Genomic DNA, 57,671 nt, shown 5'->3' with positions numbered 1-57,671 from the left:
TGGTGCAGGAAAAAGTACAACCATTAAAATGATTACAGGTGTACTGAATCCAGAAGGTGGAGACATAAAAATTAATGGAGTAAGTATAAAGGATAAGCCTTTAGAGGCTAAAAAACAGTTTGGATATGTACCTGACAGCCCAGATATGTTTTTAAGATTGAAAGGACTAGAGTATCTAAACTTCATGGCTGATATATATGATGTTTCAAAGGAAGTTAGAAAAGAAAGAATAGAAGGTTTAGCTAAAAGATTCGAAATGTCAGATGCAATAGGAGATAAAATACAAAGTTATTCTCATGGTATGAGACAAAAAATAGTTCTCATGGGAGCTTTAATTCATGATCCTTCTGTGTGGATATTAGACGAGCCTTTAACTGGTCTTGATCCAAAGGCGTCCTATATATTAAAAGAAATGATGAGAGAACATGTAGATAGTGGGAAAACTGTATTTTTCTCTACGCATGTGCTTGAAGTTGCAGAGAAGATTTGCGATAGGGTTGCTATTATAAATAAAGGAAATATATTATTTTGCGGTACATTAGAGGAAATAAGGGAGCACTTTAAAACTAATGAATCACTAGAAAAAATGTTCTTGGAGCTTACTGAAAATGAATAAGTTTTTAACATTAACCAAAGTTTTATTCAAAAATGGAGGAGAAGGTTTAGTACAAAAGGATAAGAAAAAGCTCCCTAAGACCATTGCCTTAATTGTACTAATGGTAGTTGCCTTTATTCCAATGATGGCTTCCTTTGTGATGATGGCTGCTGCGTCCTATGGTGCATTTGCTAAAATGGGACAGGAAGGCTTAATATTAGAAATGGGTATTATAGCAGCTTGTTTTATAATATTTGTTTTTGGTATTTTCTATGTTATGAGTACATTTTATTTTTCAACAGATGTGGAAAAACTTCTGCCGCTTCCATTAAAGCCATCAATGATAATAGGATCGAAATTTACAGTAGTTATGTTATATGAGTATTTAACTATGCTTGTATTCTTGCTTCCTATAATGGTTACTTTTGGAGTAATGAGTAAAGCAGGTATACTTTATTACTTGTATATGATATTAATATTTCTTGCTATTCCAGTTGTACCGCTTGTAGTTGCATCTTTAATCAGTATGCTTATAATGAGATTCTTACCTTTTGCTAAAAATAAAGATGCCTTCAGAACAATTGCTGGTATATTAGGTTTAGGAATAGGTATTGGATGTAATATTTTATTTCAAAAACTTGGATCAAGTACAGAAAATCCAGAGCAGTTAGTTCAGCTTATGATGCAGGGGAACAATTCTTTAGTTGGAACAAGTTCAAAGCTTTTTCCTAGTGCCAAGCTTGCTGTTAATGCTATGCTTTACAGCGGAGAGCTTAAGGGGCTCATAAACCTTATACTTTTCGTTGTAGTATCAATAGCTCTAATTTTAATATTGCTTATCCTTGGGGAAGCTCTATACTTTAAAGGAGCAATCGGTATTTCAGAGGCTTCTTCAAAGAGAAGAAAGTTAAGTAAAAGAGAACTTGAAGAAAGTACAGTTCAAAGTTCTTCGTTAAAGTCTTATACAGTTAAGGAATTGAAAATATTATTTAGAACTCCAGCTTATTTCATGAACTGTGTATTAATGAATTTTCTTTTTCCTGTAATTTTCTTAATACCTTTCTTTTCACAGCCTCAAATGATGAGCGAGCTTGGAAAGGTAAGAGATATATTAAACAGCAATAGTGTTCCTGGTATAGTAATTGGTATAGTTTTTGGATTTATGATGTTTATTTCAGTAGCTAATCCAACTTCAACAACTTCAATATCTAGAGAGGGACAAAATATTTTTGTGTGTAAGTATCTGCCTATAAGCTATAAAAAGCAGATTATGGCTAAAGTATTATCAGGCATTATACTTAATTTTATAGGCCTTGGGCTTATGATAATTGTAGCTATGGTAATATTAGTTCCACCTGTTTATTTACTTATTCAAGTGATAATAATTGCAGTTTTAGTTAGTCTATTTGCTAACTTTATTGGAATTCTAATTGACTTGAATTTTCCTAAATTACAGTGGGATACGGAACAAAGAGCTGTTAAACAAAATATGAATGTGTTAATATTAATGCTTTTAGGCTTCATAATCGGAGGTGTATCCGTTGCAGCAGTAGGAATACTAAAACTTAATTTATGGAGCGCCTTTGGAACTTTAGCAGGTATTTATTTAATATTAGATATATTGCTTTACTGGATATTAAGTACTGCTGGTGTAAAGATGTTTAAAAAAATTCAGGCGTAAAAGTACAGCTAATGGTTTAAAACCATTAGCTGTATTTTTATATTTTATTAATAAAATTTGATTTTACAAATCTCCTTTTAAATAGAATCATTAATAACATGCCGTCTATAAACCATTGAAGAGTAGTTATCCACCAGACATATACGACAGATATTTTTGATACATAAATAAAGTAATACATTAGAGGAAGCCGTATGAGCCAGCTTGAAATAAGAGAAACATTAAAAGGTGTTTTTGTATCTCCGGCGCCTTTTAATGCACCGCCAAAAATCATTGAAAGTGCCATAAAGGGTTGTTCTATGGAAGCTATCATTAAGCAAATAGAACCTTTATTTATAACCTCTATCTCTGAGGTGCTGATAAATGCCTTTATTAATATATCAGGTATAGTTAAGAATAGTATAGAGCATAAACTCATAATTATCACCCCTAAAATAGTACAGGTATATGCATACTCTTTTGCTCCTTCATAGTTTTCCTCGCCTATCTTATGACCAACTAAGGTAGTAGCGGCAACTGAAAAACCCCATCCAGGCATAAAGGATATGCCTTCGATTGTAGTAGTTATTTGATTTGCGGCAAAAGCTATAGTACCTAAATGCATAATAAAGAAGGTGCTTAAAAGTCTGCTTATACTGAAGGAAGCTTCCTGTAGAGAAGAAGGAATAGATAGTTTAAGTATTTCTTTAATTTTGATTGTTCTTAGGTTTGTTATATATTTTAATTTGATTTTAATTTGGGATTTGTTAATGGTATATATTAGTAAAAATACAAAACCAGTAATTTGGGCAGAAGCAGTAGCAATAGCTGAACCTTTTATTCCAAGTTCAGGAAAGTGAAGGTTTCCGAATATTAAAAGCCAGTCAAGTCCTATATTTACTAAGTTTACAATAATAGAAACTAGGAGAGGTGTTTTTGTATTCCCGTAGCCTCTTAAAACAGCACTAAGTATATTGGCAAGCATATTAAAGAAGATTCCAAAAGAGGTTATTCTCATAAATAAAACTCCGAAAGTTATTACTTCTCCTTTGGCTCCAGCAAGGCTTAGTATTTCATCACAAAATAAAAAAGCTGATAAAGCTATAAATAAAGCAATAACACCTCCCAATAGTAAACCTAAGGCAGCATATTCTTCAGCTTTATTAATGTTTTTAGCTCCAATACTTCTGGCAACTAGAGAAGTTACAGCTACTGAAATACCTACAGAAATAAAAATACCTGTAAAAGTAGACATTATTTCTGAGGAAAGTCCCACTGTACTTACAGCTACATTTCCTCCGTATTTTCCAACCATCATTGTATCAAATACCCATATCATCATATAAAGTACCATTTCGCCTACAGCAGGGAGTGCAAGTGAAAGTACATTATGTATAGTATTTTTTTTTAGCATATAATCCTCCGCGTACTTAATTAAAATAATCACAATTAAAATGGTAATATATTCTTTTAGATAAAGCAACTATGTGAAAGACTTAGTCGAAATATAGACATTTAGTAAGTTATATAGGGTTTCTTGTAATAATTTAATAAAAAATGTTTAAATAAATTATAATATTATGATACTATATAAATAGTGATATTTTTCGACAGTATATAAAGAGGTGAGTGGTATGCTCGGATGGAGAGATCTCTATGAACAGTGTAATAGTTGTGGAAAATGTTCTCTTTCGAAAAATAGAAAAAATATTGTCTTTGGAGATGGGAATTTAAAGGCGGCTATCATGTTTATAGGAGAAGCACCAGGAGCAGATGAAGATGAGCAGGGGAAACCTTTTGTAGGAAAGGCCGGGCAGCTATTGACAAAGGGTCTTACAGCTTTAAATTTAATAAGAGATAGGGATTATTATATTTGTAATATTTGCAAATGTAGGCCTGAAAATAATAGAACTCCATATGATGAAGAAACAGAAAGGTGTTTACCTTATTTAAGAAATCAGGTTGCTTTAGTTAAACCTAAAATTATAGTATGCCTAGGAGCAACTGCTATGAAAAATATTATAAATAAAGATTGGAAAATAACAAGGGATAGAGGAAAATGGATTGAAAGAAAAGGCTATAGTATAATAGCTACATTTCATCCAGCAGCTTTATTCAGAGATGAGTCAAAAAAACAATTGTTCTGGCAGGACTTGAAAAATATCAGACAAAAGTACGATGAACTTATTAATAAATCCGAGTAGATTTAGTGAAATAATGAAAGCTATTTAACAAATGATTGTAAGGGGCGGAATAACTATGAAGGCAGAATATGTAAATCCATTTTTAGAAGCATTTGATAATGTTGCCCAGCAGGTAATAAATATAAAACCTGAAAAGGGAAAGTTATATGTTAAGGAAGGTAGTACCAAATCGGGAGATGTAGCAATTACTATAGGTGTTACAGGAGACTTGTCAGGAAGTGTAGTATTAAGCATGAGCGAAGAAGCTGCAAAATTTATAGCTTCTAAAATGATGTTTGGAATGGAAGTTAAAGAATTGGATGATATGGCTAAAAGTGCAATATCTGAACTTGGAAATATGGTAGCAGGGAATTCAGCAAGCTTTTTTGTGAATATAGGAAAAAATATAAATATTACCCCCCCAAGTCTTTATACAGGTAAAAATATGACCATTTATGCATATAAAGGCAAGGCTCTTTGTGTACCTATGCATATTGAAAACAAAACTATAGAGATAGATATTTCTGTTTCATAGCATAATGATTAATATATATAATAAAAAAGGAGCAAAATTTTGCTCCTTTTTTTATTCGAATACATTTAGGATGGATCCAAATATATCCTTATTAGCTTTTATTTTATCTTCACTTCCTAGTACACAGAAATAGTTTTGTTTCATGCAGTCAGCTATTAAAGTTCCTAGAGAACGAATATCCTCTTTTTTAGTTCCTATAATCTCATCTCTTTCCTTTTGAACATGAGCTTGAGTTATATGCCTAATATAATATTCATCAGATACAATCCCCTTCATTGAAGGTGTAAGTGGTGAATCAAGTTCACTTACTGTACCTATTATATATTTTGTCATTTCACGTTCATCAGAATCAAAGTTCTGAGCAAATTCCCCCGCTTTATCATAAGCTGCTAAGGTTTCTTTGAGGTTTGGATCCCGATAGGAGCTGAATACTGTGTTTCCACCCCATTGGAAGTTTGCAAAGGCACCATAGGCCCCTCCTTGTACTCTAACCTTATTCCATAAGTAATCAAAACCGATTATGGTTTTTAAAACCTGAAGGCTTCCAGTGTAAGAATAACCTAGTTCTTTAAAGTTATAAGCCTTAGCTACATACTGTACCTTTGAAGAAGTCATAAGGCCTTCATTAAGGGCAGAGGGTTCAAAGTTATAAGATATTTTTTCTGGATTCTCAGTGCTTAAGCTGTTATATAAGCTTACAAAGCTCTTTTCGAAACTTTCGTAATCTTTTTCCTCACCAGTAAAGCTTAATATAAGATTATTTCTATTAAATATGAGCTTTGAAAGATGCTTAAAGCTTTCAACTACTTCTGAATATCTAGTCTCAAAATTATTCTCTAAATCTGAAATAAACTTATAGAAAGATAAGCCTATAAGAGTTTCTTCATACTTAGCAATAGGGGAAAAGTATGAAGCAGCGCGTTTTGCAGCTACAGTATGACCTCTTTGCAGCATCCTCATTTCCATTCTAGATTTCATTTCCTGGATTATTTCTTTAATACGCTTTTTATCTTCAAATTTCGTATGAAGCATTATTTCCTCAATTATTTCTATTAACTTAGGAAGTTTTTCCGTCAAAGCTTTAGCTCTAACTGTAAACTTTGGATAGAAAATATCACTCTTTCCGCACTCAGCAAAGGCTTCTCCGCCAAAGCGTATTCCTCCTGTATTAATATTTATAATATTTGAAAGTTCTTCGTAGCTGTATTTTTCTGTTCCTATTTTGCCGAGAACTGAAGATAGAAGGCTTATATATGGGAGCTTATCCTGAGGAACGGTGCTTGAGTTAAAATACATATTTATGTAAGCTATTCCGCTCGTAAAAATAGGATGTACTAAAGTCTTAATACTATTTATCTGAGCTTCTAATAAAGGAAGAGTCTCTGATTTTTTATCTATATCCTCTAAAGATAGTAAAGGGATTGTTTTTAAAACTTCTGGAGAGTCAGGGGTTACTTGTCTTTCCTTTAGTTTATTTGTATTTACAATTATTTTATTAAGCTCGCTGTCTGATAAACTTGATTTGTAATCTTCAAGCTTCTTTTTTAATTCTTCTGCTTTTTTTTCAGCTAAACCTTTTTTAGGGTTAACTATAACTAGAGAACTATGAGTGTTGTTTAGCAGGTATTTCTCTATAAGTTTCTCAAAATAATTTGTAGTAAGCGCCTCTTTTACTTTATTTAATGTATCTTCATATTCAAGATGCATAAGAGAATTTTCACCATAAAGCCAGCTGTCCATACATCTGATTCCGTACATCAAACCTCTTGGATAGCCATCAAATTCAGCTTCTCTTAATTGAAATTCCCTAATATTAATAGAAGACTCAATGAGTTTTTTATCAATACCATTTTGAGTAAGAGCTTTGAGTGTATCAGATACAACCTTTTTAAATTGATCTACCTTGGCTTCGTTGGAGTTTTTTACTACAACGCTGAAGGTAGGCTGAAGCACACTGCTGTCGTAAGACCCAAATACGTCTTTCCCAAGGTCTGCATCAATTAAAGCTTTTTTAAGTGGTGCTGCAGGAGTTTCAAGCAGTAAATGTTCTAGTATATCAAAAGCTAAGGATAATTCTTTATCAGTAGATCTTCCTATAACGTAGTTAAGACTTAGAAAAGATTTATCCTCTTCCTTTTCATTATCGGATATTGGATAATCTAATACCAGCTTTCTTTCTGCTTCAAAGGCTTTTTGAACAGGTATTTCCGAGTCTACTTGTATTTTATCGAAGTTCTTTAAGTATTCTTCATTAATAAACTTTAACTGCTCAGTTATATCCATAGCTCCATAAAGGAATATATAGCTGTTTGAAGGATGATAAAGCTTCTTATGGAAAGCAGTAAACTGTTCTTGAGTTAAATCAGGTATAAAATCTGGGTCTCCACCTGACTCAACACCGTATGGTGTGTCAGGAAATAATGATTCTTGAACCTTTCTCATAAGAATAGATTCAGGAGAAGAAAGAGCACCCTTCATTTCGTTATAAACTACACCTTTATAAGTAAGTTCATCCTCTTTATTTTCAAGCTCATAATGCCACCCTTCCTGCATCATTATTTCAGGGTATTTATAAATGTTAGGGTAAAGCACAGCATCAAGATATACATCCATAAGATTGTGAAAATCTTTATCATTCCTGCTTGCGACTGGGTACATAGTTTTGTCTGAAAAAGTCATAGCATTTAAAAAAGTATTAAGAGAACCTTTGATTAATTCAACAAAAGGCTCTTTTGAAGGAAATTTTCTAGAACCGCATAAAACAGAATGTTCTAATATGTGGGCAACTCCAGTGCTGTCAGTTGGTGGAGTTCTAAAGCTTATTGAAAATACTTTATTGTCATCATCATTTTTAAGGTATAAAAGCTTAGCACCGCTTTTTTCGTGCTCAAATATGAATGCAGTTGAATTGATGTCTTTAATATTTTTTTGTTCTAGTAGCTTAAAGCCGCTATAAACTTTATTAAGTTGTAATTCCATCTATATAACTACTCCTTTCTAATACCATATAAATTTATATTGTCCAAATTATGGGGCAATTATTATATATTCTCTTCAAGTAGAAAAATTCCTTTTAAAATAAGTAAAATATGTATAGAATAAATAGGTAGACTTGTAAGCGGTTTAAATAATAGAGGTGTAGTAATGTATGAAATAGATGAGCAAAAGTTGAAGAATACCGTGGGCAATGTAATATATGCAAGAGGGTTGGATATATACTTAAGAAATAAAATCAGGCGTATGGATTTAAGTATAGAAGATATGGGAAGTGAGGATGTTTTAGACATTGATGCACTAGTTGACTCCTCCTATGGAACGCAAAATTACAATATAAATGTTAAAATTGGGCAGAGAAGCGGAAGATTAGCTTTTAATTGTGATTGCGACTATTCTGCAAGCAGTGAGAAGCTATGTAAACATGTAGTTGCTGTTCTTTTAAAATTTAATAGGGAAAGAGACACCCTAGTTAGAAAACAAAGAGGTTTAAGTTCTAGGAAAACAAATGAGTTTATTAATTGCATAAAAAATAATATGCTATCTTCAGAGGAAAGTTATTTAAGAGAATTATCCTTAGAAGTAAAATATAACGTAGAATTTGATGATGAAAGAAAATCAACAATTGAACTTAAGGTTGGAGAAAATAAAACTTATGTTGTTAAAAATATGAGAGATTTTTTGTCAGCAGTAGATAATAAGGATGCAGTTATAGAATTTGGCAAAAACTTCACTTATGATCCGGCTGTATATACTTTCAAAGAAGAAGATAAGAATCTTATAGATTTACTTTTAGAAGTATATCAAACAGATAAAATGATAGCAACTAATAGCAGCTTTCATGGATATTGGAATAGGCCTGCAAGTCTTATATCAGGTAAAAAGGCAGTTTTAACTGACAGGCAGGTAAAAAGATTTTTTATTATTATGAAGGGAAAATGTTTTGATGCTTCAATAGATAATTTGATTTTAAACAATATATCAATACTTGAAGAAAATATGCCTTTAGAGTTTGATATTAAGCTTACTAATGCGGCATTAATTATAAAGCAGAATGAAGATTTGCCGTTACCGCTTACAGATAGCGGAGAGTATTTTTTTTATAAAAATAATATTTATCATCCTTTAAAGGAACAGACAAGGATTTATCTGCCCTTTTACACAGAAATATCAAACTCAAGAACAAAAAGCATGAGTTTTAATAAAGCAGATGTTGAAAAAGTTGCTTCCTACATAATTCCTAATATAAAAAATATAAGTAAGAAGATAAATATAGATAAATCATTGGAAAACAAGCTTTATGAAGAAGAATTAAAGATAAGAGTTTATTTAGATAAAGAAGAAGATGGGGTTTCTGCTGATATAATATTTAAATATGGAAATATTGAAATCAATCCTCTTAATGAGAAAGATAAGTATGAAGAAAAGAAGGTTTTAATAAGAGATATAACTAAGGAGCTTCAGCTTATATCCTATCTAATAAGTGCAGGTTTTAGGGAAGATAAATTCAACTATAAGCTTAAGGATGAAGAGAGATTAGTTGAGTTTTTAACAGAAGGTTTAAACTATATTCAAGAACAGGGAGAGGTGTACTACTCTGATAGATTTAAAAATATGAAGGTGTATACTTCTTCCAATATTAAATCAAACATAAGACTTAATGATGAAGATCTCTTAGAGTTTTCTTTTAATATAGAAGGAATAGATAAGAATGAACTTAAGGATATATTAGGTGCTTTAAAGCAGAAGAAAAAATATTATAAACTAAAAAAAGGCGGTTTTGTTTCGCTTCAAAATAAAGAACTTCAAGATATGGGAAGTATGATAGAGTACTTGGATATTAAAGATTCGGATTTAGAAAAAGATAGAATACTTCTTTCAAAGTACAATGCACTTTATATAGATCAAAATCTTAAAGGAAACAATATGATTTATGTAGAGAAAAATAAAAGATTCAGAGAGCTTGTAAATAATATAAGAGAAGTTTCTGAAATAGATTTTAATATGCCAGAGCATTTAGAAGGTATAATGAGAGGCTATCAAAAATTTGGCTTTAAGTGGTTTAAAACTCTTTCAAGCTGCGGTTTTGGCGGAATACTCGCGGATGAAATGGGACTTGGAAAGACGCTGCAGACAATAGCCTTTATTGAATCAGAGGTGAATGAAAATTCAGAAAGAAAACCTTCTCTAGTAGTAGCGCCAACCTCTTTGGTGTATAACTGGAAAAGTGAGATTGAAAAGTTTGCTTCTAATCTAAAATCTATAGTTATATCAGGCTCAAAGGATGAGAGAGAAGAAAAGAGAAGAGAAATTGAGGAAGCAGATATCGTAATAACCTCTTATCCATTAATAAGAAGGGATATAGAAGAATATAAAAAGATAAAATTTAGATATTGCATATTGGATGAAGCTCAGCAGATAAAAAATCCTGCATCTATAAATGCTCAGTCTGTTAAAGAATTAAAAGCACAAGGATACTTTGCATTGACAGGTACTCCAATTGAAAATTCCTTAACAGAATTATGGTCTATTTTTGATTTTATAATGCCAGGATATTTATTGTCTCACAACAAGTTTTTAAGAAAATATGAGACACCAATAGTTAAGAGCAAAGATGAAAAGGCATTAGAAGAACTCAATAAGCATGTGAGGCCTTTTATATTAAGAAGGCTTAAAAAGGATGTTGTAAAAGAGCTCCCTCCTAAAATAGAACACAAGCTTGTAGTGGAAATGACAGAAGAGCAAAAGAAGCTTTATGCCGCTTTTATTGAAAAGGCTAAGCAAGAAGTTAATAATGAAATAAGTGAAAGAGGTTTTAATAGAAGTAAAATAAAGATACTTTCTATTTTAACTAGACTAAGACAAATCTGCTGCGATCCTTCAACTTTTGTTGAAAACTTTGAGGGTGAAAGCGGTAAGATGCTTGCTCTTGATGATTTACTTGTAGACAGTATTAACGAAGGACACAGAATCCTATTATTTTCTCAATTTACATCTGTGCTTAAGAATATAGCAAAAAGGTTAAATTCAAATAATATTGATTATATGTATTTGGATGGTCAAACCAAGACAGAAGACAGAGTCAAGATGGTTGAGGAATTTAATAAAGGTCAAAGCAGTATATTTCTTATTTCTCTTAAAGCAGGAGGTACAGGGCTGAATCTAACAGGGGCTGATGTAGTTATTCACTTTGACCCATGGTGGAATCCAGCCGTTGAAGAACAGGCTACAGATAGAGCCCATAGAATCGGACAGCAGAAAACTGTTGAGGTAATAAAAATTGTTGCCCAAGGTACTATTGAAGAAAAAATTTATAATCTTCAGGAGAAAAAGAGAGAAATTATAAAATCAGTTATGGGTGAAGAAAGCAGCGAGGAAAGCTTGGTTTCACAAATGACACAGGAAGAAATAGAAGATTTATTTAAGTTTTAGTATTAAGTTTATAAAAATAGGAAAAAATATTGACATAAAGGTGGTTGTGGAATATTATTATAATTAATAAAGTAAATAAATGCAGTGATGGGAAGAGTAGCAAAGGAAAGTGTTTTAAAGAGAGCTGGATTAGGTGAAAGCCGGCAGCATGGAAGCTTGTGAACATGGCCCCAGAGCAGCTTGCTTGAAGAATAGTAGGGCATGTCGGCGGCAACCGTTATATTGCAGGGTGATAAAAACCTATTCATAGATATCAAAGAAAATCATCTGTTTAATGTTCATAAAAACCGTAGAAGCATCGATATTTTACTCCATTAAATAGTGATTTGCTAATTGAATCTATTCAGGTGGAGTCACTTGGTGAGTTACTTATGGTGACATAAGTATAAATTAGAGTGGTAACGCGTATATTACGTCTCTATGTGGAATTTTCTGCATAGGGACTTTTTTATTTGCTCTGCATATTGCTTTAAACAACTGGAAATCATTTTATATAGGAGGAATTGATTATGACAAAGAAACCATATTACATTACAACACCAATTTACTATCCATCTGCAAACTTACACATAGGAAATACTTATACTACTGTTGCGGCAGACGCTTTAGCTAGATTTAAAAGACTAACAGGCTATGAAGTGTTTTTCCTGACAGGAACAGATGAACACGGTGAAAAGATTCAAAGAATTGCAGAAGGTAAAGGAGTTACACCAAAGGAATATGTTGATGAAATAGTAGCAGGAATTAAAGACCTTTGGAAGCTTATGAACATAAGCTATGATAAGTTCATAAGAACCACAGACAGCTACCATGAAAAGGCTGTTCAAAAGATAGTTACACAGCTTTATGAACAAGGTGATATATACAAGAGCTCCTATGAAGGACATTACTGTATACCTTGTGAATCCTTTTGGACTGAAACACAGCTTGTTAACGGCAACTGTCCGGACTGCGGCAGACCAGTAGAAAAGAGAACTGAAGAGGCTTATTTCTTCAAAATGTCAAAGTACGCTGACAGGCTTATTGAATATATAGAGACTCATCCGGAGTTTATACAGCCAGAATCCAGAAAGAATGAGATGCTTAACAACTTTTTAAGACCAGGTCTCCAAGATTTATGTATTTCAAGAAACTCCTTTAACTGGGGTGTTCCTCTTGAGTTTGACCCAGGTCATGTAGTTTATGTTTGGATAGATGCTTTATCTAACTATATAACTGCCCTTGGATATAACAACGATGTAGATACAGAACTTTACGGAAAGTTTTGGCCTGCAGATGTTCATCTTATAGGAAAAGATATTTTAAGATTTCACACTATCTACTGGCCAATTATGCTTATGGCTCTCAATATACCTCTTCCAAAACAGGTATTTGGTCACGGCTGGCTTTTAGTAGATGGAGGAAAAATGTCCAAATCAAAGGGTAACGTAGTTGATCCTGTTGTACTTGCGCAGCATTTTGGAGTTGATGCTATAAGATACTATCTATTAAGGGAAATACCTTTTGGTTCAGATGGACTATTTAATAATGAAATATTTATAAAGAAAATAAATTCAGATTTAGCTAATGACTTAGGAAACCTTTTATCAAGAACAGTAGCTATGATTGAGAAATACTTTGAAGGAGCTATTCCTGCACCAACAGCTAGAGAAGCTATAGACAATGAGCTTATAGGACTTGCACTTGAAACTCCTAAAAAAGTAGAAGCGCATATAGATAATTTAAGAATTCCAGAAGCTTTAGCTGAAATTTGGACATTAATCAGAAGAGCTAATAAATATATAGATGAAACAACACCATGGATACTTGCAAAGGAAGAGAGCAAGAAGGAAAGACTTGGAACAGTTCTTTACAACTTAGCAGAAACTTTAAGATTTGCTTCTGTTTTAATATCCTCATTCTTACCTTATACCTCAGAGAAGATAAACGAACAGTTAAATGTTAATCTAACAGCTTGGGATAGTTTATCAGCCTTTGATGGAACTGAATCTTCTACCAAGGTTAAAAAGGGAGAAGCTATATTCCCAAGAATAGATGTTGAAGCTAAACTAAAAGAACTTGAAGCCTTAAAAGAAGTTAAGGAAGAACCAAAACAAACTATGCAGCCTTTAAAAGAAGAAATAACTATAGATGATTTTGAAAAGATAGATTTAAGAGTAGTTAAGGTTTTAGCCTGTGAGCCAGTAAAAGGAGCTAAAAAGCTCTTAAAGCTTAAGGTTGATTTAGCTGGTGAAGAAAGACAGGTAGTTTCAGGCATAGCACAGTGGTATAAGGGCGAGGATTTAGTAGGCAAATATGTTGTTTTAGTTGCTAACTTAAAGCCTGTAACCTTAAGAGGAGAGCTTTCACAAGGTATGATACTTGCAGCATCAACTGATGATGACAGCAAGCTATTTACAGTAAGTATACCTGGTGAACTTCCAACAGGAAGCCAGGTAAGATAATAAGAATTTATTAAACGCGGAATAATTAGAAAAAATATAGTATGCACAAGTAGAAATATACTTTGTAATAGTAGTACCTTTGTGTGTTCTATTGATTTCTAATTTTCCGCGTTTGTTTTTTTATATTGCTATTGTTTAGTCATGGACAAGTTGGATATAATTATATTAGAAAATATTTAATTTTAGGCGGGTGAAATAATGAGCTATAAAAGATTAATTACTTTGCTGATTTTATCTGGGAGCTTAGCAGTTACTGTTGTGGCAGGAAATATAAGTTTTAATAAAAAGCATGAGGAATTAATCAAAATGAGAGAACAAGTCGATTCCTCTTATAATAATACAAAAAGCTTAAGCGATCCTGTAAAAATTGAAATAATCCCTGCAATAATAGAAAATGAGAAGAGTAATTCCAGCGAAGTCAAGCCTGTTGAAACATCTAAAGAAGAATCAAAGAAAAGTTCACCTGTAAAACAAACTACTACGAGTAAAACTATAAAAAAATCTTCAAATACAAATTCAACAATAAAGAGCACTAATGAAGCTATAGCAGCAAAGCCGTCTGAATCATCAAATGCTGCTACGACAAACACAACAACCCCAAGCAGCAATATTAACGCTAATAGTAATACTTCAAATTCTGAAAACACTGTAAAACAGGAAGATAATACATCTAATGTGAAGCCTGCTGATAATATAACTACTGAAAGCAATGATAACAATACAAATAATACTACAGTTACTACTTCAGGTGGTACTGGATCTTTGGAAGGGCAAACTGGAAATATAACAGATACTTCTACAGTTAATACTGAAAATCAGCAGAATACTAATAATCCATAATCTCAGAATACTGGGAAAATAATAATACTAATTAAACCTCAGTATACATTTTATATTTGCAGACTGTAATATTGATTTAACTACAAATTTTGCTATAATTATAGGTATATATTATATTTGTCTGAAGAGATTATTATGTATAAGATGTTTGAGGGGTGCAATATGAAACGTAATAAAATATTTATGCCTAGTGTTATAACATTGCTTACAGCAGCACTAATTTTAACTGTTGTAGTAGGCAATATAAAATTTTCAAAGACTCAAAAGGAACTTTCTGAGTTAAAAGGAACTATAAAAACTACCATAACTACAAATTCCAATGATACTAAAACAGATGCTGATAAAAAAGAAACTGAAGAAAGTAAAACAGATTCAAGTAGTACAAACACCAATAATACACCTACAAGCACTAATAATAGTACAACAAAAAATAATACAACTACAAATAGCACTAATAAAAATACTAAAACTAATTCTACAACCACACAAAATAAAACAAATACAACTACTACTAATAGTAATACAACAAATTCAAAAAATAGATAATTTTAACAAGACAGTTCTAATTAGATGAACTGTCTTATTTTCATGTGAATAACTGTCATTGGAAAAAGATTGTCTCCTACTTGACTAAATCAGAGTTAAATAGTAGGATATAGGTATAAAAAATAATTCATGATATAGTTATCGGATATAATAAAGTAATTGCATAGAAATTTGATTTCAATCACAGAATAAAATGGAAAATAGTTATAAAATTAAATCATAGTAAAGTAGTCGGATTTAATTAATTAAAAGGAGATTAACATATATGGAAAGTAAATTATTAAAAATAGAAAATCTGAAAACTAAAATAGAAGACAAGGAAATATTAAAAGGTCTAAATTTAGAAATAGGTAAAGGTGAAGTTCATGCTATTATGGGCCCTAACGGAGCAGGAAAATCTACTCTAGCAAATACACTAATGGGGCATCCAAAATACGAAATAGTTGATGGAGAAATCAGCTTTGAAGGCGAAATTATAAATGAGCTTAAAGCTAACGAAAGAGCGAAGAAGGGCTTGTTTTTATCTTTCCAGTATCCTGAAGAAATACCAGGTGTAACAGTAGAAAACTTTTTAAGAACTGCAAAGATAGCTGTAACAGGAAAGCCATTAAAGGTTATGGCTTTTAAAAAGGCGTTAAAGGAAAAAATGGAACTTCTTGAAATGAAGGAAGAGTATGCTCAAAGATATTTAAATCTGGGTTTTTCCGGTGGAGAGAAGAAGAAAAATGAGATACTTCAAATGGCGATACTTGAGCCAAAGCTCTCAATATTAGATGAAACAGATTCAGGGCTTGATGTTGATGCAATAAGAATTGTGGCACAAGGAGTTAATTCTTTAAAAAATAGTGAGAATTCTATACTTATAATAACTCACCATAATAAAATACTTGATTATTTAAAACCAGACTATATTCACATATTAGTAGATGGGAAAATTGTTAAGACTGGAGACTTCTCCTTAGCGAAAGAAATTGAAGCTAACGGTTACGAAGCCTTTAGATCTTAATCGCATAAAGCGAGGTATAAGTGCTAAATGCACTTATACGGGTAGTTTGCGAATGGGAATGAGCGATTTTAAACTACCCAGTGTTTCGAGTGAAAGGAGGAAAAGATATGCAAGAAAGAACTAGGAAGAAGACCTATGTAGAGGAATTAGATAGAGGCATATACGACGTTAAAAACGAGTTTAAATATAGTTATAAAGCAGATGAGGGGTTATCTCCTGATATAATACGGGAAATTTCAAGAGAAAAGAATGAACCTCAGTGGATGACTGACTTCAGATTAAAGTCACTAGAGATTTACAACAACATCCAAGTTCCACCTTGGGGTCCGGATATAAGTGAACTAGACATTGAAAATATAGTAACATACGTTAAGCCCAATACCGAAATGAAGGGTACTTGGGAGGAGGTTCCTGAAGAAATCAAAAAGACCTTTGATCTTTTAGGTATACCGGAAGCAGAAAAAACTTCTCTTGCAGGGGTTGGAGCACAGTACGATTCAGAAGTTGTTTATCACAGCATTAGAGAAGATTTGGTTAAAAAGGGCGTAATATATACAGACATGGAAACAGCTATAAAGGACTACGAAGACATAGTTAAAGAGTACTTTATGACTTGTGTTCCTCCAAGCGATCACAAATTTGCAGCACTTCATGGAGCGGTTTGGTCAGGCGGTTCATTTGTATATGTACCTGAAGGAGTAGAAGTAGATATTCCGCTCCAATCCTATTTTAGACTAAATGCACCAGGGGCAGGACAGTTTGAGCATACTTTAATAATAGTAGAAAAGGGAGCAAAGCTTCATTTTATAGAAGGCTGTTCAGCACCGAAGTATAATGTTAATAACCTTCATGCAGGCTGTGTAGAATTGTTTGTAAAAGAAGGCGCGAGACTAAGATACAGCACAATTGAAAACTGGTCAAAGAATATGTATAACCTAAATACAAAGAGAGCAATAGTAGAAAAAGACGGGCTTATGGAATGGGTATCAGGTTCCTTTGGATCAAAGGTTTCTATGCTTTATCCTATGACTATTTTAAAAGGTGAAAGAGCCAAAGCAGAATTTACAGGCATAACTTTTGCAGGTAAGGGACAGCATCTAGATACAGGCTGTAAAATGGTTCATGCAGCACCTTATACTACTTCAACAGTAAATTCAAAGTCTATATCTAAAGGCGGCGGGGTTGCACTTTACAGAGGAGCATTAAGAGTAGCACCAAATGCTCATCATGTAAAATCAACAGTATCCTGTGAATCCTTAATGCTTGATAATATATCAAAGTCAGATACAATTCCTGTAATTGATTTGATGAATGATGAAGTAGATATTGGACATGAAGCTAAAATTGGAAGAATAAGCGATGAAGCTATATTCTATCTAATGAGCAGGGGAATTAGTGAAGAGGAAGCAAAGGCAATGATAGTTAGAGGTTTCGTAGAGCCTATAGCAAAAGAGCTTCCACTTGAATATGCAGTTGAGATGAATAACCTTATCAAGCTTGAGCTTGAAGGAACTATAGGATAGGGGGCGGTTATATGAGTAATGCAGTATCAAGATTCAATGAAAAAGAAAATAAAACTTTAAACACCCTCCCCGTAATAACCTGGAGATGGCTTAAGGTTAATGAGCTTAATTTAAAGAATTATAAACTTACTAATATTTCAGAGTATGATAAAGAGTTTTTGGTTGAAGGCAGCTTTGGCGATGTTATAGTTAAAGAAATGCATTCAAGTTTAAAGATAAATGAAAATATAAAGTATTATGTAAATAAAGAAGAAAACTATGGAGTATCTGAGGAATTTGTAGTTCTAGGTGAAAAATCCTATAATGCAGGAATATTTGTTCATGCACCAAGAAATACAAAATTAGCTGATCCAATAAGACTGGAATATAAATTAGATAATGAAAATCCAATAGTTATAGATAATAATGTTATTGTAGCTGAGGAAAACAGTGAAATTACAGTAGTTATTGATTATACAACTATAGATGAGGTAGATGCATTTCATAATGGGGTAACTAAGGTTTATGCAAGAGACAATGCAGTAGTGAATATAATCAAGGCTCAAAGAATGAATAGTAAATCCTATCACTTTGATTCACAGGTTGCCTACAGTGGTTACGGAGCAAAGGTTAACTGGATTCAAGTAGAGCTTGGAGCTAAAAATAGTGTGACTAACTACATTAATAATTTAAATGAAGAAAATAGTGAAGCTAATATAAGCTCAGTATACTTAGCTGATGGTGAAAGAACTATAGACTTAAGTTATCTAATGAACCATAGAGGAAGAAGAAGCCTAAGCAATATAGAAACCAGAGGAGCTTTAAAGGATAAAGCCAAAAAGGTATTTAGAGGTACTCTTGATTTCAAGCATGGAGCAAGCGGATCTAAGGGCAGCGAGGAGGAATATGCTATACTTCTTGATAAAACGGTAAAGTCAGATGCGATTCCGCTTTTACTTTGTTCAGAGGATGATGTTGAAGGACAGCATGCAGCAAGTGCAGGCCAAATAGACAGCGATAAATTATTTTATTTAATGAGCCGTGGGTTAGATGAGAAAGAAGCGAAAAAACTTATTATAGAAGCTTCCTTTGCACCTATAATAGATAAAATTCCTTTAGAGGATTTAAGAAACACTATTACAGAGGAAGTTCACAGGAGAATTGTAAATGCGTGATTTTAAAGTAGAAGAGTTTAGAAAAGATTTTCCAATACTTTCTGAAACTGTACACGGTAACCCACTGGTTTATTTAGATAATGCAGCAACAACTCACAAGCCAAATCAAGTACTTGAGGCTATGAGAAATTATCATCATAAGCATAACGGAAATCCGCACAGAGGAGCTCATTACCTATCTGTAATGGCTACGGAAGCCTATGAAAATACTAGGGAAAAGGTAAGAAAGTTTATAAATGCTGCTAGAACAGAGGAAATAATATTCACTAGAAATGCTACAGAATCCTTAAACTTGATTGCTTACTCCTATGGTATGAATTTTATAAATGAAGGCGACGAGATTGTTCTTTGCATATCAGAGCACCACAGCAATATAGTTCCTTGGCAGAAGGTTGCAAAGGCTAAGAAGGCAGTTTTAAAGTATATGTATTTAAACTCAGACTTCAGGCTTGATATGAATGAAGTTAAAGAAAAAATAACTGATAAGACAAAGTTTGTTGGAATTGCCCAAATGTCAAATGTTCTTGGAACTATATATCCGGTTAAGGAAATAGCGGAGTATGCTCATACAAAGGGAGCTGTAGTTTTAGTAGACGGAGCACAGGCTGTACCACACATAAAGGTTGATGTAAGAGATATAGATGCTGACTTCTTTGTATTCTCAGGACATAAAATGCTTGCACCAATGGGCATTGGAGTGTTATACGGAAAGAAAGAACTTCTTGAAAAAATGCCTCCTTTCTTATTTGGAGGGGATATGATTGAATATGTTGAAGAACAGAATACAACTTTTGCAGAGCTTCCTTTCAAGTTTGAGGCAGGAACTCAAAATGTGGAAGGAGCAGTAGGACTTTCGGCGGCAATAGACTACTTGGAAGATATTGGCCTAGATAAAATTCATGAATATGAAATGGAACTAACGGCTTATGCTTTGGACAAAATGAAGGAAATACCATATGTAAAAATATATGGTTCAACAGACTTAAAAAACAGGGGAGGAGTAATATCCTTCAGTATAGAAGGCTGTCACCCTCATGATGTTTCAAGTATAGTTGATACCTATGGAGTAGCAATAAGAGCAGGGCATCATTGTGCACAGCCTCTTATGAAATTCGTAGGAGCACCAGCAACTTCAAGAGCAAGCTTTTATTTCTACAACACAAAAGAAGAAGTAGATGTATTTATAGATAGCATCAAAAATGTAAGGAGGTGGCTAGGCTATGGATCTTAGTCAAATATACACAGAACTAATAATGGAGCATAGTCAAAGCACTCATAACAGAAGACATCTTGATTGTGTACACTGCAGTGAAAGAGGACATAACCCAAGCTGCGGAGATGATATACAGTTAGAATTAAAATTTGATGGAGATATCATTGAAGAAGCTGCGTTCACTGGCAGCGGCTGTGCAATCTCTCAAGCCTCAACCTCAATGATGATTGATCTTATAACAGGTAAAACAAAAGAAGAAGCTTTAGAATTAGTTGAAACCTTTATAAGCATGATAAAAAGAGAAATTACTGATGATGAAGAATTAGAAAAGCTTGAAGATGCAATTGTTCTGAAAAATATATCAAACATGCCTGCAAGAGTAAAATGCGCGGTGCTTGCATGGCATACACTTAAAGAAGCAATAAATAAAAACTAAGGACTGTCCCTCATCTGGGACAGTCCTTAGTTTTATTTAAAAGTACTTTCTACTTATCAGTTTCAAAAATAAATTTATGAAGATTAGATATTGTCTCATCTTTTTTCCAACCGATAAAATATTGTTTATTTACATAGGTAGTAAAACCAAGTTTGTCTTCTGGAATTCTATACTGCTCAACCGTAGTTATCTTATTTAAGGCTACAGATGAAGCGAGACCTAAAAGCTCTGCCTTAGTAAAACTTGTTTCTACATATGGAAGGATGGTATCAACAGCCTTATATAATTCTAAAGTATTTTTCTGAGAAATGCTTTTAAATACTTCTGATAAAACCTTTCGCTGCCTTTCTGTTCTTTCATAATCTGTTCCAACATATCTAATTCTACTGTAAGCTACAGCCTGTCTCCCGTTAAGCTTTTGCATACCAGTTTTCTTAACGGGTATAAAGCTTTCTTTTTTAATTTTGGATGTTTCAGACATGTAAGAATTAATATACTGAATTTCTTCCTGTCTTACATCAATGGTTACACCGCCGATAGAATCTATAATTTTTTCAAGCCCCCAAAAATCAACTTTAACATAATTTTTTAAATTCATATCAAAGTTTTGATTTATGGTCTGCATAGTTAAAAGGGCTCCCCCATAGGCATAAGTATGATTTAATCTGTCTTGGTTTAAACCTTCCATAGGGCCATGACCTGTCGTGTCAACTAAAGTATCTCTCATTAAAGAAGTAAGCTTTATTTTATTATGTTTCTTATCTATGGTTGCAATAATCATGCTGTCGGATCTTCCAGGGTCTGTAGATGTATCTCTAGAGTCTATTCCAAGCAACAGCACATTAATAAAATCATTTTCATTTTTATCAGGTGTATTAAATTTATTTTCATCGATTTTTAGCTCTGATGGATTCTCTGTAATCTTTGTAGTATTTATTTTGCCTAGCTTACTAGTAATAATATAAAAAGGTATAGCAGCTAGAACACATAATACTAATAAAATTATTATGACAACTTTCCATTTCTTTTTCTTCGAAGTCTTTTTATTCATTTTATTCTCCTTACTTGCTAATTATCAAATTAGATCAATACTAGAATTATACTATTAATTAAATTAATAATAAAGCTGAAAATTTTAGTACATTGAAGCTTTAAAATAAAACTACAACAATCAAATAAATAAATGAAATAAACTTTAAAGCATTGACCAATCATATAATATTAAAATATAATGTAGTGGACATAAAATTCTAGAAAGGTGAATTATGATTTAAGGAGGGTAGGAGAGAAAAATATAATATAAGCGCCAGAACTTAGGTATATTTACTTAAGTTGACGAGGATAGGGAGTATCGAAATTTCGGCGGATGCCCTACGGTATCGCACTACCGTTAAAGATTGATAAAACTGAGAAGTGATTTTCAGCACAATATCAATTGAGTGTTAAAACCTTTCTTTTATTTTAAACCGTAGATTATGCAAAAATTGCACTATATCTAAGGTTTGTTTGTGTTGATAAAAATATGATAAAGAGAGGTAAACAATATGTGTGGAATAGTAGGATATGTAGGAAAGAAAGAGGCATCACCGGTTTTAATTCACGGATTATCAAGACTTGAATATAGAGGTTATGATTCAGCTGGAGTGGCAATAATTGAAGATAATATTCTAAAGGTTACAAAGTGCAAGGGAAGATTAGCTAACCTAGAAGCTAAACTAGAGCAAAATCCAATACACGGGTCAGTAGGTATAGGTCATACAAGATGGGCAACTCACGGAGAGCCATCAGATTTAAATTCACACCCTCATTCAAATGAAGATGAGACTATAAGCGTAGTTCATAACGGGATTATAGAAAATTATATTCAACTAAGAGAATGGCTTACAGCAAAGGGCTATAAGTTTAATTCTGAAACTGATACAGAGGTTATACCTCATCTTGTAGATTACTATTACAAAGGAAATTTAGAAGAGGCAGTTATAAAGGCTATTTCTAAAATGGACGGAAGCTATGCTATAGGTGTGGTTTCAACTCATGAGCCTGGAAAGCTTGTTGCAGTTAGAAAAGACAGTCCTCTTATAGCCGGTATTGGAGAGGGAGAATTCTTTATAGCATCTGATATACCAGCTATACTAAATTATACAAGAGATGTTTATCTTTTAAATGACAAAGAGTTTGTTGTTATAACAAAGGATGGAATAAAACTTTTATCTGAAGAAGGAGACGAGATAAAGAAGGATATATTTCATGTAACTTGGAATGCTGATGCAGCTGAAAAAGGCGGCTATGAGCACTTCATGCTTAAGGAAATCCATGAACAGCCAAAGGCGATAAGAGACACGATGACTTCGAGAATAGCACTTGGAAAGCCAATAACTTTAGATAAAATTACTTTAACTAAAGATCAGCTTGAGAATATAAACAAAATATATATTGTAGCCTGCGGAACTGCTTATCATGCAGGAATTGTAGGAAAGTATGTAATAGAAAAACTTGCAAGGATACCAGTTGAAGTAGATATAGCTTCAGAATTTAGGTATAGAAATCCAATAATTGATAACAAAACATTGATGATAGTTATAAGTCAATCAGGAGAAACAGCAGATACCTTAGCAGCACTTAGAGAAGCTAAGAAGTCTGGTGCAAGAGTAATAGCTGTAACAAATGTAGTTGGAAGCTCAGTTTCAAGAGAGGCACATGATGTATTATATACTTGGGCAGGACCGGAAATTGCCGTTGCTTCTACAAAAGCTTATACAACTCAGCTTATTGCAATGTATATAATAGCTTTATACTTTGCTCAGTATAAAGAAACTTTAAGCAGCGAGCAAATTGAAGAAATAAAGGAAGCAATGCTTAAGCTTCCAGAACAAACTGAAGAAGTGTTAAAGCATAAGGAAGTACTTCAAAAGTTTGCTTCAAAAAACTATATGCATAGAGATATGTTCTTCTTAGGAAGAGGATTAGATTACGCAGTAGCTATGGAAGGCTCCTTAAAGCTTAAGGAAATTTCCTATATTCACTCAGAGGCTTACGCAGCAGGTGAACTTAAGCATGGAACTATAGCGCTTATCGAAAATGGAACTGTAGTAATTGCACTAGCGACTCAAGAGGAACTATTTGAAAAAATGGTAAGCAATATAAAAGAAGTTAAAACCAGAGGTGCAAATGTTTTAGCCTTTGCTTTTGAAGGAAATGAAACAATAGAAAAGACAGTTGACTCAGCGTTATATATTCCAAAGACTGAAGAAGTATTGGCTCCAGTATTATCGGTAGTACCATTACAGCTTTTATCTTATTATATGGCTGTACAAAAGGGCTGCGATGTTGATAAGCCAAGGAATTTGGCTAAGAGTGTTACTGTGGAATAGTTTGATATAATAGGCTTACAAAAGTCATGAGGTATAGTGATTTATATACTTTACCTCATGACTTTTTACATTTAATAGAGCACGAGAAGTATACAAAGTAGGAAGAAATGCTGAGTGTCATTCACATATTTAAATATAAAACTATAAAAAAATTTAAATATAAGCCTATTAAAATATTTAAATATTTACTGCAACCATGCATGTTTGCGGTAGATTTGCTTTCTAAAATATTAAAGAACATACTTATATCAACACTATTATTAAATAGCTCCTTATATTTTTATATGGAAAGCTATGCCCAAACAGTTAAAGGTACAGCTTTCCTGTTAAGTAATAGACTATTTAGCCCCAAAATTATATAATATTTTTAGAAAAGGGAAAAATAAGTTAAATAATAAAGCGAAAGTAGGAGTTGGGAGGATGCACAAGTGAAGATTTTAATAACAGGGGCTAAAGGACAATTAGGCACACAAATAATTAAGATGCTTGAAAGCATGAATTCAGAATTAGGCCCAATTAATAATGCTTATAAAAATGCCGAAGTAATAGGAATTGATGTTGATCAATTAGATATAACAAATCTTAATCAAGTGAGAGAATACATATCCATAGCAAAGCCTCAAATAATAATAAACTGTGCAGCTTACACCAATGTTGATGCCTGTGAAACCAATGAAGATTTAGCTTTTAAAGTAAATGCAATAGGACCAAGAAACTTAGCCATAGTAAGTGAAGTAATTGGTGCTAAACTTATACATATATCAACGGACTATGTTTTTGCCGGAAATGGTACAAAGCCTTATAGAGAGTATGATTTAACAAATCCTCAAAGTTCTTACGGAAACACAAAGAATGCTGGTGAAGAGTTTGTAAAATGCTTCTCAAGCAGATTTTTCATTGTAAGAACTGCATGGTTGTATGGATATTATGGAAACAATTTTGTTAAAACAATAATAAAGGCAGCAAAAGAAAAAGGTTATTTAGATGTTGTTAATGACCAAAGAGGTAATCCAACAAATGCAGAGGATTTAGCTTATCATATCTTGAGGCTAGCACTAACAGAAGAGTACGGAATATATCACTGTACAGGAACTGGAGAATGCAGCTGGTATGATTTTGCCGTGAAGATCGTAGAATATGCAAATATTAATTGCACAGTATCACCTGTAACTTCAGAAAAAATCAACCGTCCTGCTAAAAGACCGGCTTTTTCATCATTAGATAACATGATGTTAAGATGTACTGTTGGTGATGAGATGAGGAAATGGGAAGAAGCTCTAAAGATATTTATAAAAAATGTAGAAAAATAGCGCATTATGTAACAATTCCATAATAAATAGACATAATCAGCAATTAAGTATATAATACTATTTGTAGATTTTTAGATAAAGTTGAAAGGTGAGATCAAATGAAAGGTATAATACTAGCAGGAGGCTCGGGAACCAGGCTTTATCCAATAACTAAGTCAGTATCAAAACAAATACTGCCTATATATGACAAGCCAATGATTTATTATCCTTTATCAGTTTTAATGCTTGCAGGAATAAAAGACATACTTATTATTTCTACGCCAAGGGATATAAACGGTTTTAAGGAGCTTTTAAGCGATGGAAGCCAGATAGGTGTTAATTTTGAGTATGCTATTCAAGATAAGCCAAGAGGACTTGCTGATGCCTTTATAGTTGGAGAAAAATTTATAGAAAATGATAGAGTGGCATTAGTGCTTGGAGATAATATATTTTACGGTTACGGCTTCTCTGAAAGACTTGAAAGAGCCGTTAACAGGGAAGAAGGAGCTACTATCTTCGGATATCATGTAAGCAATCCAACTGAATTTGGAGTTGTTGAATTTGATAAAAATAATAATGTAGTATCGATAGAAGAAAAACCAGAAGTTCCAAAGTCAAACTATGCAGTACCTGGATTGTATTTTTATGACAATAGCGTTGTTGAAATTGCAAAAAATATAAAACCTTCTGCTAGAGGAGAAATAGAAATAACAGCAGTAAATAATGAATATTTAGATAGAGGGAAATTAAAAGTAGAGCTTTTTGGAAGAGGTATGGCTTGGCTTGACACAGGGACACATAAAGGACTTCTTGAAGCAGCTAATTTTGTTGAAGCTATTCAAACAAGACAGGGACTATATGTAGCATGCATAGAAGAAATAGCCTACAGAAAAGGCTTTATAGATAAAGAACAGCTTAAAAAACTTGCTGAACCTTTATCCAAAATAGAATATGGACAATATCTTTTGAGAATAGCCAAGGAAAGGTAGAGTGTTATTATGAAAACATATTTAGTTACAGGCGGAGCAGGTTTTATAGGATCAAACTTTGTTCACTATATGCTTAAAAAATATAATGACATAAGCTTAATAAATATAGATAAGCTAACCTATGCAGGCAATCTTGAGAATTTAAAGGCAGTTGAAAATGATCCAAGATATATGTTTGTTCAAGGAGACATATGTGATAAAGCTTTAGTTGAGAAACTATTCAAAGACCATGATATAGATTTTGTAGTGAACTTTGCAGCAGAATCTCACGTAGATAGAAGTATAAGAGAACCGGAAGTGTTTGTTAACACAAATGTTCTAGGAACAGTAACTTTACTTAATGCTGCTAAAAATGCTTGGGAAATAAAAGATGGTTTTAAGGAAGGTAAAAAATATCTTCAAGTTTCAACAGATGAAGTATATGGATCCTTAGGTGAAACAGGATACTTTAGGGAAACAACGCCAATAGATCCGCACAGCCCATATTCTTCAAGCAAGGCAGGAGCAGACTTAGTAGTTAAGGCTTATTTTGATACATATAAGTTTCCAATAAATATAACAAGATGCTCAAACAACTATGGACCATATCAATTTCCTGAGAAATTAATACCTCTTCTAATAAACAACTGTTTAAATAAAAAGTTACTTCCAATATACGGAGATGGATTAAACATAAGAGACTGGCTATATGTTGAGGATCACTGCAAGGCTATAGATATGGTTATTAACGGTGGAAGATTTGGAGAGGTTTACAATGTAGGTGGACACAACGAAAGAACCAATATTCATATAGTAAAGACTGTAATAGACTATATAAATAAAAATGTCGATAGTGCTGTAACTGAAAACCTAATTAAATATGTTGAAGATAGAAAAGGCCACGATAGAAGATACGGAATAGATCCAACCAAGATAAGAGAAGAACTTGGCTGGGAACCTGAAACAGATTATGAAGCCGGAATAGTAAAAACAATAAAATGGTATCTTGGTAATAAAGAGTGGATGGATAGAGTAACCTCGGGAGAATACACAAAGTATTACGAAAAGATGTATGAAGCTAAATAAATAGTTAAAGCCGTACTTAATGGTCAGCTTGGAAGATAAATGAATTAATATAAGCTGCCCTGTAATATAATTGAAAGGGATAAGGAAATGGGACAGTTCATTTTTACAGAAACAAAAATTAAAGGTGTTTATATAATAGAACCTAAAGTTTTTAAAGATAGTAGAGGCTATTTTATGGAAACTTATAACTACGAAGATTTTAAAAAAGCTGGACTAGATATGGTATTTGTACAGGATAACCAATCAAAGTCTAAAAAGGGAGTTCTTAGAGGACTACATTATCAAAATCCTAATCCACAAGGTAAGTTAGTAAGAGTAATAAGTGGAGAGGTTTTTGATGTGGCTGTTGATTTAAGGAAAGATTCACCTACCTATGGACAGTGGGAAGGTGTAAGACTCAGCGCAGAGAATAAAAAACAATTTTATGTACCGGATGGTTTTGCGCATGGATTTTTAGTTCTTTCAGAGGAAGCGGAATTTGTGTATAAATGCACTGAGTTTTACCATCCTGAATTTGAAGGTGGTATTCTATGGAATGATCCAGATATTGGTATAAAATGGCCGCTAAATAGAATAGATAAAGTGCTTTTGTCCGAAAAAGATAAAAAATTACCGTGCCTAAAACAAAATAAGACTAAATTTATAGAATAACAAAAATAGATTTTGTAAATGGCAGCTCACTAATGTGTTGATAATAATGATATTTGGTTATATTATTTTTTGAAAGGTGGTATAGTATGCAAAATGCCGAACAAATAATTGAAGAGATAGACTATAATTATTTCAATAATGCAAATAAAAAAGATAAGATGATATATGAAGTTACAAAAAGAATTTTTGACATAGTTTTCAGCTTGTTTGCAGCTATTTTTGCCTTACCAATTGTAATTTTGACCTGTATATTGGTTTGTATTGAATCAAAAGGCTCACCAATATATAGCCAAGAAAGGCTAGGCAAGAATGGAACTAAGTTCAAAATTTATAAGGTACGTTCAATGTACATCGATGCAGAAAAAGAAGGTGCAAGATGGGCAGCGAAAAATGATAACAGGGTTACAAGAGTAGGGAGATTTATTAGGAATACTAGAATTGATGAGTTACCGCAATTTTATAATGTTATAAAAGGTGATATGAGTATAATAGGTCCAAGACCTGAACGACCTATATTTACGTATCAATTTGAAAAAGAAACACCAGGTTTTATGAGAAGATTATTAGTTAAGCCAGGACTTACAGGACTTGCTCAAGTGAACGGAGGATATGATATTGACCACAAAGAAAAGCTTAAGCTAGATATGGAATATATAAAAAAAAGAGGATTCTTATTAGATTTAAAAATAATATTTAAAACTTTCTTTATTGTTTTTAGTGGAGAAGGTGCTAGATAGTTTAAAAGATGGGAAAGTGAAAAATATGATATATATTATTACTAATCTTTTTATAGTGTTTTCCGGGTTTTATTTAAGAGTTTTAAAGATAAGTCCAATCTACTTTATGTTTATAATAGCTTTACTGTATTCACTTAAGTTATTATATGAAAAAAAGAATATGATACTCTTTAAAACTCCAATAATTTTATATTCTTTGGGCTTAGGCTTATACTTTGGGGTCACTCAAATATTTTTAGGAGGACCTTTAAATACAAAAATAACTGTTTTAATTTCTATTTGCTATTTTATAATTTCATACTATCTTATTAACTATTTAACCCAGAAACAAATTTTAAAAATTAGTAAAAACTTTGTTAAGTTCTCAACTTTCTTATTACTAATAGAGTGTATATGGAGACTTTTAAACCCAAATTATTATTTTGATATCAATAATCCATCAAATTATGATCTAAGATTTTACATTTATAAGTTTAACAGTATTATGTTCCAGGACTCTAATTTTGTGGGTATATATATATTAGTTATTTTTTTCTTTGGAATGTATTTAACAAAATATTTCAATCTAAATTTAAGAAAATATTTGATTATATTATTTGCATTATGTATATTAACATTTTCTAGAGCAACTATTATAACAATGGTAGGATTTACTATAGTAATGGCTATATATAGATATCTAGAAAATGGTAATGTAATTTCGCTGATAAGAAGAAATAAGAAAACAATTATTTTAGGTTCATTATTATTTGTAATTGTATTAGCAATAAGCTCTAATTTTCTATTAGCTGGTACCAGTTTTAGTTCAAAAATAGAAATATTAAAGTTAACAGGCACTTTTATTGCTAAAAGCAATATTATATTAAATTTATTTGGCGTAGGATTTGGTAATGCTAGTAATTTTTTAGGTTGGGGAGCACATAATTATGTTACAACATATTATGTTGAATCCGGAGCTTTAGGTTTTTTAGGTATTTCTTATTTTTTATTCTTCATTTCAAAAGAATCAAATTACAAAAATTTAATTATAATAGTACCATTTATTATCAATGGTTTTTCATTAACTTTACATGCAACAACATTTTTATATGCAGCTACAGCAATAGTTTGTGTGTTGGAAAAGAAAAATACAAATTGTAATAAGGATAAAGATACAAGAAAAAAAAAGAATACAGATCCTTTTTACAATAAGACAATATTAGTATTTCCGTCTGTGGTATGGTCTCATAATTGGGAAAGACAACATGAGCTAATATATAGATTTTCAAAAAAAACTAGCGAAAAGATATATATTATATCTCCGCTAGGATTTGTTAATCATAATTTTTTAGATACTATAAAAAAAATACAAAGCAGAATATTTAATAAAAATAAAAATAGAGGCAATAATCCAGTGTCAGAAAATATGCAATTTGTTAATATAAAGTTTTTTATGCCAATACATAACAATTTTTTTATAAATAAGCTTAATAGTTTCTTAATTTCTTTATATATACAAATAAAATATGAAGAACTATATGAAAAACTTGAGTCTGGCAATGATAAAGTATTTTGGTGCACGTACCCAAATGAAACTATATTAGACTTTATTAAGAAATATAATCCTTCACTAGTAATAACTGATTTAGCACAAAGGAGAAAAGCTAATAAAAGTTTGCCTGAATATGTTATTGAGCTTGAAGAAAAATTAGTTAAACAAAGCAATTTAGTTTTTGCTGATTCTTTATCAACAAAAGAAGATTATTCACATATTAAAGATATTTACTATTTCTCACAAGGAGTAAACATTGAAAGAAATAATAAAACATTTGATAAGATAGAAGAACTAGAAAGTATATCTGAACCAATAATTGGATATATAGGTGCATTACATGAGTGCATAGATTATCAGTTATTAGAATTTTTAATAAAACAAAATCCAACTCTAAGATTTGTTTTTGTGGGAAATGTAGTCGACGAAAAGGCAAGTATTTTGAGTCAGTATGAAAATGTAACTTTTACTGGAAGAAAGTCCTTTGATGAACTACCATCTTATATGCAGTATTTTAAAATTGGAATTATTCCATATCTCGTTAATGAATATACTCAAGGAATATCTCCAACTAAGCTGTTTGAATATGGAATTCAAGGTGTACCAGTTGTTTCAACAGATTTAAGAGAAGTGGAAGCTTATGCTAATACAGTATTTGTATCAAAAAGTAATGATGAATTTAATGAAAATATTAGAAAAATAATAAATATAGACAATAAAGAATTATCTGTATTAAATCAAAAAATAAAAGATATAAGTTTAAAGAATAGCTGGGAAAATAAATTTGATTATTTTTATGAAATATTGCTGAGAGGTTTGAACGGAGAAAATTAGTATGATAAAAATTTTATATATAATTTCTACTTTAGAACGATGTGGACCCGTGAATGTACTCTATGAATTAATTAATAATTTGGATAATGAAAAATATGAGTTTTATATATTAACTTTATCGCCGGAACCTGAAAAAAGCAGATATGATGATTTTAAAAAAATGGGTGCACATATTATAACTTTAAATATGTCCAGATCACAAATGGTATTATGTGGAATGAGCAAATTGATAAAGGTTGTTGAAAATATAAGACCAGATATAATACATACCCATGGTTTAAGAGCAGATTCTATTTCTGCTAATCACTTAAAAGACTATAAAACTTGCAATACAATCCATAACTATCCATATTATGACTACCCCCTTGCATATGGAACTATAATAGGGAAAATATTTGCGCATAATCATGTAAGCAATATAAAAAAAATAAAGTATCCAATTGCATGTTCGAATACAGTTTCTAAAAAATTTGCTGATGAACAGGGCATTCATACGTTTACGGTTCAAAATGGAATTAGTAAAACAAGATTTAAGAATATTACCTTGGAAGAAAAAAAATTACTTAGAAAAAAATTAAATATTGAAGAAACATATAAGAAAGTTTTTATTTTTTCTGGTGCACTTATTGAAAGAAAAGATCCAATAACACTATTGAAATCCTTTGATAATGTTTCTGAAGACTTATTGTTAATAGTGGCAGGTGATGGTATTTTAAGAGATAAACTGCAAAACTATAAAAAGAAAAATATTTTATTTATAGGAAATGTAAGTAATATCGAAGAATACTTAAAATGTGCTGATATTTTTATTTCAACTTCATTGGCAGAAGGACTGCCAATGGCTGTTATCGAAGCGATGGCTTCAGGATTAGTTTTAGTACTTTCAGATATAGAATCTCATACAGAACTCATAAAAGATAATTCATCTATAATTACATTTAATACAGGTGAAGAAATTCAATTATCTAAAATTATTAACCAACTATCCAATGTTGAAACATACGGTATGGGAGTTAATAATAGAAAGTTATATGAGGAACATTTTAGCTCAGATATAATGGCAAAAAGATATGATGAGATATACAGAAAAATATTAAATGATTAGTGAGGATAAAATGGAATTTTCAGTTTTAATGTCTGTCTACTATAAAGAGAATGCTTCCTACTTAAAAAAGGCTATAGATAGTATTTTAAACCAAACTCTAAGACCCAGTGAAATTGTAATTGTAGAAGACGGAAAATTAACACATGAATTAAATGATTGTATAGGCGAGTATGTGATAAATAACGATGGACTATTTAAGATAGTAAAGTTAGAAAAAAATAAAGGATTAGGGGAAGCCCTTAAAATTGGATTATTAAACTGCAGTTATGATATCGTTGCTAGGATGGATACAGATGATATTTGCAGATCTGATAGATTTGAAAAGCAAATAAATTATCTTAGGAATAATAGTAATGTCAGTATAGTAGGTTCATATATAGCTGAATTTGAGGGATCACCCAATAATATAATATCAATTAGAAAAGTGCCTGTAACATATAAAGAAGTCTATACAAATTCTAAACGAAGAAATCCACTAAACCATATGACAGTTGTCTTTAGGAAAAATGATATTTTAAACAGTGGAAATTATAGGACATTTTTATTAAATGAAGATTACGATTTATGGTGTCGAGTATTAATGAATAATTACATTATTGAAAATATTCCTGACACATTAGTTTACGCTAGGGCGGGAAATGAAATGTATATGCGTAGAGGTGGAATAAAGTACTTTAGAAGTGAGCTTGAACTCCAAAAGCAGCTTTACAATAGTAATTTTATTTCTTTTTACCGATTGAGTACAAATATCATTTTAAGATTTACAGTTAGGATATTGCCTAATAGATTAAGAAGTACTTTGTATAGGGTATTTTTACGAAAAAAAAGTAAATAACTTAACGATGCGGAGAGAAAAACTTTATGATTAATAATCCACTTATTTCAATTGTTATGAGCTGTTATAATGAAAAAGAAGAATGGCTTAAGGAAGCAATTGAATCAATTCTAAATCAAACCTATAACAATATTGAGTTTATAATAATATTAGATAATCCTGAGAATAAAATATTGGAAAATATCATCTTAGATTATTGTTCAAAAGATAGTAGAATTGTTTACTCAGCGAATGAAAAAAATTTAGGACTTGTAGGTAGTCTAAATAAAGCTATGAACATTTCAAGAGGACAATATATAGCGAGAATGGATGCAGATGATTTTTCTTATCCTGATAGAATAGAAGAGCAATTAAACTTTATGCTAAATAATCCTAATATCGATTTAGTTGGGACAAATATGATGTATATGGATGAGGATGGAAAAAATTTAAGATATTCTGGGATTTTTTATTATGATATTAATTTAATAAAGGAAATGCTTAAATATACAAATTGCTTCTTTCATCCAACAATTATGTTTAAAAAAAGCGTTATATTAAATGAAAAAATAAATGGGTATAGAGAAATTAAATATGCTGAGGACTACGATTTAGTGTGCAGATTAATTCTCAATGGATTTGTACTGGCAAATATTAATAAGGTTTTGTTTAAATATAGGTTAAGAAAAAATAGTATTTCAAGATCTAATGAAATATTTCAGTTTAAGGTTACTAAGTCTATTGGGAACTTATATAAAAATTCTATTATTCAAAAAAGAAATTTATTAAATAATAAAAACTTAGATATATTAAAATACGTTCAGAATGATGAAAAATATGAAAATGAATATATTAAGGCTAATCAAGTTGTTGCCAATTCAAATTTATATAGAGAAAATGAAAAGTATTTAAGATGGATTGTAATGAAAATATATTCAATACTAATCTCTCAATATTACCGAGAAACTTTTATTAGAGCTCAAAAAATCAGAACTAAACTTTTTATAGAAAAAATAAAACAGATAGGTAAGGGTGATAAATAATGAATGTGCCTAGTGTATGTGCTGTTATAGTTACCTATAATAGGAAAGAACTGCTGAAAGAATGTATAGATGCCTTAATCGGTCAGAAGTATAAGTTATCTAAAATAATTATTATAAATAATTGCAGCAATGATGGAACAAGTGAAATGTTAGAAGATATGAAAAGTAAATATGAGATATTATATGTAATTAATATGGAAAAAAATATAGGAGGTGCCGGTGGATTTTACGAGGGTATAAAAGCTGCCTATGATAGTAAACAGGATTATATCTGGCTAATGGACGATGATACAATCCCGGATGAAGAGGCACTTCAATATCTAGTTGATGCAGGTGATTTAGATGAAATTAAGAATTGGGGATTTTTATGTAGTAATGTTGTTTGGAAGGATAATACCGGATGTCTAATGAATATTCCAGCGTTAGATTATTATTGGAATAACTTTTTAGATAAAGGTCTTATAAAATTAAAAGGTACATCCTTTGTTTCTGTCTTATTTAAAAGAGATATAATAAAGAGTATCGGATTTCCAATAAAAGAGTTTTTTATTTGGGGAGATGACGCAGAATATACGCATAGAGTTACCAAAAGTTATGAGGCGTATCTTGTAGAAGATAGCAAAGTAATTCATAAGATGGGTCAAAATACTGGAATAAGTATTTTCCATGAAGATAAAAATAGAATTGACAGATATTTTTACGATTATAGAAACAGATTATATATTGCTAAGAAACGAGGAACAAAGGAAGTACTAAAATATTTTTATTTGTTTACAAAAAATATATTATTATTGACGTTTACAAAAAATAACTATAGATTCAACAAAATAAAGGTTATTTTTAAAGGAATGTTCAATGGTATATTTTTTAACCCTAGAATAGAATATCCCGAAAAATAAAATATCTAATTTATTGAGGAGTTGAAAATATGAATTTTAAATATGTAATAGTAGGTGCAGGACTAGCTGGAATTACAACTGCAGAAAGAATTGCTACGGAACTTAATGAAAAGGTACTGATAATAGAAAAAAGAAACCATATTGGCGGGAATTGTTATGACTATTATAATGAAGATGGAATTCTTATACATAAATATGGACCCCATATTTTTCATACAAATTCCAAGGAAGTATGGGAATATTTAAGTAGATTTACAAAATGGTATCACTATCAACATAGGGTATTAACTTATATTGATGGACAGCTTATTCCAATGCCAATAACCACTGAAACTATTAATAAGCTATATAATTTAAATTTATCTAATTTTCAGGTGGAGGAGTTTTTAAGCAATCAAGCTTTAAAAATAGATGAGATTAAAAACTCCGAGGATGTTGTATTAAGTAAAGCTGGAACTGATATATATGAAAAGTTTTTTAAGAATTATACAAAAAAACAATGGGATGTATACCCTGATGAACTTGATAAATCAGTAATATCAAGAATACCAGTAAGGTATAATAGAGATACACGTTATTTTACCAATAAATATCAAGGTATGCCAAAGTTTGGATATACTAAGATGTGTGAGAAGATACTTGATAATCCTAATATCCATATATTGTTAAATACGGATTATAAAGATGTTATCAATGATATAAATTATGAGAAGTTAATATATACAGGTCAGGTAGATAGCTTTTTTGATTTTAAACATGGCAAACTAAAGTATAGAGCGTTAAGATTTGAATTTGAGACATTAAATTCTGAGTCCTATCAAGAAGCATCAGTAATAAACTATCCAAATGACTACGATTTTACAAGAATAACAGAGTTTAAGAAGTTAACAGGCCAAGAGTCCAGTAAGACAACTATAGTTAGAGAATACCCAACATGGGATGGTGAACCTTATTATCCATATCCAACAAATGACTGTGCAGAACAATATAAACTTTACAAAAAAGAATGTGATACACTAAGTAATGTGATTTTTATAGGACGTTTAGCAGAATACAAATATTATGATATGGATGCAGTAGTAAAAAGAGCATTAGATGTATTTAAGACTCAAATCGGGAGACAGGATAAATGAGCGTCGCTAAAAACTATGTGTATAATGTAATATATCAGATAGCTAATCTTATTATTCCTCTGATAACGGTGCCATATATTTCTAGAGTTTTAGGAGCGGAAGGTGTAGGTATAAATGCCTACACTAATTCAATTGTTCAATATTTTATTTTATTGGGAACCATAGGTATATCATTATATGGAAGCAAAAGTATTGCCTATATTCGAGATGATAGAAAAAAAATAACTAATACCTTTTGGAGTATTTTTTCATTACAGATTATCATGTCACTATTTGCTTATGTATTGTATATTGTATTTATTTCTGTATTAGCAAAAGATAATAAAATAATTTTATTAATACAATCAGTAAATATACTTGCTGCAGCAATAGATGTTACTTGGTTATTTTCAGGTATTGAAGACTTCAAGAAAACTGTAACCAGAAATTTAATTGTAAAGACCTTAAGCGTTATAAGCATATTTTTATTTGTAAAACAACGAAGTGACCTGTGGTTATATACTTTTATATTAGCCTTTTCTGTATTACTAGGACAAATTGTATTGTGGACATATGTAGGAAAGATTGTTGACAAATATGTTTTTGACTTCAATGAAATAAAAAAGCATTTTATGCCATCATTTAAGCTTTTTATTCCTCAGATAGCGATTCAAATATATCTAGTGCTAAATAAATCGATGCTGGGATGGATGGCAAACAAAACTGAAGTAGGACTATATGAGAATGCGGATAAAATAGTTAAAATGTCGCTTGCAGTTTTAACAGCGACGGGTACTGTTATGCTGCCAAGAATATCGAATACTTTTGCTAAGGGAGACATTAATAAAGTCAAAGACTATATTATCAAGTCGTTAAATTTTGTATCTTATCTTTCTATACCTATAACTTTTGGACTGATTGGTATCTCTGCACAATTTGTTCCGTGGTTTTTTGGAGATGAATTCAATAAATGTATTGAATTAATAATAATATTAAGCCCTATACTTATTTTTATATCATTGAGTAACGTAATCGGAATACAATATATGATTCCTACAGGGAAGACTAATGAATTTACTTTATCTGTAACTTCCGGAGCAATAGTTAATCTTTTATTAAATATATTTTTAATAAATAGTTTTTACTCAATTGGAGCAGCTATATCTACATTGATAGCAGAAATATTCGTTACTGTTGTTCAGTTGTTTTTAATAAGAAATGAAGTTAAAATATCAGTAATTTTAAGTGATTTTATTAAGTATATAATGGCTGCTTTGATTATGATGATTAGTGTAAAGTACTTAGGCAGCATATTAGGTGTGTCTATAAGAACAACATTTATCCAAATAGTATTGGGAGCTGTAATTTATATTTCAGTGCTTTTTATAGTAAAATCTGAATTTAATAAAAGTTTATTTATGAAAATAATTAAAAGCTTCTCTAGGTAATTTTATATTATATGTGTTACTAAAAGTAACAAAGAAATAAGTATTTTTTTGTATAAATTATACGAGAAATATAATTTGTGATTGTATATATATAAATAATTTATTATAATTTAATTTAGAAGTTATTAATTATAGTAAAAATAATTATAGCTTCTAAATAAATTTTTAGGGGGAGGTTAATGGTAGGGAAATTTAAAAAAATATCAACTGTAATTCTAATTGTGTTTGCTTATATTATTCTTAATTTTACAAGTTTTGTTAAGGCTGATCAGCTGCCGGCAATTCTTACTATTGATAATCCTGTAAACCTATCATTGCAAACAGGCACTATAGAAATCAATGGATATGCATTAAGCAGTAATACTATACAAAGTATAGATGTTTATGTAGACAGCAAAATTGTAGGACAAGCAATTTATGGAGTTGAAAGGCAAGATATACAACAGAAGTATGCTCAATATCCTAATGCTTTAAATAGCGGGTTTAGAGTTAATCTAAATACCAGAGCCTATAATGACGGTATACATGAAATTAAAATAGTGCTTAATGATAAAATATCTAGCAGTATTTTTGGTATCTTGAAGTTAGATATAAAAAATCAAAGAACTGCGATTATGGGACAAACTATTGCCTCAAAAGATCAAATGATAAAAGATCTTCAGCAAAATAACAATATAAAAGATTCAACATATATAGATAGCTTTGTGTCTATAATACTAGATGAAGCTTCTATAGAAGGTGTAAGAGCTGATTTAGCTTTCGCACAAATGATGAAAGAAACTAATTATTTAAAGTTTACAGGTATTGTTAAAGAGGAACAGAATAATTTTGCTGGTTTAGGAGCTACTGGAGGAAGTGTAACAGGTGCAAGCTTTCCTGATATAAGGACAGGTATAAGAGCTGTTATTCAGCATCTTAAGTGCTATGCTTCTACTTCTCCTATTAAATTAGCAATAGTAGACCCAAGGTATGGAGAATGGCTTAGAGGAAAAGCTCCATATGTAGAGTGGCTTGGTATAAATGAAAATCCTAACGGAGTGGGATGGGCTAGCGATCAGAATTATGGTTATGATATTGTAAACAGAGTTAATAAAATAATCAGTATCAAAGTTGATAAACCAACAGCCAAAATTAGTAGCTTTAGTGTGCCAAATGAAGTTTTTACTGATAAGTCAGTTAGTTTATCAGCTGTTGCAACAGCACCTCATAAAGTTTTATACAGATATTGGCTAGGTAATAAGGATACAGGTGAATGGACAATAATAAAAGACTATAGTGAAAGTGGAACATTTAGCTGGACCCCAACAAAACCAGGACGATATCAAGTTGTATTACATGTAAAGGATCAGTATAGTAATGAGGGCTATGATGATGATAGAGGAATAGATTTAGTTGTGACTTCATTAGCTGGAAAAATAATCGGAACTAATGTAGGACAGGAATTTTACACAAACAAACCTGCACAACTAACTACAACAGCAACAGCTCCAAACAAAGCTTTATATAGATATTGGCTAGGTAATAAGGATACAGGTGAATGGACAATAATAAAAGACTATAGTGAAAGTGGAACATTTAGCTGGACCCCAACAAAACCAGGACGATATCAAATTGTAATACATGTAAAGGATCAATATAGTAATAAAGGCTACGATGATGATAGAGGAATAAATATAAATGTATTGCCAAGTGCAAGTATTACTAATATAATTGTAAATTCAGAAGCATACACAAATACACCTATTCAGCTTTCAGCTGCAACAACATCACCCAATAAGGTTTTATATAGATATTGGCTAGGTAATAAAGATACAGGTGAATGGACAATAATAAAAGATTATAGCGAAAGTAGGACATTTAACTGGACCCCAACAAAGCCAGGACGATATCAAATTGTATTACATGTAAAGGATCAGTATAGTAATAAAGGTTATGATGATGATAGGGGAGTGGATATAGTTGTAGCTTTACCAACTGCAAAAATAACCGGAGTTAATATAGGTCAGGAATTTTATACAAATAAATCTGCACAATTAATTACAACCGCATCAGGACCTAATAAAGTATTGTATAGATATTGGCTAGGAAATATGGATACAGGTGAATGGACAATAATAAAAGATTATAGTGAAATTGGGACATTTAACTGGACACCTACAAAACCAGGACGATATCAAATCGTAATACATACTAAAGATCAATATAGCCTAAAAGGCTATGATGATGATAGAGAAATAAATATAAATGTATTTCCAAGTGCAAGTATTACAGGTGTAAATATAAGTCCAGAAGTATACACAAATAAACCTATTCAGCTTTCATCTACAGCAATATCACCAAATAAAGCTTTATACAGATATTGGCTAGGAAATATGGATACAGGTGAATGGACAATAATAAAAGATTATAGTGAAATTGGGACATTTAACTGGACGCCTACAAAACCAGGACGATATCAAATTGTAATACATGTAAAGGATCAATACAGTAACAAAGGTTATGACGAGGATAAAGGAATAAACATAGTTGTAAAACAAAGTAAACTTATAGTTATAGATCCTGGTCACAACTATGGTGGAGATGACGGTGCATATGGCAAGTATCCGGATATAATATATTCTGAAAGAGACTTAAATATGCAAATGGCATTAAAGCTTAAGGGTGAATTAGAGAAATTAGGCTATAGCATTATATTAACTAGAGATGAGAACGACAGAAGTAAAGAAGATGCAAAGACAAGCCTTCAAAAGAGAGCTAACATAGCTAATAATGCAAATGCTGATTTATTTATTAGTCTGCATCATGATGTAAATTCAAGCACATCCAGAACAGGTATAAGCACACACTATAGTACTTATAAGCCTGGAATAGACACAGATGGTGTTAATCCAAATGGAAATGACCCAAATGGATGGTATAGCGATGTTAACATCGATACAACTCCATCGGATGCTGCGCTAAAAAGCCGTGATTTGGCTATCAAACTTGCAGCAGGACTGTCAAGTTCTTTAGGTTATAATAATCTTAACGCTCATGATCATAACCTGTTTGTAACTGTGAATACAAATATGCCGGCAGTTTTGATAGAAGAGGGATTTTTATCAAATCAAGCCGAAGCGCAGAGATGTGCTGATGCAAGCGAACAGCAAAAGAAAGCTCAAAAAATAGCTCAGATTATCAATGATTATTTTTCGTCTTAAGTTAATATAAAGTGGACAGGTATTCTTATAGGAATCCTGTCTTTTTTTATGATGAAATTCTTTTGTCGAAATACATCACATTTGTTTACAATTTACAACACGAAACTGTTTGAAACTATTAAATAAATTTGATATCTTATGTAAGAGAAAGTTATCTTTTGTAATAAAGCATGTTGATACCTAAAATTATAGAAAATTTTAGCGAATTTTTATAAAGATATATATGTCTGAAAAAGTATTTTTATGTTATAATCATGTATAGACAAGTATACAGTTAGGGGTGAGTCTGTTGTTTAGTAAGGATAGTTACATACCCTATTATTTACAAATATATAATGAACTTAGAAATAGAATTGACTCGATGATGTACAAGCCTAATGAAATACTGCCTTCTGAAAATGAATTAGCTGAAGAGTTTAATGTAACAAGGGTTACAGTCAGAAATGCTATTAAAAAACTTAAGGATGAGGGGATTATAAGGACAGAAAAAGGAAAAGGTTCTTTTGTAAATCGTCCTAAAATTGTACAGAATTTAAATAATATATATAGCCTTGGAATGAATACCGAAGAAACAGGGTATAGTCTTGAAAATGAGATTGTAGAAATTGTTACATTACTACCAGATAATAATATTAGAAAAAGCCTTATGTTAGAGGAAGATGAAAAGGTTGTTAATGTAAGAATAATAAGAAAGCTAGAAGGAATACCTGTAGTTATTCAAATGTCATATTTACCTAAAAAAATAGTTTCAGATATAAAGGCAGAGCACTTAAAGAAAACTACAATTTACGATCTTTTGGAAAATAAATATCAAATAAAATTAGCTAATGCAAAGGAATATTTAGACCCCATAGTGGCCGATGAAATTTATTCAATGGCATTAAATGTAGAAGTCAATACTCCTCTGTTTATGACAGAGAGAACTACATATGCAGAAAATGAAATACCGGTCGAATATAGAAAATGTATAATAAGAAGCGATAAGTTTAGGTTTTCAGTGGAACTTAAATAGTGTTTAGATAAACGTTCTTTAAAATGAGTGTTGGGGGTAAGGAAATGAGCGAAACAGTAAACGATAATGTTATTATAAGTATTGAATACAAAGATGAGTATAAAAAGAGTAAAAACTATTATATTTTTAAAAGTATTATTGATATTTTAGGAGCAATTTTAGGAATCATAGTATTAAGTCCTGTACTTATAATAACAGCAATAGCTATAAAGCTTGAATCAAAAGGCCCTATAATTTTTGGACAAGAACGAGTTGGATTTAACGGTAAGATGTTTAAAATGTATAAGTTCAGATCAATGGTTCAAAATGCAGAAGAATTATTAAACAAGCTCAAGGACAAAAATGAAATGTCTGGACCTATGTTTAAAATGAAAGAAGACCCTAGAATTACTAAGGTAGGTAGGTTTATCAGAAAGACAAGCATAGATGAACTGCCCCAGCTTTTTAATGTTTTAAAAGGGGATATGTCACTGGTCGGACCAAGGCCAAATTTACCAAGAGAGGTAAGAAAGTTCAATGAGTACCAAAAGCAAAAGCTTTTAGCTAAGCCTGGGCTTACATGTTACTGGCAGGTTATGGGAAGAAATAATATAGATTTTGAGGAATGGATTGAGCTTGATATAAGATATATAAAGGAAAGAAGTATCTGGCTAGACATAAAGCTTATATTTAGAACGGTTTTTGTATTGTTTGGAGATAAGAATGCTATGTAGGAGGGACTAATTATGTTATGCGCTTTAATAATGGCTGGAGGAAAAGGAACTAGATTTTGGCCTCTATCTACAGAAGAAAAACCAAAGCAATTTTTAAAGCTGTTAGGTGAAAATACAATGATTCAAATGACTGTGAAGAGAGTTGAGAAGTTACTTCCTATAGAAAGAATTTTTGTTGTTACAGCTAAGCAATATGTAAGTCTTGTAAAAGAACAGTTACCCAACCTACCAGATAGGAATATTATTGTGGAGCCTGTAGGTAAAAATACTGCTCCGTGTATTGCATTATCAGCGTTTATAATAAAGAAATATTACCAAGATGCGAACATAGCCGTATTGCCTTCAGATCATTTAATTAAAGATGAAGAGAAATTTATCCAAGTGCTGGCTGATGCGGACAAATTTATTAAGGAAAAACCCAAGGCAATCGTTACTATAGGTATGACTCCAGATAGACCTGAAACAGGATATGGATATATAAAATATTCAGGAAATAAAATAGAAGTTAATAGTTCGCAAATAATTTCTGTTGAAGCATTTGTAGAAAAACCTAATTTAGAAAAAGCTAAAGAGTATTTAAGTAGTGGGCAGTACTTATGGAATGGTGGAATGTTTATTTGGAAAGCAGATAATATTCTAAATTTAACAAGAGAGTATTTAAATGAAACTTATAATATACTAAGTGAAATTGCTGCAACTAAGGAAGAGCATTTTGAGGAAAATCTTGAAAAAAAATATAATGAAGTTCAAGGGATTTCTGTAGATTATGGAATAATGGAAAATGCTAAAGATATTTATGTTATTCCAGGTGATTTTGGATGGGATGATGTAGGTAACTGGAGTAGTATAGAAAGATATAGTAAAAGGGACAATAATGATAATGTAAAAAATGGTAACAGCTACTTTTATAACTCATCAGGGAATATTGTTGTTACAAACAAAAAAGTACTTTTAAATAATATAGATAATCTTATTATAGTTGAAACAGATGATTATATTTTAGTATCCTCAAAAGACAGGGAGCAGGAAATAAAAATTGCTAAGGACTTAATTTCTTAATTAAATTAATATATAGCCAAAAAGGAGATTTTCAAATGAAGAAAGCACTTATTACTGGAATTACTGGACAAGATGGTTCATATTTAGCTGAACTTTTACTAGAAAAGGGATACGAGGTACACGGAATTATAAGAAGACATAGTACTATTAATACAAAGAGAATAGACCATCTGTTTGAAAATAAAGAAATAGGCAATAAAACATTATTTTTACACTATGGGGACTTAACTGATTCAAGCAATTTAAATAGATTAATAGAAAAAATTCAGCCGGACGAAATATATAACTTAGCAGCACAATCTCATGTTGCAGTTTCATTTGAAGTGCCTGAATATACAGCGGAAGCAACAGGTGTGGGGACTATAAGACTATTAGATGCTATAAGAGAAAGCGGGGTAAAGTGCAAATTTTATCAGGCTTCAACATCTGAACTATTTGGCGGGCTTCCTGATACAGCTCCGCAAAGTGAAAAAACACCATTTTATCCAAAGAGCCCATACGGGGTTGCAAAATTATATTCATATTGGATAACAGTTAATTATAGAGAGTCCTACAATCTATTTGCTTGCAATGGAATATTATTCAATCATGAATCGCCAAGAAGAGGTGAAACTTTCGTTACAAGGAAAATAACAAGAGCAGTTGCAAGTATAATGGCTGGAAAGCAGGAAAAACTTTCACTTGGAAACCTTGATGCTAAGAGAGACTGGGGATTCGCAGGCGACTATGTAGAAGGAATGTGGCTAATACTTCAACAGGAAAAACCACAAGATTATGTTCTTGCCACTAACGAAACTCATACTGTTAGAGAGTTTGTTGAGCTTGCATTTAGAGAAGTAGGCATCGAAATAGAGTGGAAGGGCACTGGAGTAGATGAAAAAGGAATAGATAAGACTACAGGACGAGTTCTTGTAGATGTAAATCCTAAATACTTCAGACCAGCAGAAGTTGAGCTCTTATGGGGAGATAGCTCAAAGGCTGAAAAAGAGTTGGGTTGGAGGAGAAAAGTTGATTTTTCGTCTCTTGTAAGAATGATGGTAGATGCAGATATGAAAGAAATTACTGGTGTTTATATCTCAGAATTTCTTGAAAAGGCTGAGGCTGCAACAACAATGTAATATAAATTAAATTAGATAAAGCAATCTCTGAACCGTTCTTAGCGTCGAGATTGCTTTAAAAAATATTTAGAAGAATTGTATTAATTATTATCTAAAGGGAGTGATACTATTGGATAAGAATAGTAAAATATATGTGGCAGGTCATAGAGGACTTGTTGGGTCAGCAATAGTAAGAAATTTATATGAAAAAGGATATAGAAATATTATAGCAAGAACTCATTCAGAATTAGATTTAACTAATCAACAAGCTGTAAGAGAGTTTTTTAAATTTGAAAAACCAGAGTTCGTTTTTTTGGCAGCAGCTAAGGTAGGAGGAATAAATGCTAATAATACTTATCCAGCAGACTTTATATATGATAATTTACAGATTCAGAATAATATAATAAGGGCTGCCCATGACTATAGTGTTAAAAAGCTCTTGTTTTTAGGAAGTACATGTATTTACCCTAAAATGGCACCTCAACCTATTAAAGAAGAATATCTATTATCAGGATATTTGGAACCAACTAATGAAGCATATGCAATAGCTAAGATAGCAGGACTTGAAATGTGCAAATTTTTCAAAAGACAATATAACGATAATTTTATAAGCTGTATGCCAACAAATCTTTATGGACCAAACGATAATTTCGATTTAAGCAGTTCACACGTAATGCCTGCACTGATAAGGAAGTTCCATGAAGCAAAAGAAAAGAATCTTTCTCAAGTTGAGATATGGGGTACGGGAACTCCGTTAAGAGAGTTTTTATATGTTGATGATATGGCGGATGCATGTGTATTTCTTATGGAAAAATATGATGGAGAAGAGCATGTGAACATAGGAACTGGTGAAGAGGTTTCAATTGGTGAACTGGCCAAATTGATTAAAGAAGTAGTAGAGTTCGAAGGCGATTTGGTATTTAACCCTAAAATGCCTGACGGTACTCCAAGAAAGCTAACTGATGTGAGTAAGCTGCATAATCTTGGATGGAGACATAAAGTAGAATTAGTTGATGGAATAAGATATGCATATAGCTGGTTCGTTGAGAATATTAAATAGGAGTAATTTGGATGAAAAAAAAGTTGCTGATATACGCTCATTACTTTTATCCTGACGTAGCTTCTACCGGGCAATTAATAACAGAACTAAGTACAGAATTACAAAATGATTTTGAGATTACAGTTATTTGTGTAGTTCCTAGTTATAATGGAAAGGTAGAAGAATTCTATAGGAGAAAAAGAATATTTGAAGAAAAATACCAAAATATAAAATTAATAAGAGTTAGGGTACCCGAATTTGATAAAAAAAATAAAATTAGCAGAATTAAAAATATCGTAACATACTTTTTTAATGCTATATATGCTACATTTAAAATTGATAGACAAGATGTTATTTTTAGTATTTCGCAGCCTCCTATTCTTGGAGGAATAAGTGGCTTTATTGGTAAGCTAATTAATCATGCAAAATTTATATATAATATTCAAGATTTCAATCCAGAGCAGTCTGAAGCAGTATCTTATGCTAAGAGTAAGCTGCTGCTTAGTATTGCAAAAATGTTAGATAAGTTTAGTTGTAGCCATTCTGATATGATTGTAATCGTGGGACGAGATATGCAGCAAACTCTTAACAAAAGGTTCGAAAATAAAAAAGTTCCTAGTAATATTGTAATTAATAACTGGATTGACGAAAAAGAAATTTATCCATTACCAGACAAAAACGAATTTGTTACCCAATTCAGAGAGAAATATGGTTTAGGTGATAAATTTGTTTTCATGTATTCAGGGAATATTGGGCTTTATTACGATCTTGAAAATATAATAAAAGTTATAGGAAGATTTAAGGATAAAGAAAATGTGATTTTTGCATTTATTGGTGATGGAACATTAAAGCAAACATTAGTTAATTATGTTAAAGAAAATCATATTGCAAATATAAGATTTATACCTTATCAAGATAAAAATGATCTTATATATTCTCTTAATGCTGCTGATATTCATATTGTAACAAATGCAAAAGGGATAAAGGGGATATCAGTACCTAGTAAGATTTATGGAGTAATGGCAAGCGGTAAGCCTGTGTTAGGTATATTAGAAAATGATTCAGAGGCAAGGAATATTATTGAGGAAGCTAATTGTGGTATATGTTGTGAGCCCGGAGATTACAAAGCCATATACGAAACAATAAATTATTTTATTAATAGTGATATCAACGAAATAAAGGAAGTGGGAAATAACGGTAGAAAACTGATAGAATCAAATTATAATAAATCAAATTCAATTCATAAGTATAGGAAATTAATCGATAATTTAGGATAGAAACGGTATTGGATTGCTGGTAATATATAAGCGAATAAATTCATTTATTAAAGTAATTACAGTTCCAATATAAAAAAACAGTACTTTATTATTTGTCACTAATTATATGGAGGAAAATAATGAAAAACATAATGTATTTTTTATGGCGAGGAGGAATGGGAGGAGGAGAAAAAGTAGTAATAAACTTGGCAAAAAATATTAATAGGGAACAATTTAAAATATATGTATGTCTATGGTGGAAGGAAGAAGATAGTAAAAGATTTAAAGAGATACTAACATTGAATAATATTGAAATATTACAATTAGATGGCGAAAACAAGTTTACATTAAAAGTATTTAAACAACTGTGTAATTTATTAGAAGAACATAAAATCAATATTATTCATTCTCATGGTGTAGTAGCAAAATTTTTTGGGACTCTAGCAGGAAGAATAAAAAAAGTAACACCAGTTATCACAATACACAGACTAACGAAAGATCGTAGCTTTAAACATAAGATACTAAATTTATTCTCCATTATTCTTTCTAAAAAGATAATATTTGTGAGTAATGAGGTTAAAAGAACTTTAAATATATTTGAAAAGTTGTGTATTAGGAAAAAAAGCAATAAAGTGATTTATAATGGAGTGAATTTTAGAGAAATTACTTTACTGTCAAATATAAAAGATGATCTTGCAATTCAGCTAGAAAGAGAAAAAAAGGAAAATCAATTTAAATATATTACTTTCATTGGAAGATTAGATCCAATAAAGGGCTTGGATTATTTACTTGAAGCTTTTAAACGGTTAATTAAGATTGATGACTTATTTAGGCTAATTATAGTTGGTGATGGTGAGTATAGAGAAAGTATTATAAATAAAATTAATGAACTAAAATTAGCTAGTAAGATTAAAATGTGTGGACACAAAGATAATGTATATCCATATTTGAAGTTGTCTGAAGTATTTGTAAGTCCGTCCTTATCAGAGGGACTACCATTATCAATTTTAGAAGCAAGTATTCTTGATGTGCCGATTGTTGCAACTAATGTTGGTGGAGTTGGAGAGATTTTGGATAATTATAAAAATAAAATATATATTAATCCTAAAAATGTAGATGAGATAATTAATGGTGTTGAAAAAATAATTAAATTAAAAAAGATAGATAATATAAATAATTTACAAAAGTTTGAATTGTGCAATATGATAGAGAAACATGAAAAAATTTATGTTGGTAAATGAAGGAGAATCTATGATAGATAAGTTACTTATATATGCAATTTTATTACTACCTATAATGCATGCATATCAATTTTTAAATTTTCCGGTATCGATTGGAGAAGTATTTTTACTCATGGCATTCATAATATACTTGCTAAAAAATAAAATTAAGTTTGAGAATAATACTATTAATAGTATTAACAGAGGAAATATTTTATTTTTACTCTTTGCTTTACTCACGCTAATATTCTATAAAATTGCAGGAACAAACTATTTTGATTCAATAGAGTTTATAAAGAGTTTTATAAGATTAGCATATCATAGTATCCTTTTAATTTTTTTGTTTAAAAGGATAGATTCTAAAAAGTTTTTTGATATATATACAAAGCTAGCAACTATATTTACACTCTATTTATTTTTACAGTTAGTACTGCATTATATATTTGCCAAAGATATTGGAGCAATAACTATTAAAAATAAAATGTGGATTGAACAGGCATCGTTATATGCTAGTGGAATTTTATATCGACCAGCCTCACTTTTCTTAGAATCATCATGGTATGCAATTTATTTAGCTCCAATTCTAGCTTTCAATTTAATAATTAAATGTAATTTGAAAGTTTCGATATTACTCACTTTAGGTCTTGTACTTTCAACATCAAATTTTGGATTTATTTTTACTTTTGTTTGTTGGGGATATTATTTTATAATTAATATAACTAAAATTAATAGGATAATAATAGGAAGTATACCCATTATAATAGCTATAGTTGTTTTACCAAAAATTCAATTAATATCTGACACAATATACAGATTAAAAAGTTTAGGGTCATTAAATGGTAGGTTTCTTGCAGGAGTTGATATATATAAGCAGCTCCCATTAATAAAAAAAATATTTGGAGTTGGTTTTGCAAATGTACAGAATTATACAACATATAATTTTCTCGATATACATTTAAGTGAAAGAGCAGAGTATATGAGCACTTTAATCTATTTATTATGTACGTTTGGAATTATTGGTCTTATATTATATTTAAGATATTTCTGTAATTACTTAAAATATTTAAGCAAAAGAAGTTATATATTTCTAATTTTAACATTCCTATTGCTATTATTTGACTCAGCTATGTTAATGCCACAGTATGTTGTTTATTTTATGACTTTAAACATGTCAGTGCTACTCGATAAAAAAATAATGGTATTAGATTGATGGGGGTATTAATGGAAAATAAGAATAAAATTATATTTTTTGATTATTTAAATGAAGGTCATCACTGGTTCTATAATTCAAACATTATTAATGAGATTAATAAAATATATAATGTAAATTATATTACGACAGAGTTAAATAATTCTCAAAAAGATTACTTGCAAGCAATAAATGCTAATTATACACAGGTAAAATCAATTACAAATAATAAGTATAAGAGGATATTTAGTTTTATAAGTGTATTTGATAAGGTAATAAAATTATATAAAAATAAATGCGCTAGGGGAATACATTTTTTTACATTAGATCAAATTATTATTCCATTATTTATTTGCTTTTACAATCGTAATATTCCGATAACAGCGACACTACATTGGATACCTAATCAGAAACTAAAATATTATATGATTAGAAAATTTATGAAAAAGAACACCTTAAGGATATTAGTTCATGGAGAGTATATAAAAAAAGAGTTAGTTGATAGATTAGGTAGTGAATATGAAAATAATGTATTTGTTGCTAATTATCCTATCATGGAATTTACGAGGAAAGAAGATGAAGAGATAAAACTATTGAACAATGGTAAACTGAATATTCTATATTTTGGAGGAACAAGATATGACAAAGGAGTTGATATACTCCTAGAATCATTAAAAAGTGTTAAAAGTGATTTTAATCTAATAGTAGCCGGTAAAGAGGAATACTTTAAAAAAGAGTTTATAGTTGAAGAAATCAATAAATTAAATTGTGAAAGTATCTTAAAGTTAGAGTATATATCTGATGATGAAGTATATAATTATTTTGAAAGTGCCGATATTATTGTAATTCCATATAGAAAAATATTCGGTGGACAAAGTGGAATTTTGACAGAATGTATTAATCATAATAAAGTCTTAATTGCACCTGACTTAGGCCAAGTTGGATGGACTGTTAAGCAGTACGATTTAGGTGTGTTATATGAATGTGAAAATATAAAAGATTTATCTATTAAAATTGATAATGCATTGAGTAACTATGAAAATATAAAGGATAGATATTTAAAAAATCAAACAATATATAAAAGAGAATCAAACTTTACAACATTAGTTAAAAGTTATGAAAACATGCTTGTTGAGAGGTAACTAAGATGAAAGATAAAATAATGCTAGTTTATCAGGACAATTATCCATGGGATATACGTATTGAAAAATTCTTAATTACATTAAGTGAAAAATACGAAGTACATTTAATATGTAGAAATAAGAATTTAAATATAGAAAGTGAAAGTTTAGCTAAGGATATTTACGTTCATAGATTTCCAATTAAGTTATCTAAGATAAAAATAATAAGTGAGCCTTTTCATTTAAACGCATTTTGGCATAGTTTTGTAAATAGCATGATGAACGAGATAAACCCTAAATGTGTAATTGTTAGAAATTTACCATTGGCTAAATTGGTTATTAAGTCTTCTAAAAAGAGAAACATTCCTGTGATTTTTGATAATGCGGAAAATTATCCCGAGTTTATAAGATTTTTCGAGAAGTATGATAATGTAGTTTTTAGGCTTTTAGACAAGGGTGGATATTTCGAAAATCTAGAAAATTATTGTGTTAAGAATGCAGATTTCACAATTAATGTAATTGAAGAAAATACAAATAGAATAAAAGAAAAGCTAGAAAATGTTGACGCTAAAATGGACGAAATTTATAATGTACCATACAAAATTAAGAATCAGATATTAAAGCAAAAAATTAACCCTAATATTTTTAACATCTGTTATATAGGCGCATTAGAAGATGATAAATTAAGAGGGGTAAGTACTGCAATTAGAAGTTTAAAATATTTAAGTAATAATTATGAGCTAACAATTATAGGGGATGGGCGAGATGCAGACAAATTAAAGGATGAGGCTGAGGAATTAAAATTAGATAATCGAATTCACTTCACTGGAAGATTAGAGTACAAAGATATAATAAAATATGTTGCAAAGTTTGACATAGGAATTGTACCTCATATGAAGGTTAATATGACTGATACAACTATGGCAAATAAAATTTATGAATATATGGCGTATGGATTGATTGTAATAACAACAGATGCCATTCCATTAAAAAGGTTTGTTGAGGAAAATGATATAGGATTTGTATATAGAAGTGGTGATGAGAAAGACTTAGCTCAGAAAATAAAAGAGGCTACATCAAATCTAGAATTAATGAATGAAATGAAGAAAAAAAATACAGATAAACATATTAATGAGTTTAACTGGGATCAAGAAAAGATGAAGCTTTTTGAAATAATTGATAATCTGAGATAATAAGACGATATGTAAAGTATATATAAGTAAAACTAAGTTATATTAGAATTATTAACTAAGAATATTTTATATAAGGATTTAGAACTATTATGCTAATGAAGATATAATTTAAATTAAAAAAGGAGATAGTAAATTGAGAATAGGTATATCCGCCCCAATTACAATTAATGAGTTAAAAGAGTATATTTATGATGGTGATTGTGATATAGAGGGATTAAGATCACCTATTATTACAAGGTTGGTTAAGGAATTTATAAAGGAAAATAATCAGGTTGTAGTGTTTACTCTGGATAGAGAAATAACTAAACCTAGATTACTTAAAGGGGAAAATCTTACAATTTATGTTGGTCCATATAGGAAAAAATCAATAGTTAAAAAATTTGATTTTTATCTTAATGAAAGGGAATTTTTATTTGAGTGCATGAAAAAAGAGAAGATGGATATTCTAAATGCACATTGGACTTATGAGTTTGCGTTACCAGCAATAAAATATAATTTAAACTCTATAATAACTGTTAGGGATTGGGGACCCAGAATATTTGCATTGAATCCAAGTCCGGTTATATTGAAAAGATTAATATTAGATAGGTACACGGTTTATAAGGGAAGGTTTTTTTCATCTAATTCAGAGTATATAGCTAAAAAGCTGAAAAGTAAAAGGCCAAATTTAGATGTAAAAGTTATACCAAATGGATTAAATTCTGCTTCTTTTAATAACAATGATAAGAGCCTAAATTTGACGAGACCTAAAATTATTGCGATAAATAATGGATTTGATAATGTGAAGAATGTAAAAAATATATTAAGGTTTTTTAAAGAGATAAATAAAGATTTACCTCAAGCAACCTTATCACTAATTGGAAAAGAAAATGGTAGAAATGAAAAAGCACATCATTGGGCACAAGAGAATAATTGTTGTGAAAATGTAAACTTTGTTGGATATTTAGACTATCAAAAAGTTATGGAAGTATGCAGAAATTCTGATTTATTGATTCACTTATCTAGAGAAGAATCTTTTGGTGGAGTTTTATTAGAGGCAATGGCTCAAAAGCTACCAGTAATTGGTGGGGTGGATTCAGGAGCAGTTCCATGGCTGCTTAATTATGGTGAAGCAGGTATGTTAGTAAATGTTGATGATATAGATGATGTCAAAGAAAAAACAATAAGAATATTAACAGATTCAGAGTTATGGGACAAGTATTCAACTAGTGGATTTAATTATGTATATAATAACTTTCGTATTGAAGAAATCACAAAAAAGTACCTTGAATATTATGAAGAAGTTAGTATCAATTTCAAAAAATGAGGAGAAAAATTTGGTATGCTGGGGAATTTAATTAGAACTTTATATATAAATACTTTTATGAAAGTAAAACTAAAAAAAAATAACAATACATCATTATCATATTTATCAAAAGATGTAGTGTTAGAGGATTATATTGTTATTGGTGCTGAATGTAAGATATCAAATGGAGTTTTCATAGGCAGAGGTACAGCAATTGGTGAAAATGCATTTATCAATCACTGTAAAATCATTGGAAGATTTTGTTCAATTGCAAGAAATGTTTCGATAGGAATTGGAAATCATCCAAAACAATTTTTATCTACAAGTCCAATATTTTATTCAAAAAGCAGAGGATTAGTTAATGTTGATAGTTATGATTATAGAAAAGAAGATTTACCTGCAATTATAGGAAATGACGTTTGGATTGGTGAGAATGTTTTAATAATGAATGGTGTAAAAGTTGGCAATGGAGCCATAATTGGGGCTGGAAGCGTAGTAACAAAAGATGTGGTGGATTATTCTATTGTTGGGGGCGTTCCTGCAAAAATCATTAAAATGAGATTTAATGAAGATGTGATGAAAAAGTTAATTAATAGTAGATGGTGGGAGAAAGATTTAGATGTGCTATCTAAATTGGAATTCACCAGTAATATTGAAGATGTTATTAATCAATTATAGGCATTATTTATATTTATATAAGGAGATTCTTATATGATTAAAGTTAAAGTAAAGAGAGTGCTTAAGTTTTTATATGTGAAAATATCTCGTTTTATATTAAGTTTGTTTTACAACTGCAAATATTTGCAAGGACGATATTTTGAGGAAAGTATAGCAGGATTTAAATGGGCATGGAAATCTTTGATATGGCAAAAAGTATTTAGAATAAATTCTCATATACCATGGCCTGTAAGCCCATTTATCTCAATAAGTTGTCCTGAAAATATTATTTTTGAAATAGATGATCTTCATAATTTTCAAAACAAAGGTACTTACTTTCAAAATTTTAATGGGAAAATAATAATAGGAAAAGGTAGTTTTATAGCTCCTAATGTAGGACTTATTACTGCTAACCATAATTTTTTAGAATTAGACAAACATGATCTAGGTGAAGATATAATTATAGGAGAGAAATGTTGGATTGGGATGAATTCAGTTCTGCTGCCAGGAGTTAATTTGGGAAACAATACAATAGTTGGCGCAGGTTCTGTAGTAACAAAAAGCTTTCCAGATGGAAACTGTGTTATTGCTGGAAATCCAGCAAAAATCATAAAAATGATAAAATAAAGGGGAATTACTAGATGAGTAATAAAGAAAAGTCCGTTATATTTTTCCTCGCAAAAATAATTAATTTAAGTATAACACTGTTGAGTATAACAATAGTTTCAAGAGGTCTTTTAGTAAATGATTATGCAAATTATAGATTTATTATAACTGGGCTTAACATGATAATAGCTATTATATCTGTTGGGTTGCCCAACTCGATATTATATTATTTATCTGGAGGTATGAGAGAAAAATACCTTACAAATGCATATGTAGCTATAATATTAATGGTGCTTGCTATTATATTTCTTAGTAATCCGTTAGTATTTTTTATAAGTAAAATGATAAAGTCTGATATATTCTTTTCATATAAAATATATTTTATGATAATGCTAATATTAACATTTGTTAATTCAACTACCGAGAATTTTTATGTAGCGTATAATAAGTCAAAGTTACTTTCGTTTTCTATTGTTATTCCAAATTTAATATATATGGCTTCATTAAGTATTTTATATTTTTTAGGGTTAAACATTAATAATATCCTAATTGTATATATAGGAAGAGAGTTATTTAAAAGTATATTATTTATTATTTTTGTTATCAAAAATAAAATTAACTATAAGGTTATTGATTTTACTTCAGTAAAAGATATTTTAGTTTTTGGGATTCCGATAGGTCTTTCTTCCATTATTGGAACGCTAAATCTAAATCTGGACAAGGTAATTGCTTCAAATTTGTTAGGAAAAGAAGCATTCGTAAAAATTACAAATGCTACCTTTGAAATACCTTTTGTTACATTTGCAGCTGCGTCATTATTCACTATACTTACACCAGTTATGAAAAAACACTATGATGAAAATAAGTATGATGAATTACTTAAGGTATGGAATAAAGCTGGTCGTACAATGATTCCAATAATTATTTCAATAACTGTTGCAACTATGTTTTTTTCAAAGTCTTTTATTATATTTTTATATTCAAGACAATATTTAGACTGCTTGGTGTATTTTGTGCTATATCAATTCAATACACTTAATAGAATTTTTGTTTATGGTTCAATTTTTCTTGCATCTGGCAAGAATAAAATATATACTTTAAATTCAGTTTTGTCATTATTATCCAATATAATTTTAAATTTTATTCTAGGAAAATTAATTGGAAGTTTAGGTATAGTATTAGCTACAGTGATAAGCACGCATTTAATGGTATTATTACAAAATTACCAAATATCTAAGGTTCTTAACGTAAAGATAAAAGATACATTTCCTATTAAAGACTTTGTTAGAGCTATTGTAATAGCAACTCTAATAAATATACCTTTGTTCATAGTTTATTATGTATTTTTCTTTAATAATACTGTACTAGGATTGGGAATGCTTATAATTTCATGTGGTATAACTTTCATATATATAAGTATAAAAGTTAATGATGAGATTTTAAATTATTGTATAAATAGAGCTAAAAATATAGTAAGAGCTAAATAAAAACAAATTTGAAAATCTACTTCATAAAATATGTTGATTTGATGTTTTTATTATAGGTACAAGCAGTAAAAATAACATGGATATTAAAGTTATAATTTTATTAAAGTTACAGAGTGTAATAAAGAAGTGGTAAATAATTTTAGGAGGATTATTATGAGTTTATATAATAAGATTATTGAGGGACAAGAAAAGATTGCCGTTATAGGGCTAGGGTATGTTGGAATGCCATTAGCAGTTTCTTTTGCAGAAAAGGTTAGTGTAATAGGTTTTGATATCAATGCTTCAAAAGTAGAACAATATAAAAATGGACATGATATAACAAATGAAGTGGGAGATGAAAAGTTAAAAACAACTACTGTAGAGTTTACTAGTAATCCAAGTAAGTTAAAAGAGGCTAAGTTCTACATTGTAGCGGTTCCAACACCAATTAATAAGGATACAACTCCAGATCTGACACCAATTATAGGGGCATCAGAAATTGTAGGAAGAAATCTTAAAAATGGATCAATAGTTGTATTTGAATCTACTGTTTATCCAGGGGTTACTGAAGAAATATGTTTACCAGTACTAGAAAAGGAATCAGGTTTAAAGTGTGGAGTAGACTTTAAAATTGGGTACTCACCAGAAAGAATTAATCCAGGAGATAAGGTCCATACTATTGATAAAATAGTTAAAGTTGTATCAGGAATGGACAATGAAACACTAGATGAAGTTGCAAAAATATATGAATTGATAATAGCTGCAGGAGTTCATAGGGCAGATAGTATTAAAGTAGCGGAAGCTGCTAAAGTTATAGAAAATTCTCAAAGAGATATAAATATTGCTTTTATAAATGAGCTTTCCATTATATTTAATAAAATGGGCATTGACACAAAAGCAGTCTTAGAAGCAGCAGGTACTAAATGGAATTTTATTAATCTTAATCCAGGTTTAGTTGGAGGTCATTGTATAGGGGTAGACCCTTATTACCTAATCTATAGGGCAAAACAGTTAGGGTATCAATCACAAGTAATTTCAGCAGGCAGAAGGGTGAATGATAGTATAGGCAAGTATATAGCTGAAAATACAATAAAGAAACTTATACAAGCAGGCAAAACTATTAAAGGTGCTATAGTTGCAGTTATGGGAATAACATTTAAAGAAAATTGCCCTGATATCAGAAACTCAAAAGTAATAGATATTATAACTGAGCTTCAAGAATACGGAGTAATAGTTAAGGTTTATGATCCAATTGTTAACAAAGATGAAGTATTACATGAGTATGGAATTAAATTATGTGAACTAGAAGAATTGAGAGATCTTGATGGTGTTATTTTTGCTGTATCTCATGATAAATTTAAAGTGTTAGATATAGAACAAATAGGCAAATTATATTCAAATAAATGCCAAGATTTTGAAGAAGTAGCCGCAACAAAGGAATTAAGTGAACAGAGAAACAATGTATTAATTGATGTGAAAGGGATTTATGAAAGTAAGCAAGCTATTGAAAAAGGATATATTTACTGGAGACTGTAATTATATATTTCGTATAGTATTTCATTATAAAATGTGTTTTCTGCAAAGTTAAATTCCCTGTTTTTGCAGAATTATAACTGGAAAGTATGCCAGCAGTTTACACCATTATAATTGCATTGAACGATAGCATCAAGGGTTCGCTAACGCCTCACTTAAAGATTCGCCCTTACTATCCTTCAATGCAATATTTAAAATCTCTTCCTGATTGGCAAAAGTACTGGAAAATTTTCTTCTGCAATTACTGGGATTTTTGTTTTACAACAAACAATAAAGTGGCTATGTGGAATCAAATATAAATGCCAAAAGACTATAGAAAAAATAATTCTATAGTCTTTTGGCATTTATAATATTTTAATTGTAATTAAACTTTTAAGTATTAATAGTTAATACCAAAAGCATCAAAAATAACTATGGTATTAGAAGAAGAAGGATTCTTCTGTCCGGTAGCAACAATTTTAATAGTATGCAGAGCATTAGTTAAACCAGACTTTTGATAAACAGTTGTTTTAGTTTGCTCAGTAGCCGAATATAAATCAACATTAGCATCTAATACACCGTCAATGTAAACGTCAG

General features: G+C 30.6%; 46 protein-coding genes and 1 other annotated feature (1 of these 47 running past the window's edge). Of the genes, 42 read left to right on the top strand and 4 right to left on the bottom strand.

The window, feature by feature from the left end; translation table 11 throughout:
* Window positions 1–616, top strand: partial view of an ABC transporter ATP-binding protein gene (locus JK636_RS11395; protein ID WP_202749125.1) — the 3' portion only. It extends 110 nt beyond the left edge of the window; the window shows 616 of its 726 coding nt (coding positions 111–726); the start codon falls outside the window, past its left edge; its stop codon occupies window positions 614–616.
* A complete protein-coding gene (locus JK636_RS11390) occupies window positions 609–2,276 on the top strand; it encodes a putative ABC transporter permease subunit (RefSeq protein ID WP_202749124.1) in 1,668 nt (555 codons plus the stop codon). Before JK636_RS11395 ends, JK636_RS11390 begins: the two co-directional genes overlap by 8 nt.
* 37 nt (window positions 2,277–2,313) lie before the next feature.
* Here JK636_RS11390 and JK636_RS11385 read toward each other — a convergent pair whose 3' ends face one another.
* A complete protein-coding gene (locus JK636_RS11385; protein ID WP_202749123.1) occupies window positions 2,314–3,669 on the bottom strand; it encodes an MATE family efflux transporter in 1,356 nt (451 codons plus the stop codon).
* A gap of 220 nt (window positions 3,670–3,889) precedes the next feature.
* Between JK636_RS11385 and JK636_RS11380 the strand changes: the two genes are divergently transcribed.
* Together JK636_RS11380 and JK636_RS11375 are read left to right on the top strand one after the other, a co-directional pair.
* On the top strand, window positions 3,890–4,459 hold the full coding sequence (locus JK636_RS11380; protein ID WP_202749122.1) for a uracil-DNA glycosylase: 570 nt from the start codon (window positions 3,890–3,892) through the stop codon (window positions 4,457–4,459).
* 55 nt (window positions 4,460–4,514) lie between these two features.
* Window positions 4,515–4,973 carry a chemotaxis protein CheX gene (locus tag JK636_RS11375; protein ID WP_202749121.1) on the top strand — a complete coding sequence of 153 codons (459 nt, stop codon included), beginning with the start codon at window positions 4,515–4,517 and terminating at the stop codon, window positions 4,971–4,973.
* 51 nt (window positions 4,974–5,024) lie between these two features.
* Here the strand turns inward: JK636_RS11375 and JK636_RS11370 are convergent, their stop codons facing one another.
* Window positions 5,025–7,952, bottom strand: coding sequence for an insulinase family protein (locus tag JK636_RS11370; RefSeq protein ID WP_202749120.1), 2,928 nt, complete (start codon window positions 7,950–7,952; stop codon window positions 5,025–5,027).
* 165 nt (window positions 7,953–8,117) lie between these two features.
* On the opposite strand from JK636_RS11370, the gene JK636_RS11365 reads away from it, so the two are divergent.
* The 9 genes from JK636_RS11365 (at window position 8,118) to sufU (ending at window position 20,561) form a co-directional block, all read left to right on the top strand.
* Complete coding sequence (locus JK636_RS11365) at window positions 8,118–11,399, top strand: DEAD/DEAH box helicase (RefSeq protein WP_202749119.1); 3,282 nt, start codon at window positions 8,118–8,120, stop codon at window positions 11,397–11,399.
* 75 nt (window positions 11,400–11,474) lie between these two features.
* Window positions 11,475–11,822 (top strand) — a binding site (T-box leader).
* An 86-nt stretch (window positions 11,823–11,908) separates the two neighbouring features.
* Window positions 11,909–13,843, top strand: a complete 1,935-nt coding sequence (gene metG / locus JK636_RS11360) for a methionine--tRNA ligase (protein WP_202749118.1) — start codon at window positions 11,909–11,911, stop codon at window positions 13,841–13,843.
* Window positions 13,844–14,041: 198 nt separating this feature from the next.
* Complete coding sequence (locus JK636_RS11355; protein ID WP_202749117.1) at window positions 14,042–14,683, top strand: hypothetical protein; 642 nt, start codon at window positions 14,042–14,044, stop codon at window positions 14,681–14,683.
* Between the two features lie 162 nt (window positions 14,684–14,845).
* Window positions 14,846–15,229, top strand: coding sequence for a hypothetical protein (locus JK636_RS11350; protein WP_202749116.1), 384 nt, complete (start codon window positions 14,846–14,848; stop codon window positions 15,227–15,229).
* A gap of 265 nt (window positions 15,230–15,494) precedes the next feature.
* Window positions 15,495–16,235 (top strand): Fe-S cluster assembly ATPase SufC, encoded by a 741-nt coding sequence (gene sufC, locus JK636_RS11345; RefSeq protein WP_202749115.1) that lies wholly within the window; start codon window positions 15,495–15,497, stop codon window positions 16,233–16,235.
* Window positions 16,236–16,342: 107 nt separating this feature from the next.
* Window positions 16,343–17,758, top strand: coding sequence for a Fe-S cluster assembly protein SufB (gene sufB, locus JK636_RS11340; RefSeq protein ID WP_202749114.1), 1,416 nt, complete (start codon window positions 16,343–16,345; stop codon window positions 17,756–17,758).
* Between the two features lie 11 nt (window positions 17,759–17,769).
* A complete protein-coding gene (gene sufD, locus JK636_RS11335; protein WP_202749113.1) occupies window positions 17,770–18,912 on the top strand; it encodes a Fe-S cluster assembly protein SufD in 1,143 nt (380 codons plus the stop codon).
* Complete coding sequence (locus JK636_RS11330; protein WP_202749112.1) at window positions 18,905–20,143, top strand: cysteine desulfurase; 1,239 nt, start codon at window positions 18,905–18,907, stop codon at window positions 20,141–20,143. The genes sufD and JK636_RS11330 overlap by 8 nt, the downstream gene beginning before the upstream one ends.
* Window positions 20,133–20,561: a Fe-S cluster assembly sulfur transfer protein SufU gene (gene sufU / locus JK636_RS11325; protein WP_202749111.1), complete on the top strand. Its 429-nt coding sequence runs from the start codon at window positions 20,133–20,135 to the stop codon at window positions 20,559–20,561. Before JK636_RS11330 ends, sufU begins: the two co-directional genes overlap by 11 nt.
* A 49-nt stretch (window positions 20,562–20,610) precedes the next feature.
* On the opposite strand, the gene JK636_RS11320 is transcribed toward sufU, so the two are convergent.
* A complete protein-coding gene (locus JK636_RS11320; protein ID WP_202749110.1) occupies window positions 20,611–21,612 on the bottom strand; it encodes an LCP family protein in 1,002 nt (333 codons plus the stop codon).
* 493 nt (window positions 21,613–22,105) lie between these two features.
* Here JK636_RS11320 and glmS point away from each other — a divergent pair, with 493 nt between their 5' ends.
* From glmS to JK636_RS11175, 29 genes are all read left to right on the top strand, one after another.
* On the top strand, window positions 22,106–23,932 hold the full coding sequence (gene glmS, locus JK636_RS11315; RefSeq protein WP_202749109.1) for a glutamine--fructose-6-phosphate transaminase (isomerizing): 1,827 nt from the start codon (window positions 22,106–22,108) through the stop codon (window positions 23,930–23,932).
* A gap of 428 nt (window positions 23,933–24,360) precedes the next feature.
* On the top strand, window positions 24,361–25,242 hold the full coding sequence (gene rfbD, locus JK636_RS11310; protein WP_202749108.1) for a dTDP-4-dehydrorhamnose reductase: 882 nt from the start codon (window positions 24,361–24,363) through the stop codon (window positions 25,240–25,242).
* A gap of 98 nt (window positions 25,243–25,340) precedes the next feature.
* The gene (gene rfbA / locus JK636_RS11305; protein WP_202749107.1) at window positions 25,341–26,210 is read left to right on the top strand and encodes a glucose-1-phosphate thymidylyltransferase RfbA; all 870 of its coding nucleotides are present in this window, start codon (window positions 25,341–25,343) and stop codon (window positions 26,208–26,210) included.
* 9 nt (window positions 26,211–26,219) lie between these two features.
* Window positions 26,220–27,275 carry a dTDP-glucose 4,6-dehydratase gene (gene rfbB, locus JK636_RS11300; RefSeq protein WP_202749106.1) on the top strand — a complete coding sequence of 352 codons (1,056 nt, stop codon included), beginning with the start codon at window positions 26,220–26,222 and terminating at the stop codon, window positions 27,273–27,275.
* 87 nt (window positions 27,276–27,362) lie between these two features.
* The gene (gene rfbC, locus JK636_RS11295; protein WP_202749105.1) at window positions 27,363–27,926 is read left to right on the top strand and encodes a dTDP-4-dehydrorhamnose 3,5-epimerase; all 564 of its coding nucleotides are present in this window, start codon (window positions 27,363–27,365) and stop codon (window positions 27,924–27,926) included.
* Between the two features lie 86 nt (window positions 27,927–28,012).
* Window positions 28,013–28,663 carry a sugar transferase gene (locus JK636_RS11290; RefSeq protein ID WP_202749104.1) on the top strand — a complete coding sequence of 217 codons (651 nt, stop codon included), beginning with the start codon at window positions 28,013–28,015 and terminating at the stop codon, window positions 28,661–28,663.
* 505 nt (window positions 28,664–29,168) lie between these two features.
* On the top strand, window positions 29,169–31,028 hold the full coding sequence (locus JK636_RS24035; protein WP_202749103.1) for a glycosyltransferase: 1,860 nt from the start codon (window positions 29,169–29,171) through the stop codon (window positions 31,026–31,028).
* Between the two features lies 1 nt (window position 31,029).
* Window positions 31,030–32,133 carry a glycosyltransferase family 4 protein gene (locus JK636_RS11280; protein WP_202749102.1) on the top strand — a complete coding sequence of 368 codons (1,104 nt, stop codon included), beginning with the start codon at window positions 31,030–31,032 and terminating at the stop codon, window positions 32,131–32,133.
* 10 nt (window positions 32,134–32,143) lie between these two features.
* Window positions 32,144–32,968: a glycosyltransferase gene (locus tag JK636_RS11275; RefSeq protein WP_202749093.1), complete on the top strand. Its 825-nt coding sequence runs from the start codon at window positions 32,144–32,146 to the stop codon at window positions 32,966–32,968.
* Window positions 32,969–32,994: 26 nt separating this feature from the next.
* Window positions 32,995–33,990, top strand: coding sequence for a glycosyltransferase (locus tag JK636_RS11270; RefSeq protein ID WP_202749092.1), 996 nt, complete (start codon window positions 32,995–32,997; stop codon window positions 33,988–33,990).
* Window positions 33,990–34,889, top strand: a complete 900-nt coding sequence (locus JK636_RS11265; RefSeq protein ID WP_202749091.1) for a glycosyltransferase family 2 protein — start codon at window positions 33,990–33,992, stop codon at window positions 34,887–34,889. Before JK636_RS11270 ends, JK636_RS11265 begins: the two co-directional genes overlap by 1 nt.
* A gap of 29 nt (window positions 34,890–34,918) precedes the next feature.
* Window positions 34,919–36,022, top strand: coding sequence for a UDP-galactopyranose mutase (glf, locus tag JK636_RS11260; RefSeq protein ID WP_202749090.1), 1,104 nt, complete (start codon window positions 34,919–34,921; stop codon window positions 36,020–36,022).
* Window positions 36,019–37,449: a flippase gene (locus tag JK636_RS11255; RefSeq protein ID WP_202749089.1), complete on the top strand. Its 1,431-nt coding sequence runs from the start codon at window positions 36,019–36,021 to the stop codon at window positions 37,447–37,449. The genes glf and JK636_RS11255 overlap by 4 nt, the downstream gene beginning before the upstream one ends.
* Window positions 37,450–37,628: 179 nt before the next feature.
* Complete coding sequence (locus tag JK636_RS11250; protein WP_202749088.1) at window positions 37,629–40,649, top strand: triple tyrosine motif-containing protein; 3,021 nt, start codon at window positions 37,629–37,631, stop codon at window positions 40,647–40,649.
* Between the two features lie 289 nt (window positions 40,650–40,938).
* On the top strand, window positions 40,939–41,661 hold the full coding sequence (locus JK636_RS11245) for a GntR family transcriptional regulator (protein ID WP_202749087.1): 723 nt from the start codon (window positions 40,939–40,941) through the stop codon (window positions 41,659–41,661).
* A gap of 44 nt (window positions 41,662–41,705) precedes the next feature.
* Window positions 41,706–42,374 (top strand): sugar transferase, encoded by a 669-nt coding sequence (locus JK636_RS11240; protein ID WP_202749086.1) that lies wholly within the window; start codon window positions 41,706–41,708, stop codon window positions 42,372–42,374.
* 12 nt (window positions 42,375–42,386) lie between these two features.
* Window positions 42,387–43,433 carry a mannose-1-phosphate guanylyltransferase gene (locus JK636_RS11235; protein WP_202749084.1) on the top strand — a complete coding sequence of 349 codons (1,047 nt, stop codon included), beginning with the start codon at window positions 42,387–42,389 and terminating at the stop codon, window positions 43,431–43,433.
* A 35-nt stretch (window positions 43,434–43,468) separates the two neighbouring features.
* Entirely contained in the window at window positions 43,469–44,551 is a 1,083-nt protein-coding gene (gmd, locus tag JK636_RS11230) for a GDP-mannose 4,6-dehydratase (protein ID WP_202749083.1), read from the top strand.
* A 109-nt stretch (window positions 44,552–44,660) separates the two neighbouring features.
* The gene (locus JK636_RS11225) at window positions 44,661–45,590 is read left to right on the top strand and encodes a GDP-L-fucose synthase family protein (protein ID WP_202749082.1); all 930 of its coding nucleotides are present in this window, start codon (window positions 44,661–44,663) and stop codon (window positions 45,588–45,590) included.
* An 11-nt stretch (window positions 45,591–45,601) separates the two neighbouring features.
* Window positions 45,602–46,846 (top strand): glycosyltransferase family 4 protein, encoded by a 1,245-nt coding sequence (locus JK636_RS11220; RefSeq protein ID WP_202749081.1) that lies wholly within the window; start codon window positions 45,602–45,604, stop codon window positions 46,844–46,846.
* 119 nt (window positions 46,847–46,965) lie between these two features.
* Window positions 46,966–48,066: a glycosyltransferase gene (locus tag JK636_RS11215; protein ID WP_202749080.1), complete on the top strand. Its 1,101-nt coding sequence runs from the start codon at window positions 46,966–46,968 to the stop codon at window positions 48,064–48,066.
* A gap of 10 nt (window positions 48,067–48,076) precedes the next feature.
* Window positions 48,077–49,255, top strand: coding sequence for a hypothetical protein (locus JK636_RS11210; protein WP_202749078.1), 1,179 nt, complete (start codon window positions 48,077–48,079; stop codon window positions 49,253–49,255).
* An 11-nt stretch (window positions 49,256–49,266) separates the two neighbouring features.
* On the top strand, window positions 49,267–50,376 hold the full coding sequence (locus JK636_RS11205; RefSeq protein ID WP_202749076.1) for a glycosyltransferase: 1,110 nt from the start codon (window positions 49,267–49,269) through the stop codon (window positions 50,374–50,376).
* Window positions 50,377–50,381: 5 nt separating this feature from the next.
* Complete coding sequence (locus tag JK636_RS11200; protein WP_202749074.1) at window positions 50,382–51,548, top strand: glycosyltransferase; 1,167 nt, start codon at window positions 50,382–50,384, stop codon at window positions 51,546–51,548.
* 133 nt (window positions 51,549–51,681) lie between these two features.
* Window positions 51,682–52,854, top strand: coding sequence for a glycosyltransferase family 4 protein (locus JK636_RS11195; protein ID WP_202749073.1), 1,173 nt, complete (start codon window positions 51,682–51,684; stop codon window positions 52,852–52,854).
* Between the two features lie 15 nt (window positions 52,855–52,869).
* The gene (locus tag JK636_RS11190) at window positions 52,870–53,511 is read left to right on the top strand and encodes a CatB-related O-acetyltransferase (RefSeq protein WP_202749072.1); all 642 of its coding nucleotides are present in this window, start codon (window positions 52,870–52,872) and stop codon (window positions 53,509–53,511) included.
* A 33-nt stretch (window positions 53,512–53,544) separates the two neighbouring features.
* Entirely contained in the window at window positions 53,545–54,117 is a 573-nt protein-coding gene (locus JK636_RS11185; protein ID WP_202749071.1) for a DapH/DapD/GlmU-related protein, read from the top strand.
* Window positions 54,118–54,131: 14 nt separating this feature from the next.
* Window positions 54,132–55,583: an oligosaccharide flippase family protein gene (locus JK636_RS11180; protein ID WP_202749070.1), complete on the top strand. Its 1,452-nt coding sequence runs from the start codon at window positions 54,132–54,134 to the stop codon at window positions 55,581–55,583.
* A 153-nt stretch (window positions 55,584–55,736) separates the two neighbouring features.
* Complete coding sequence (locus tag JK636_RS11175) at window positions 55,737–57,098, top strand: nucleotide sugar dehydrogenase (RefSeq protein WP_202749069.1); 1,362 nt, start codon at window positions 55,737–55,739, stop codon at window positions 57,096–57,098.
* 376 nt (window positions 57,099–57,474) lie between these two features.
* On the opposite strand, the gene JK636_RS11170 is transcribed toward JK636_RS11175, so the two are convergent.
* Window positions 57,475–57,671 (bottom strand): hypothetical protein (locus JK636_RS11170; RefSeq protein WP_202749061.1); only part of this gene is annotated, 197 nt, incomplete at its 5' end.

The organism is Clostridium rhizosphaerae, from assembly GCF_016765585.1.
Lineage (GTDB): Bacteria > Bacillota > Clostridia > Clostridiales > Clostridiaceae > Clostridium_AT > Clostridium_AT rhizosphaerae.
The sequence above is the reverse complement of the archived record's forward strand: the minus strand, read 5'-3'. Positions and strand labels throughout refer to the sequence as shown.

Excerpts from the sequence above, each read along its gene's own strand:
- JK636_RS11390 (WP_202749124.1), top strand. The coding sequence starts at position 609 with ATGAATAAGTTTTTAACATTAACCAAAGTTTTATTCAAAAATGGAGGA.
- JK636_RS11385 (WP_202749123.1), bottom strand. The coding sequence starts at position 3,669 with ATGCTAAAAAAAAATACTATACATAATGTACTTTCACTTGCACTCCCT.
- JK636_RS11380 (WP_202749122.1), top strand. The coding sequence starts at position 3,890 with ATGCTCGGATGGAGAGATCTCTATGAACAGTGTAATAGTTGTGGAAAA.
- JK636_RS11375 (WP_202749121.1), top strand. The coding sequence starts at position 4,515 with ATGAAGGCAGAATATGTAAATCCATTTTTAGAAGCATTTGATAATGTT.
- JK636_RS11370 (WP_202749120.1), bottom strand. The coding sequence starts at position 7,952 with ATGGAATTACAACTTAATAAAGTTTATAGCGGCTTTAAGCTACTAGAA.
- JK636_RS11365 (WP_202749119.1), top strand. The coding sequence starts at position 8,118 with ATGTATGAAATAGATGAGCAAAAGTTGAAGAATACCGTGGGCAATGTA.
- metG (WP_202749118.1), top strand. The coding sequence starts at position 11,909 with ATGACAAAGAAACCATATTACATTACAACACCAATTTACTATCCATCT.
- JK636_RS11355 (WP_202749117.1), top strand. The coding sequence starts at position 14,042 with ATGAGCTATAAAAGATTAATTACTTTGCTGATTTTATCTGGGAGCTTA.
- JK636_RS11350 (WP_202749116.1), top strand. The coding sequence starts at position 14,846 with ATGAAACGTAATAAAATATTTATGCCTAGTGTTATAACATTGCTTACA.
- sufC (WP_202749115.1), top strand. The coding sequence starts at position 15,495 with ATGGAAAGTAAATTATTAAAAATAGAAAATCTGAAAACTAAAATAGAA.
- sufB (WP_202749114.1), top strand. The coding sequence starts at position 16,343 with ATGCAAGAAAGAACTAGGAAGAAGACCTATGTAGAGGAATTAGATAGA.
- sufD (WP_202749113.1), top strand. The coding sequence starts at position 17,770 with ATGAGTAATGCAGTATCAAGATTCAATGAAAAAGAAAATAAAACTTTA.
- JK636_RS11330 (WP_202749112.1), top strand. The coding sequence starts at position 18,905 with ATGCGTGATTTTAAAGTAGAAGAGTTTAGAAAAGATTTTCCAATACTT.
- sufU (WP_202749111.1), top strand. The coding sequence starts at position 20,133 with ATGGATCTTAGTCAAATATACACAGAACTAATAATGGAGCATAGTCAA.
- JK636_RS11320 (WP_202749110.1), bottom strand. The coding sequence starts at position 21,612 with ATGAATAAAAAGACTTCGAAGAAAAAGAAATGGAAAGTTGTCATAATA.
- glmS (WP_202749109.1), top strand. The coding sequence starts at position 22,106 with ATGTGTGGAATAGTAGGATATGTAGGAAAGAAAGAGGCATCACCGGTT.
- rfbA (WP_202749107.1), top strand. The coding sequence starts at position 25,341 with ATGAAAGGTATAATACTAGCAGGAGGCTCGGGAACCAGGCTTTATCCA.
- rfbB (WP_202749106.1), top strand. The coding sequence starts at position 26,220 with ATGAAAACATATTTAGTTACAGGCGGAGCAGGTTTTATAGGATCAAAC.
- rfbC (WP_202749105.1), top strand. The coding sequence starts at position 27,363 with ATGGGACAGTTCATTTTTACAGAAACAAAAATTAAAGGTGTTTATATA.
- JK636_RS11290 (WP_202749104.1), top strand. The coding sequence starts at position 28,013 with ATGCAAAATGCCGAACAAATAATTGAAGAGATAGACTATAATTATTTC.
- JK636_RS11280 (WP_202749102.1), top strand. The coding sequence starts at position 31,030 with ATGATAAAAATTTTATATATAATTTCTACTTTAGAACGATGTGGACCC.
- JK636_RS11275 (WP_202749093.1), top strand. The coding sequence starts at position 32,144 with ATGGAATTTTCAGTTTTAATGTCTGTCTACTATAAAGAGAATGCTTCC.
- JK636_RS11270 (WP_202749092.1), top strand. The coding sequence starts at position 32,995 with ATGATTAATAATCCACTTATTTCAATTGTTATGAGCTGTTATAATGAA.
- JK636_RS11265 (WP_202749091.1), top strand. The coding sequence starts at position 33,990 with ATGAATGTGCCTAGTGTATGTGCTGTTATAGTTACCTATAATAGGAAA.
- glf (WP_202749090.1), top strand. The coding sequence starts at position 34,919 with ATGAATTTTAAATATGTAATAGTAGGTGCAGGACTAGCTGGAATTACA.
- JK636_RS11255 (WP_202749089.1), top strand. The coding sequence starts at position 36,019 with ATGAGCGTCGCTAAAAACTATGTGTATAATGTAATATATCAGATAGCT.
- JK636_RS11250 (WP_202749088.1), top strand. The coding sequence starts at position 37,629 with ATGGTAGGGAAATTTAAAAAAATATCAACTGTAATTCTAATTGTGTTT.
- JK636_RS11240 (WP_202749086.1), top strand. The coding sequence starts at position 41,706 with ATGAGCGAAACAGTAAACGATAATGTTATTATAAGTATTGAATACAAA.
- JK636_RS11235 (WP_202749084.1), top strand. The coding sequence starts at position 42,387 with ATGTTATGCGCTTTAATAATGGCTGGAGGAAAAGGAACTAGATTTTGG.
- gmd (WP_202749083.1), top strand. The coding sequence starts at position 43,469 with ATGAAGAAAGCACTTATTACTGGAATTACTGGACAAGATGGTTCATAT.
- JK636_RS11220 (WP_202749081.1), top strand. The coding sequence starts at position 45,602 with ATGAAAAAAAAGTTGCTGATATACGCTCATTACTTTTATCCTGACGTA.
- JK636_RS11215 (WP_202749080.1), top strand. The coding sequence starts at position 46,966 with ATGAAAAACATAATGTATTTTTTATGGCGAGGAGGAATGGGAGGAGGA.
- JK636_RS11210 (WP_202749078.1), top strand. The coding sequence starts at position 48,077 with ATGATAGATAAGTTACTTATATATGCAATTTTATTACTACCTATAATG.
- JK636_RS11205 (WP_202749076.1), top strand. The coding sequence starts at position 49,267 with ATGGAAAATAAGAATAAAATTATATTTTTTGATTATTTAAATGAAGGT.
- JK636_RS11200 (WP_202749074.1), top strand. The coding sequence starts at position 50,382 with ATGAAAGATAAAATAATGCTAGTTTATCAGGACAATTATCCATGGGAT.
- JK636_RS11190 (WP_202749072.1), top strand. The coding sequence starts at position 52,870 with ATGCTGGGGAATTTAATTAGAACTTTATATATAAATACTTTTATGAAA.
- JK636_RS11185 (WP_202749071.1), top strand. The coding sequence starts at position 53,545 with ATGATTAAAGTTAAAGTAAAGAGAGTGCTTAAGTTTTTATATGTGAAA.
- JK636_RS11180 (WP_202749070.1), top strand. The coding sequence starts at position 54,132 with ATGAGTAATAAAGAAAAGTCCGTTATATTTTTCCTCGCAAAAATAATT.
- JK636_RS11175 (WP_202749069.1), top strand. The coding sequence starts at position 55,737 with ATGAGTTTATATAATAAGATTATTGAGGGACAAGAAAAGATTGCCGTT.